The sequence below is a fragment of the Thermonema sp. genome (assembly GCF_026003375.1).
GTDB lineage: Bacteria > Bacteroidota > Bacteroidia > Cytophagales > Thermonemataceae > Thermonema > Thermonema rossianum.
The window spans coordinates 748,381-806,051 of the sequence record NZ_BPHD01000001.1 but is presented as its reverse complement, the minus strand read 5'-3'; the positions used below and the strand labels follow the sequence as shown (position 1 = coordinate 806,051).

41 protein-coding genes and 1 pseudogene (1 of these 42 running past the window's edge) are annotated in these 57,671 nt (G+C 48.4%); 9 read left to right on the top strand and 33 right to left on the bottom strand.

Annotated features, from left to right (window positions below):
* Positions 1 to 171: 171 nt before the first annotated feature.
* The 5 genes from QVE43_RS03420 (at position 172) to scpB (ending at position 5,952) form a co-directional block, all read left to right on the top strand.
* The gene (locus QVE43_RS03420) at positions 172 to 3,684 is read left to right on the top strand and encodes a methylmalonyl-CoA mutase family protein (protein ID WP_288004308.1); all 3,513 of its coding nucleotides are present in this window, start codon (positions 172 to 174) and stop codon (positions 3,682 to 3,684) included.
* A gap of 141 nt (positions 3,685 to 3,825) precedes the next feature.
* Positions 3,826 to 4,137, top strand: a complete 312-nt coding sequence (gene rplU / locus QVE43_RS03415) for a 50S ribosomal protein L21 (RefSeq protein WP_288004306.1) — start codon at positions 3,826 to 3,828, stop codon at positions 4,135 to 4,137.
* 18 nt (positions 4,138 to 4,155) lie between these two features.
* Positions 4,156 to 4,428 carry a 50S ribosomal protein L27 gene (gene rpmA / locus QVE43_RS03410; protein ID WP_038032466.1) on the top strand — a complete coding sequence of 91 codons (273 nt, stop codon included), beginning with the start codon at positions 4,156 to 4,158 and terminating at the stop codon, positions 4,426 to 4,428.
* 426 nt (positions 4,429 to 4,854) lie between these two features.
* Positions 4,855 to 5,244 carry a TraR/DksA C4-type zinc finger protein gene (locus tag QVE43_RS03405; RefSeq protein ID WP_038032477.1) on the top strand — a complete coding sequence of 130 codons (390 nt, stop codon included), beginning with the start codon at positions 4,855 to 4,857 and terminating at the stop codon, positions 5,242 to 5,244.
* Positions 5,245 to 5,379: 135 nt separating this feature from the next.
* The gene (gene scpB, locus QVE43_RS03400) at positions 5,380 to 5,952 is read left to right on the top strand and encodes an SMC-Scp complex subunit ScpB (RefSeq protein ID WP_288004303.1); all 573 of its coding nucleotides are present in this window, start codon (positions 5,380 to 5,382) and stop codon (positions 5,950 to 5,952) included.
* 259 nt (positions 5,953 to 6,211) lie between these two features.
* On the opposite strand, the gene QVE43_RS03395 is transcribed toward scpB, so the two are convergent.
* The 12 genes from QVE43_RS03395 to QVE43_RS03345 all read right to left on the bottom strand — a co-directional run bounded on the left by QVE43_RS03395 (position 6,212) and on the right by QVE43_RS03345 (position 23,315).
* Entirely contained in the window at positions 6,212 to 7,837 is a 1,626-nt protein-coding gene (locus QVE43_RS03395) for a hypothetical protein (protein WP_288004301.1), read from the bottom strand.
* 849 nt (positions 7,838 to 8,686) lie between these two features.
* Positions 8,687 to 10,405, bottom strand: coding sequence for a hypothetical protein (locus tag QVE43_RS03390; protein ID WP_288004299.1), 1,719 nt, complete (start codon positions 10,403 to 10,405; stop codon positions 8,687 to 8,689).
* A 228-nt stretch (positions 10,406 to 10,633) separates the two neighbouring features.
* A complete protein-coding gene (locus tag QVE43_RS03385) occupies positions 10,634 to 12,754 on the bottom strand; it encodes a hypothetical protein (protein ID WP_288004297.1) in 2,121 nt (706 codons plus the stop codon).
* Between the two features lie 191 nt (positions 12,755 to 12,945).
* Entirely contained in the window at positions 12,946 to 13,950 is a 1,005-nt protein-coding gene (locus tag QVE43_RS12565; RefSeq protein ID WP_374758337.1) for a hypothetical protein, read from the bottom strand.
* Between the two features lie 47 nt (positions 13,951 to 13,997).
* Complete coding sequence (locus tag QVE43_RS12560) at positions 13,998 to 14,480, bottom strand: hypothetical protein (RefSeq protein WP_374758338.1); 483 nt, start codon at positions 14,478 to 14,480, stop codon at positions 13,998 to 14,000.
* 595 nt (positions 14,481 to 15,075) lie between these two features.
* On the bottom strand, positions 15,076 to 16,050 hold the full coding sequence (locus tag QVE43_RS03375) for a glycosyltransferase (RefSeq protein WP_038032611.1): 975 nt from the start codon (positions 16,048 to 16,050) through the stop codon (positions 15,076 to 15,078).
* 73 nt (positions 16,051 to 16,123) lie between these two features.
* Positions 16,124 to 17,773 (bottom strand): hypothetical protein, encoded by a 1,650-nt coding sequence (locus QVE43_RS03370; RefSeq protein ID WP_288004293.1) that lies wholly within the window; start codon positions 17,771 to 17,773, stop codon positions 16,124 to 16,126.
* Between the two features lie 445 nt (positions 17,774 to 18,218).
* On the bottom strand, positions 18,219 to 19,193 hold the full coding sequence (locus QVE43_RS03365; protein ID WP_038032611.1) for a glycosyltransferase: 975 nt from the start codon (positions 19,191 to 19,193) through the stop codon (positions 18,219 to 18,221).
* 73 nt (positions 19,194 to 19,266) lie between these two features.
* The gene (locus QVE43_RS03360) at positions 19,267 to 20,916 is read right to left on the bottom strand and encodes a hypothetical protein (protein WP_288004290.1); all 1,650 of its coding nucleotides are present in this window, start codon (positions 20,914 to 20,916) and stop codon (positions 19,267 to 19,269) included.
* A gap of 240 nt (positions 20,917 to 21,156) precedes the next feature.
* Complete coding sequence (locus QVE43_RS03355; RefSeq protein WP_038029065.1) at positions 21,157 to 21,987, bottom strand: PP2C family serine/threonine-protein phosphatase; 831 nt, start codon at positions 21,985 to 21,987, stop codon at positions 21,157 to 21,159.
* A 68-nt stretch (positions 21,988 to 22,055) separates the two neighbouring features.
* Positions 22,056 to 22,235: a hypothetical protein gene (locus tag QVE43_RS03350; protein ID WP_288004288.1), complete on the bottom strand. Its 180-nt coding sequence runs from the start codon at positions 22,233 to 22,235 to the stop codon at positions 22,056 to 22,058.
* 354 nt (positions 22,236 to 22,589) lie between these two features.
* Positions 22,590 to 23,315 (bottom strand): VWA domain-containing protein, encoded by a 726-nt coding sequence (locus QVE43_RS03345; RefSeq protein ID WP_288004286.1) that lies wholly within the window; start codon positions 23,313 to 23,315, stop codon positions 22,590 to 22,592.
* A gap of 207 nt (positions 23,316 to 23,522) precedes the next feature.
* Between QVE43_RS03345 and QVE43_RS03340 the strand changes: the two are divergent.
* A pseudogene (locus tag QVE43_RS03340) lies at positions 23,523 to 23,943 on the top strand (OsmC family protein).
* A gap of 429 nt (positions 23,944 to 24,372) precedes the next feature.
* Here the strand turns inward: QVE43_RS03340 and QVE43_RS03335 are convergent.
* The 15 genes from QVE43_RS03335 to QVE43_RS03265 all read right to left on the bottom strand — a co-directional run bounded on the left by QVE43_RS03335 (position 24,373) and on the right by QVE43_RS03265 (position 42,135).
* Positions 24,373 to 24,882, bottom strand: coding sequence for a DUF4199 domain-containing protein (locus QVE43_RS03335; RefSeq protein ID WP_288004284.1), 510 nt, complete (start codon positions 24,880 to 24,882; stop codon positions 24,373 to 24,375).
* A 50-nt stretch (positions 24,883 to 24,932) separates the two neighbouring features.
* The gene (locus QVE43_RS03330) at positions 24,933 to 25,532 is read right to left on the bottom strand and encodes a TIGR02281 family clan AA aspartic protease (RefSeq protein WP_288004282.1); all 600 of its coding nucleotides are present in this window, start codon (positions 25,530 to 25,532) and stop codon (positions 24,933 to 24,935) included.
* On the bottom strand, positions 25,522 to 26,169 hold the full coding sequence (locus QVE43_RS03325) for an OmpA family protein (RefSeq protein ID WP_288004280.1): 648 nt from the start codon (positions 26,167 to 26,169) through the stop codon (positions 25,522 to 25,524). Before QVE43_RS03325 ends, QVE43_RS03330 begins: the two co-directional genes overlap by 11 nt.
* Positions 26,170 to 26,183: 14 nt before the next feature.
* On the bottom strand, positions 26,184 to 27,377 hold the full coding sequence (locus QVE43_RS03320; RefSeq protein ID WP_288004278.1) for a hypothetical protein: 1,194 nt from the start codon (positions 27,375 to 27,377) through the stop codon (positions 26,184 to 26,186).
* The gene (locus tag QVE43_RS03315; RefSeq protein WP_288004277.1) at positions 27,358 to 28,017 is read right to left on the bottom strand and encodes a hypothetical protein; all 660 of its coding nucleotides are present in this window, start codon (positions 28,015 to 28,017) and stop codon (positions 27,358 to 27,360) included. The genes QVE43_RS03320 and QVE43_RS03315 overlap by 20 nt, the downstream gene beginning before the upstream one ends.
* Before the next feature lie 30 nt (positions 28,018 to 28,047).
* Positions 28,048 to 29,283 carry a hypothetical protein gene (locus tag QVE43_RS03310; protein ID WP_288004276.1) on the bottom strand — a complete coding sequence of 412 codons (1,236 nt, stop codon included), beginning with the start codon at positions 29,281 to 29,283 and terminating at the stop codon, positions 28,048 to 28,050.
* A 14-nt stretch (positions 29,284 to 29,297) separates the two neighbouring features.
* A complete protein-coding gene (locus QVE43_RS03305; protein ID WP_288004274.1) occupies positions 29,298 to 32,678 on the bottom strand; it encodes a hypothetical protein in 3,381 nt (1,126 codons plus the stop codon).
* 39 nt (positions 32,679 to 32,717) lie between these two features.
* Entirely contained in the window at positions 32,718 to 34,187 is a 1,470-nt protein-coding gene (locus QVE43_RS03300; RefSeq protein ID WP_288004272.1) for a hypothetical protein, read from the bottom strand.
* Between the two features lie 35 nt (positions 34,188 to 34,222).
* Positions 34,223 to 34,603, bottom strand: a complete 381-nt coding sequence (locus QVE43_RS03295; protein ID WP_288004270.1) for a hypothetical protein — start codon at positions 34,601 to 34,603, stop codon at positions 34,223 to 34,225.
* A gap of 642 nt (positions 34,604 to 35,245) precedes the next feature.
* Complete coding sequence (locus QVE43_RS03290; protein ID WP_288004268.1) at positions 35,246 to 36,187, bottom strand: hypothetical protein; 942 nt, start codon at positions 36,185 to 36,187, stop codon at positions 35,246 to 35,248.
* A gap of 118 nt (positions 36,188 to 36,305) precedes the next feature.
* A complete protein-coding gene (locus QVE43_RS03285) occupies positions 36,306 to 36,644 on the bottom strand; it encodes a hypothetical protein (protein WP_038029086.1) in 339 nt (112 codons plus the stop codon).
* 179 nt (positions 36,645 to 36,823) lie between these two features.
* Entirely contained in the window at positions 36,824 to 38,350 is a 1,527-nt protein-coding gene (locus QVE43_RS03280) for a peptide MFS transporter (protein ID WP_038029088.1), read from the bottom strand.
* Between the two features lie 207 nt (positions 38,351 to 38,557).
* Positions 38,558 to 40,207, bottom strand: coding sequence for a peptide MFS transporter (locus QVE43_RS03275; RefSeq protein WP_288004266.1), 1,650 nt, complete (start codon positions 40,205 to 40,207; stop codon positions 38,558 to 38,560).
* A 167-nt stretch (positions 40,208 to 40,374) separates the two neighbouring features.
* Positions 40,375 to 41,289, bottom strand: coding sequence for an MlaD family protein (locus QVE43_RS03270; RefSeq protein WP_288004265.1), 915 nt, complete (start codon positions 41,287 to 41,289; stop codon positions 40,375 to 40,377).
* A 36-nt stretch (positions 41,290 to 41,325) separates the two neighbouring features.
* Complete coding sequence (locus QVE43_RS03265) at positions 41,326 to 42,135, bottom strand: N-acetylmuramoyl-L-alanine amidase (protein ID WP_288004264.1); 810 nt, start codon at positions 42,133 to 42,135, stop codon at positions 41,326 to 41,328.
* Positions 42,136 to 42,183: 48 nt separating this feature from the next.
* Between QVE43_RS03265 and QVE43_RS03260 the strand changes: the two genes are divergently transcribed.
* Together QVE43_RS03260 and murB are read left to right on the top strand one after the other, a co-directional pair.
* Positions 42,184 to 44,853, top strand: coding sequence for a putative LPS assembly protein LptD (locus tag QVE43_RS03260; protein ID WP_288004262.1), 2,670 nt, complete (start codon positions 42,184 to 42,186; stop codon positions 44,851 to 44,853).
* An 11-nt stretch (positions 44,854 to 44,864) separates the two neighbouring features.
* Positions 44,865 to 45,908 (top strand): UDP-N-acetylmuramate dehydrogenase, encoded by a 1,044-nt coding sequence (murB, locus tag QVE43_RS03255; RefSeq protein ID WP_288004260.1) that lies wholly within the window; start codon positions 44,865 to 44,867, stop codon positions 45,906 to 45,908.
* Between the two features lie 18 nt (positions 45,909 to 45,926).
* On the opposite strand, the gene QVE43_RS03250 is transcribed toward murB, so the two are convergent.
* Positions 45,927 to 47,363: an aminotransferase class I/II-fold pyridoxal phosphate-dependent enzyme gene (locus tag QVE43_RS03250; protein ID WP_288004258.1), complete on the bottom strand. Its 1,437-nt coding sequence runs from the start codon at positions 47,361 to 47,363 to the stop codon at positions 45,927 to 45,929.
* Positions 47,341 to 49,803 (bottom strand): PAS domain S-box protein, encoded by a 2,463-nt coding sequence (locus tag QVE43_RS03245; protein WP_288004256.1) that lies wholly within the window; start codon positions 49,801 to 49,803, stop codon positions 47,341 to 47,343. Before QVE43_RS03245 ends, QVE43_RS03250 begins: the two co-directional genes overlap by 23 nt.
* 105 nt (positions 49,804 to 49,908) lie before the next feature.
* On the opposite strand from QVE43_RS03245, the gene QVE43_RS03240 reads away from it, so the two are divergent.
* On the top strand, positions 49,909 to 51,792 hold the full coding sequence (locus tag QVE43_RS03240) for a putative porin (RefSeq protein WP_288004254.1): 1,884 nt from the start codon (positions 49,909 to 49,911) through the stop codon (positions 51,790 to 51,792).
* Positions 51,793 to 51,924: 132 nt separating this feature from the next.
* Here QVE43_RS03240 and QVE43_RS03235 read toward each other — a convergent pair whose 3' ends face one another.
* From QVE43_RS03235 to QVE43_RS03220, 4 genes are all read right to left on the bottom strand, one after another.
* A complete protein-coding gene (locus QVE43_RS03235) occupies positions 51,925 to 52,050 on the bottom strand; it encodes a hypothetical protein (RefSeq protein WP_288004253.1) in 126 nt (41 codons plus the stop codon).
* Between the two features lie 1,573 nt (positions 52,051 to 53,623).
* Entirely contained in the window at positions 53,624 to 54,337 is a 714-nt protein-coding gene (locus QVE43_RS03230; protein ID WP_288004252.1) for a hypothetical protein, read from the bottom strand.
* Between the two features lie 59 nt (positions 54,338 to 54,396).
* Entirely contained in the window at positions 54,397 to 57,297 is a 2,901-nt protein-coding gene (locus QVE43_RS03225) for a sacsin N-terminal ATP-binding-like domain-containing protein (protein WP_288004251.1), read from the bottom strand.
* Positions 57,298 to 57,394: 97 nt separating this feature from the next.
* A protein-coding gene (locus QVE43_RS03220) for a hypothetical protein (RefSeq protein ID WP_288004808.1) crosses the window boundary here: on the bottom strand, positions 57,395 to 57,671 show its final stretch. The gene runs 296 nt beyond the window's last position; only the last 277 of its 573 coding nucleotides appear in the window; its start codon lies beyond the right edge, outside the window — the gene reads right to left on this strand; its stop codon occupies positions 57,395 to 57,397.

Here is a 57,671-nt window from a genome sequence, read left to right as displayed (position 1 = left end):
AAATGACAAACAACAGGCAATATAATAACTATTATCATGCATTTGACGAAATGCCGGCAAACATAACACCTTTATTTTGTATTCTGTATTCATATTGTATAAAAAAAACTTAACTTTGTACTATTCTTAAAGAGTTTTTGTGTAGTGTAGTTACTTAAAAAGTGTAAGTCTGTGGAAACCAAACCTTATAAACCGGAAAACCATGTACGCCTGGTAACAGCGGCTTCCCTTTTCGACGGGCACGATGCCGCCATCAACCTGATGCGCCGTATTATGCAGGCATCGGGCGCCGAAGTGATTCACCTGGGACACAACCGCTCGGTGCAGGAAATCGTGGAGTGTGCCATTCAGGAAGATGTGCAAGGCATTGCCGTTACCTCTTATCAAGGGGGGCACATGGAGTTCTTTCAGTATATGTATGATTTGCTGAAGGAGCGGGAGGTGAATATTAAAATATTTGGAGGCGGTGGGGGGACCATCTTGCCTTCCGAGATAGAAGAACTGCACCGCTACGGCATTACGCGCATCTATCATCCCGACGACGGGCGGGCCATGGGCTTGCAGGGCATGATCAACGATGTGCTCAAAAAAGCCGACTTCCCCACTTATATTCCCAAAGCCAAGCGCCAACGGTTGGCAGCTGCCGGTGCCGATGACACCGAAGAGCATGACCCTTCGGCACGTTTTCAAGACCTGCAATATTTGGTGGAAAATGTAGAGACCAAAGACTCGCGCGTGATTGCCCGCCTGATTACCGTGGCTGAAAATGCCCCCGAAGATTACAGCGAGATACAAGAAACCGTCCGGCAGAAGGCGGCTCAAAAGAAAATCCCCGTTTTGGGTATTACGGGCACGGGCGGTGCCGGTAAGTCTTCGCTGGTCGATGAGTTGGTGCGCCGCTATTTACTCGACTTCGAAGAGCACACCATTGCTATCATTTCCGTGGACCCCTCGAAGAAAAAAAGCGGCGGTGCTTTGTTGGGCGACCGTATCCGTATGAATTCCATCCACAACCCGCGTGTATATATGCGCTCAATGGCTACCCGCCAAGCCAACCTTGCTTTGAGCCAGCATGTGCAGCATGCCATCGACATATGCAAGGCGGCGGGCTACGACTTGGTGATTGTAGAAACCTCAGGTATTGGGCAGTCCGACACCGAAATTGTGGACCATTCGGACGTCTCTTTGTATGTGATGACTGCCGAATATGGGGCAGCCACGCAGCTCGAAAAAATAGATATGCTCGAGTTTGCCGATGTGATTGCCATCAATAAATTCGACAAGCGCGGCTCGCTCGATGCCCTGCGCGACGTGCGCAAGCAATACAAGCGCAACCACATGCTTTTTGATGTGCCCGATGAGGAATTGCCCATTTACGGCACCATCGCTTCGCAGTTCAACGACCCCGGCACCAACGTGTTGTACCGCAAGCTGATGGATAAAATTGTAGAAAAAACCGGTGCCGAACATTTACGCTCCGACTTCGAGATTACCGAAGGCATGTCGAAGAAGGTCTATATCATACCGCCCGACCGGGTGCGTTACCTTGCCGAAATATGCGAGACCAGCGAGCGCTACGACCGTTTTGTGCAAGAGCAGTCGGAGATAGCCCGCCGTATGTATCAGCTCAAAGGTACCATTGAGCAGTTGCGTGCCAACATAGGCAAGAAGGTGATAGAGGTAGAAGAAAACGAGGGCGTGGTGCAGGCAATACAATACGAGCAGGGCGAGCCCGAATACCTCAAAGACCTCATTGAAATGTACCGGGAGCTGGAAGAGAAACTGGACCCCGAGTGCAAGCGTCTGTTGCAAGAGTGGCCCGAAATGGTGAAGCGTTACCAAGCAGACAAATACCAGTTCCGGGTGCGCGACAAAGTCATAGAGCAAGACCTTTATACTACTTCGCTTTCGGGTACGCGCATTCCTAAGGTGGCTTTGCCCAAATACAAAGACTGGGGCGATATTTTGAAATGGCTGCTTACTGAAAATGCCCCCGGTTTCTTCCCCTATGCGGCGGGAGTGTTCCCATTGAAGCGTACCGGTGAGCTGCCTACCCGTATGTTTGCCGGCGAGGGCGGTCCCGAGCGCACCAACAAACGCTTCCATTTTCTGTGTGAAGGCATGCCGGCTCATCGCCTGTCAACCGCTTTCGACAGTGTGACCCTTTATGGCGAAGACCCGGACTACCGCCCCGATATTTATGGGAAAATAGGCAACTCGGGCGTGAGTGTGGCCACCCTGGACGACGCCAAGAAGCTCTATTCCGGCTTCAACCTGGCAGACCCCAAAACGTCCGTCTCGATGACCATCAACGGACCGGCTCCCATGATGCTGGCTTTCTTCATGAACACCGCCATCGACCAGCAGTGCGAACTTTACATCAAGCAGCATGGCTTGGAAGAAGAAGTGCAGCGCAAAATCGATGAGATTTACCGCCAAAAAGGCGTGCCGCGTCCCTATTACAACGGTGAGTTGCCGCATGGACACAACGGCTTGGGCTTGATGCTGCTGGGCGTGACCGGCGATGAAGTGCTGCCGCGTGAAGTATATGAAAAAATTAAAGCGGACACGCTCTCGAAAGTGCGTGGTACCGTGCAAGCCGATATCTTGAAAGAAGATCAGGCGCAAAATACCTGCATTTTCTCTACCGAGTTTGCCCTGCGCATGATGGGCGACATACAGCAATACTTTATCGATCACCGGGTGCGCAATTTTTACTCGGTGTCCATCAGTGGGTACCATATTGCCGAGGCGGGCGCCAACCCCATTACGCAGCTGGCGCTGACCTTGTCGAATGCCTTCACCTATGTGGAGTATTACCTGAGCCGCGGCATGCACATCGACGACTTTGCGCCCAATTTGTCTTTCTTCTTTTCGAACGGCATGGACCCCGAATATTCGGTGCTGGGGCGTGTGGCACGGCGCATCTGGGCAAAAGCCATCAAATATAAGTACGGCGGCAATGAGCGCAGCCAAAAGCTGAAATACCATATTCAGACCTCGGGGCGTTCGTTGCATGCACAAGAAATTGCTTTCAACGACATACGCACCACCCTGCAGGCGCTCTATGCCATTTATGACAACTGCAACTCGCTGCATACCAACGCTTATGATGAGGCGATTACGACGCCTACCGAAGAAAGTGTGCGCCGCGCAGTGGCTATTCAGTTGATTATCAACCTTGAATTGGGCTTGGCTAAGAATGAAAACCCGCTGCAGGGCTCTTTCATCATAGAGCAGCTTACCGACTTGGTAGAGCAAGCCGTATTGAAGGAATTCATGTCTATTTCGGAACGTGGGGGCGTGCTGGGCGCCATGGAGCGCATGTATCAGCGTGCCAAGATACAAGATGAGTCCATGTATTACGAAATGAAGAAACACAGCGGCGAGTTGCCCATCGTGGGCGTGAACACTTTCCTTGACCCCGAAGGCTCTCCTACCGATATACCCGAAAAGGTGGTGCGGGCAAGTAAAGAAGAGAAAGAGTTTGCCATTAACAGCCTGCGTGCTTTCCAAGAGCGCAACAAAGAAGCGGCACCAAAGGCATTGAAAATGCTGCAAGAAACAGCCGTGGAAAACCGCAACGTTTTCGAGGCGCTTATGGAAGCAGCCAAGGTGTGTTCCTTAGGACAAATGACCCACGCACTCTATGAAGTAGGGGGGCAGTATCGTCGCAACATGTAACGACAAAAGAAGAAAAGCACCGGGGGCAAAAGACAAATATTCTTGCTCCCGGCTTTTTAAAAAAAGCATCTCCGGTTTGGTATTGAGTGGAATAGGTTGTATATTTGCGACCCTGTAATGGTCTAAAAAAACGAAACGAACATGTACGCAATCATTGAAGTAGCGGGACAGCAATTCAAAGTAGAAAAAGACCGTTATATCTACGTGCACCGCTTGCCCAACGCAGAGGGCGAGGAATTGACTATAGACAAGGTGTTGCTCGTAGATGATAACGGCGCTGTGTCCGTAGGTGCCCCCACAGTAGAAGGCGCCCAGGTAAAAGCCAAAGTATTGGAACACTTGAAAGGCGAAAAAATCATCGTCTTCAAGAAAAAGCGTCGTAAAGGCTACAGACGCAAAAACGGTCATCGTCAGTACTTGACGAAACTGCAGATTGTAGATATTGTAAAATAATTTTAAAACGAAAGAATTATGGCTCACAAGAAAGGTGTCGGTAGTTCGAAGAACGGTCGTGAATCAGAAAGCAAACGCTTGGGTGTGAAAATATATGGTGGTCAATTTGCGAAGGCGGGCAACATCATTGTTCGTCAGCGTGGCACCAAGCATCACCCGGGGCAAAATGTAGGCATGGGTAAAGACCATACCCTGTTTGCATTGGTTGATGGCATCGTGCGCTTCAAGCGCAAAGGCTTCGACAAGAAGTCTTATGTGTATGTAGAACCTGTTTCTAAGGATGCCAACTAAGCCAAGTAGCTTGAAGGCACAATATTAGTAGTAAAGCCGCCTCCACAGGCGGCTTTTTTTATTTCTACCGGGTGAAGGTGATAAAAAAATTCTCTTCAACTTTTGAATTTAGTTTTGCGTAAAAGAGTGAAAAACAAAAAATCAATTTTGTGCATTCCTTCTCCGGAAAGGCATTGAAATTAAAGCGGCAGCAGGAGTAAAAACTTGTTCTTTGCCGTAAACAGATAAAATATAACATCTGGTTGGTACGTGCGCTTACCATTTTGTTTTGAATCTTTTTTCTTTTTGTAAAGAAATGGTTGTTTTTAATTTTGCTTTTTTAATACTGTGTTAAAATTTCATTTGGATTTATTTTATAAAACAAATGGTTTTTTAAATAAAAACTTGTTTTATATTTGCATCCAAGAACGCAAACATACATGCATTATGGCTGATAAAAAGGAAAAAACCCGCTACTCTCCCGAGGAATTGAAGGAGTTCGAAGAGCTGATTTTGCAAAAGCTGCGTCAGGCAGAGGCTGAATTGGAAGAGCTGAAGCGTTCGATGATGAAATTGGACGACGCAGGTACCAGCGATACCGAGGGGGGGAATCTCAACCTGCTGGAAGATGGCGCCGATACGCTCGAAAAGGAGAGCATCAACCAGTTGGCAGCACGCCAGCAGAAATTTATCAATCAGCTGAGGATGGCTTTGGTGCGCATTAAAAACGGCACTTATGGTATCTGTGTTGATACAGGCAAGCTTATTCCCAAAGAGCGCCTGCGCATTGTGCCGCATACGCAACACTCCATTGAAGCCAAATTGAACAAAGATTAACAACAACGCTTATTAAGTTTGTACCTTGTCAATACATGGAAGCCGCTGTGTATTTCCTGCCGCAAAGGAAAACAGCGGCTTTTGCTTTTGTGTTTTTTCCTTTATTTTGCTTTCTCATTCAAAGCCGCTGAGTCTATGGACTTCTTGCAGAACCATATAGAAGCACTTATTTTTTGTGCCCCTTCGCCCATTACCGAAGAAGAAATACGGCAATGCATGACAGAAATGTTTGATGCCGACATAGAGTTGAGGGTAATAGAAGAAACACTACAGCGCATCATAGAAAAATACGAAGCCGACATTTATCCTTTTGGGGTTTACAAAAGTGGGGGTGGCTATCAATTCCTGACCAAGCCCGCTTATCAGGCCTCCATCAGCATTTTGTTGAAGCAGCAATCAAAAAAACGCCTTTCCAAGTCGGCTCTGGAGACCTTGGCCATCATTGCCTACCGGCAGCCCGTAACCAAAGGCGAAATAGAGCAAATCAGAGGGGTGAACTGTGACTATGCCATTCAAAAGCTTTTGGAAAAAGAGTTGATTGTTATCAAAGGCAAAGCCGATACCGTAGGGCGTCCCTTGCTTTACGGCACCAGTGACAAATTTATGGACTACTTCGGCATCAACAGCCTCAAAGACCTGCCCCAACCTAAAGACTTGAAGGCAGAAGAAGGCGAAGGCTTGGAAATAGGCAAAGAGCAAGACGGCTAAACGGAAAAGGATTTGTTTTTTTCACGATAAAGTAAAGGCGGGTATTCGTCCGCCTTTTTATTTTGAGAGTGTAAGCTAAAAATAGATGAGATTTATTTTTTTGAAGCTTTTCTTTTTTGTCATTTCGGGCGCATACGAGAAATCTATTTTGTTGCATGGCGTGATAAGGTTTCTCACTACGCTTACGCTCCGTTCGAAATGACAAGTCACGTTTCACACCGTGAGAGCTGAAAGAGTGGAGTTGATATAATTGGGAAAATTATCTTTGAATAACGGTTCCTTTATTTAAGACCTCTTTGGGCTGTTGCGCTTCTGCCGGTATGATGGATGAGGATAAGGCTGAAAACAAAGCGACGCTTACTGTCATGGGACCCAGTTTCATCAGGGTGATTTTAAATGCAGACAAGCCCGCATTTAAGATGATTTCGATGATTGCATAAGAATGTTCGGCACTTGCAAGCGTCCATTCGCCTACAGATGGTGGCACAAATAAAAGATAAAGTGCTTGTGCAGCAAGAAACAGCGTCAAATGGCTGCTGTTGATAAGATAACGGTTTAGCGTCATACGTTCTTTACTTCGTTCCTTTCTTTTGACCAAAAGAGTAAGCACCCATATAGATAAGAAGCAGGCAAGTGGCGATAGTATGCCGGTAGCCAAGCTGTTGGCTACACCTTTAAGGGAAGCGGGTAATAGGTGATCGCTAAGCAGCATGAACCCTCCGTAAAAAAGGAAGAGAAATGCCATGCCGTGAAGAACGCTTAGGGTGAACATCGACAGCAGGTGCTTCCGGGGAGCCTGTACAAGGGCAATTTCTTGGGACGGCACCAGCCATGAAAGCAGCAGTTTTTCGGTTCGTAAGAGTATAAAAGTCACGGCTGCCATATCTATGAGCCAAGCCCATGAATCGCTGAGAGCCGCTACTATGTTAATGAATGTACCAACGCCGGATATGAGCACTGTCCCAAAAAGCGAATAAGCAGAAACGGGGGTGAAAGGGTACTTCCGGGCATGTTTAGCTGTATGGTTTAAAAGCGCATAAGCCGGCGCAAACGAAAGCCAGAAAGAAGGCAGGCGATATACTATCCGGTCCATAAATCCGGTAAGAGGGTAGGAAGCTTGTGTTTTTGTGTATGTAATGCCGCTAAATAAGGTTTGATACAATATGGCAAGCACACTGATACAGGTCAATGGAAAACACAACAGCAGTATGCTATCCATTACTTCGACGCTCAACCAAAGCTTAAATAGGCTACCCTTGTATAGCCTGCTAAAATACAAGACACTCAAAAGCAGCAGCAAAGCGGCATTTATCTTTCCATTGCTGAAAACAATTTCTTGTATATGTTTAAGTGTTTGTATTGCAGTATGTTGTGGGGAATTGCGCTTCTGTAGAGTTGGTGACGTTTTTGTTTTCTTCGGTGCTTTTGCTTTCAGCTTCAGTAGCCGGCTCCATTCGAGTGCGGAAGGACGTTTGTCCGGCTCGAAGAGACAGCTGTCGAATACCGACTCAAAAGTTTTGGCTATTGCCGGGGGATAGAGCGTAAACAGCCGCCGGTGGGTAGGCGGTATCACCTCGAAGAGGTCTTTGCGCGCGCCGTTGGGATAAAAACCGTGCCGGATGAGTTCTTCATAGGTGCTGAGCTTGTCGTAGGGCGGCTTGAGTGTACCGGTGAAAGGATGAATGCCCACAAGAAAACGATAGAGGATAACAGCCAGGCTGAAGCGGTCCCAGCCTTCATTTTTGAAGTCAGCCGCTTCCATGTCTTTGCTTTCGGGCGGGGCATACTCGGCTGTAACGACAGCAGCAGGGAAATGTATTTCCGGCGCATTGATTTGGATGCTGTCGAGGTCCAATGAGAGAATGAAGTCCGTTGGGCAATACAAAGATATTGACGGGTTTGAGGTCGCCGATGACATATCCTTTGGCATGGACGGCATGCACGGCGGCACAGATGTTAAAGGCGGTTCGTAACCTGTAGACGGCCACCATGGGGTTGGAGAAATAGAACTTATGCCATTCCGTGCTTTGGAATTCGGGGTAGCTTTCAAAGTCATCGGAGCAGAGGTATTCGAGCTCGACGCCTTCGGCTTTGGGCATGAGGAATCCGGTGAACTGTCCTTGTTCGTCGAAGAGCAGTTCCAGGGGCCATGCAAGGAAAGTATGCCCGTTTTGCTCGATGCTTTCGGGCGGGTTCTGCACCATATAGCGCAGCTTGGCTTCTTTTTGCGCTGCTTTTTCGGGCGAGAAAAACACTTTGGCAACCAAGGGGGTACGGGCGGGGTGGTTGTTTACTTCATAAACAATCCTTCGCCGCCGCTGCCCAGCATTTCGCCCAATTGCAGAAGGGTGCCGTCCGCAGTATATACTTGCATGGTCTTTTAGATAATGTTTTTTACCACAATAAGTTTCAACAAAGCACAGAGGCATTGATGCCTGCTGTTTCCGGGAATTAAGAAGAGCTTTGCCCTTTCCCCGACAAGATAACAGCTATCCGGCTTACAGGCAAAAACCATTCCTGTTGAAGCCGTGCGCTGCTGCATCTATACCATTGAGCAGAGAGTCCACCTCTTAGAGGTAGCCCCTAAAAGTCCCGCGGAAGAAGAAATAAAGATAAAACTTCGCAAGACAAAGCTTTCTGTATAGCATATACAGAAGGGAGGCACTCACAGCTGAAAAGAGCAAACTCATGAGCAGCAGCCTAAAGATTCCTTGTCCTGAATGAGGGGAACCCTTTATTTCCGTAAAGATTGCATTTTTTCTTTTAGGGTATCAAGGAGCCCAAGGAACACGGTAATCGCTACGAATATAATCATTAGCGTGACGGCAATTAAGGCAATTAAGATGGTTAGCATGATTCCTGCCCCTATATGGTCAAAAAAAGCAAGAAACACTTCTTCATTGAGGAAATCACCTTCTATAAATAGAAATTTTTCCGGATGTGCATCTTCTGAATTTACTATAAAAAAGCAGAAGTAACCATAAGCTGTACATATAAAATAAGCCAGAAAGGGTAAGGCAACGAGAAATGCTAAGTCTTTTTTTCGATATTTATTCTTTTTCGGAGCGATGAGATATGAATAAATAACGGTAGTACCCAATAAGATTATACAGTAATAAAAAACAGAGGTGGGCAGGCTACCATTACCATCAAAAAAGAAAGATAGCCCATACCATTGAAGAATAATCAATGGTGGTGCGATGAGCATATGTGTATGCACATTAATATATTCTTTTTTTATTCTCGTAAAGAGAACAGGCATAATTAGGGCATATAGGCTGATAAGTACCCCTTGCAAAAGCCATGGTGTGGGCACCAGTCTGAAAGGCACGGGCAGGTATTTGTTAAAAATAAGCATTGCTATCTGTAGCATTCCTATCATTAATGATAGTATTACTGGCCTTTTGTCTGTGGGGTGATCCTTGGTGAAGGAGAAGGCTTTATTGTCCCTGACTTGTAGCTTTTTCTTCGCTTTCGCCTTCCGGGCAGCTGCCTCTGCCGCCTTAAGTGCTTCATGGAGGATGCGGTTCCATTCGAGCGCCGAAGGGCGCTTGTCCGGCTGAAACAGGCCGGTATCGAAGGCTTGCCCGAAGGTTTGGGCGATTGCCGTCGGGTAGAGTGTAAACAGCCGCCGGTGGGTAGGCGGAATCACCTCGAAGAAGTCTTTTCGTGAGCCGTGTGGGTAGAATCCGTGCCGGATGAGCTCTTCGTAGGTGTTGAGCTTGTCGTAAGGCGGTTTGAGGGTGCCGGTGAAGGGGTGAATGCCGGTGAGGAAACGGTACAGCATGACAGCAAGGCTGAATCTGTCCCAGCTTTCATTTTTGAAATCTTCGGCCGTCATGTCTTTGCTTTCGGGTGGTGCATTTTCGGGGGTGAGGACAGCGGCGGGATAGCTCTCCTGCGGGCCGGTGATTTGAATACTGTCGAGGTCAATGAGGGTGACCAATCCGTTGGGCTGCAAAAGGACGTTGCCGGGCTTGAGGTCACCGATGACATATCCTTTGGCATGGACGGCATACACGGCGGCACAGATGTTAAAGGCGGTTCGTAACCTGTAGCCGGCCACCATGGGGGCGGAGAAATAGAACTTATGCCATTCCGGGCTTTGGAATTCGGGGTAGCTTTCAAAATCGTCGGAGCAGAGATATTCGAGCTCAACGCCCCGGGCTTTGGGCATGAGGAACCCGGTGAATTGTCCTTGTTCATCGAAGAGCAGTTCCAGGGGCCATGCAAGGAAAGTATGCCCGTTTTGTTCGATGCTTTCGGGCGGGTTCTGCACCATATAGCGCAGCTTGGCTTCTCTTTCTGCCGCCTTGGCGGGGTCGTGGAATATTTTGGCGACCACCTCGCCGCGTGGGTGCTTGTCCTGCACCTCATAGATGTATCCTTCGCCGCCGCTACCCAGCAGTTCGCCCAATTGGAGGAGCTTGCCGTCCGCAGTATATACTTTCATGGCCTTTTTAGGTAATGTTTTTTACCACAATAAGTATCAACCAAGCACGCAGGCATTGATGCCTGCTGTTCCCGGGGATTAAGAAGAGCTCTTGCCCTTTCCCCGACAAGATAACAGCTATCCGGCTTACAGGCAAAAAGCATTCCTGTTGAAGCCATGCGCTGCTGCATGCATGTTTCAAGGTGCTTGGTAAGAGGCGGCGCATCCTGCATTGGGACAAACAGCCATTTACCAACCTATAAGATTCCTCAAATACTTGTGTATCCAAAAAGGTAGGGACGGTATGATCACAAGGAGATATAGAGCCCTTAGCGTACCCAGCTCATAAAACTGAGGCATTACGTAATGAGTGCATGCTCCTAAAAAGCCTGCTGTAGAGGCAATAAGAATAATATTTCGCAAGACAAATTCTTCTGAGAACGAGAGGGGCGCATAGCTCTTTACCAGCTGAAAAGAGATACCTTGGCAACACAATGTGAGCAGAAAATAAGATATGATTGTTACAAAGGTCAGGGGGGGTAACTCCTCGATGTGTGCAAGTATTCCGTAGGTCACTACATACAAAAGGCAGGCACTCACAGCCGCAAAGAAAAAGGTGATGCCCAACAGCTTAAAAGTTCTTATATTGAAATTCAGCGGCACGAGGTTTTGGTAGTCTTCCGGGATAGACAGCATCCGGGCAAATGGGATAATGGTGACCATAGCAAATGCGCCATAAATAATGAAACCGGCGATCATAATAATGATAGAGACGACAATTGCCTTAAGAAGTAGCCAAGGAGTGTATGCCAGAAAATATATCAATTTTCTTAGAGCAACTTCTTGCGTAAAGACTACATATAAAGAATATTCCAAATCAGAGTGAATATAATAATAAACATAATAGGGGATTGCAAGGGTGGTAAACAGTATGACAGCTCTACCAAGTAAAATATCATCCAGCTTATCAATGCTTTCGGGGTAATCCTTTTCTTGAATAAGCTCCTGCTTGTGTTGAAGAATATCATATAGGTGACCTATTATTCCCAGGAAAAAGGCTATATAACCGACATGAATGATGATAGGTGTGCCCAGGTCATCAGGCAGTTGGTCATGAGTAGAGAGCAGATAAAGCAAGCTGGGTGTCATCAGAGGGGGGATAATGAGCATCTGGGTATGGGTATTCACAGTAAGCGGGAGAGCGAATATAGTCATTGCAGAAACCGCCAGGGCATATACACTAAGGATGCTTATTTTCAAAAGCCATGGTGTGGGCATCAGTCTGAAAGGCACGGGCAGAGAGCTGTTAAAGGCAAGTAGAAGCAATAGCATCACGCCCATGGTTATAACCAGTTGTTTGCCTGTGAGTGGGATCCCAATGAAGGGCGAGGGCACCTTCCGGGCAGTCGATGCTGCCGCCTTAAGTACTTCATGGAGGATGCGGTTCCATTCGAGCGCCGAAGGGCGCTTGTCCGGCTGAAACAGGCCGGTATCGAAGGCTTGCCCAAAGGTTTGGGCGATTGCCGGTGGGTAGAGTGCAAACAGCCGCCGGTGGGTAGGCGGAATCACCTCGAAGCGGTCTTTTCGTGAGCCGTGTGGGTAGAATCCGTGCCGGATGAGCTCTTCGTAGGTGTTGAGTGTGTCGTAAGGCGGTTTGAGGGTGCCGGTAAAGGGGTGAATGCCGGTGAGGAAACGGTACAGCATGACGGCAAGACTGAATCGGTCCCAGCTTTCATTTTTGAAATCTTCGGCCGTCATGTCTTTGCTTTCGGGCGGTGCATTTTCGGGGGTGAGGACAGCGGCGGGATAGCTTTCCTGCGGGCCGGTGATTTGAATACTGTCGAGGTCAATGAGGGTGACCAATCCGTTGGGCTGCAAAAGGACGTTGCCGGGTTTGAGGTCACCGATGACATATCCTTTGGCATGGACGGCATGCACGGCGGCACAGATGTTAAAGGCGGTTCGTAACCTGTAGCCGGCCACCGTGGGATTGGAGAAATAGAACTTATGCCATTCCGTGCTTTGGAATTCGGGGTAGCTTTCAAAGTCATCGGAGCAGAGGTATTCGAGCTCGACGCCCCGGGCTTTGGGCATGAGGAATCCGGTGAAGCGTCCTTGTTCGTCGAAGAGCAGTTCCAAAGGCCATGCAAGGAAAGGATGCCCGTTTTGCTCGATGCTTTCGGGCGGGTTCTGCACCATATAGCGCAGCTTGGCTTCTTTTTGCGCTGCTTTTTCGGGCGAGAAAAACACTTTGGCAACCAAGGAGGTGCGGGTGGGGTGGTTGTTTACTTCATAAATCCATCCTTCGCCGCCGCTGCCCAACATTTCGCCCAATTGGACGGGTGTTCCGTTGGAGGTAAACAGTTGCATATGTTGACTTATTTTTTATCATCAAAATAAATATTTCATCATCGGTTTCTTTTGCAAAAACAGGACCGTGGATAAGCTCCGCGGCCCCACTGGCACTTGACTTTGTATGCACCATTTTCTTAAACGATAAGCAAAAGCCGGAATACAAGCTTCCGACATCAAGTGTTGCGGGGGCTCAGTGCACTTATAGTTTATTTTATAATAAAGGCAATTGGAGGCAAGAAGATAAAGAGGATTTCAAGCAATATGTTACTTGGATCTTTAATAAATATATCCGAATAAGCGAGATGTATGCAGGCCAAGTAGGTAGCCGCAAAGACAAGAAAATGCAGCGTGTTGAGAGCAAACAGTTCGGTGGCGTTAATCGAGGTAAGACGATTGATGAGCCAAAGCAGGCACCGTTGACTCAGTAAATTGATGGGCCGAAATAGTAAAATAAGAGATAGCGTGCGTGAAACAGGGGGGAGGCTGCTCCCTGTTTTTATTATCATGAAGTAGATGCTCCCTGCAATAAGCAGATAGGGCGAAGCCATAAGTACTAATTTTAGCAATCTTTTCTTGTTGAATGCGAGCGGTACAAGAGCGTAATCAGGTTTGGGGTTGGTTTTGAATGGGGCATAATTTTGAGCATTCTCCAGCGCTATTGTGAACGGTAGAACAGAAAAGTATTTGACGAATGGGATAAGAAGTAATACAAATATTGGCATCCCAGCGAAGAATATCAAGGTTGCAGATATTCCTTTGTAGTTTAGGAGTTTGAATAACATGGTACCAAAAAAAGCATAAAACACAAGCCCAAAACCTAATAATAAATGAATATGTATAAAATGACAACAGCTTGAAAATAAGGTGTACTTTTGATTGTTACACTTGCCGGCGATAAACATGTATGAGTAAATGCCTGCATATACTATAATGGGGAGCCACAAAAATAAAAACCAAATGCTGTAACTCAAGCTGCTTTCTCCCAGGAGCCCAAGAATTAGGAATAAAGCGAGAAATGACAGCATTACCCGAGGTGCTATCCTTTTTGCTTCGAAATCGAAAGAAGGGTTCTGGGCAGCTTTCATTTCGTTGTCTATAATTGTGAGGGCTTGTTGCTTTAGTCTTTCAAGCCGGCTTTTTATTTTTGCTTTAAGTGTTTCAAGCCGGCTTTGCTCTTTCTTTTTTACATGCAGCATTGTGCTCCACTCCAAAGCGGAGGGGCGTTTTTCCGGCTGAAAGAGGCAGGTATCAAACACCTCTATGAAGGTTTGAGCGACCTGTGGGGGGTAAAGCGCAAAGAGCCTTTGGTGGTCATTGGGTATGGCGGCAAAGAGTTTCTGCTTTTTGCCATGCGGGTAGAACCCATGGCGTATAAGCTCTTCATAGGTGGTGAGCTTGTCGTAGGGCGGCTTGAGTGTACCGGTGAAAGGATGAATACCCACCAGGAAACGGTAAAGGATGACGGCAAGGCTGAACAGGTCCCAGCTTTGTTGCTTGGGCATTTCGGGCTCCCAAGTCCGGCTTCGGGCGGGGCATATTCCGGCGTGACTGCCATGGAAGGGAAGTGTCCTTCCTTTGTGTGTATTTGTATGCTGTCGAGGTCTGCAATGGAAATGAGACCGTTGGGCAATACAAAGATATTGACGGGTTTGAGGTCGCCGATGACATATCCTTTTTGATGCAGGGCATGCACGGCCGCACAGATGTTGAATGCTGTGCGCAGGCGGTAGTATGCCACCATGGGGTGGGAGAAGTAAAACTTTCTCCACGCATGCTCCTGAAATTCGGGATAGTGTTCGAAGTCTTGTGAACAGAGGTATTCGAGCTCGACGCCTTCGGCTTTGGGCATGAGGAATCCGGTGAATTGTCCCTGTTCGTTGAAGAGCAGGTCCATGGGCCATGCAAGGAAAGGTGTGCCCGTTTTGCTCGATGGAGTCGGGCGGGTTTTGTATCATATAGCGCAGCTTGGCTTCTTTTTGCGCTGCTTTTTCGGGCGAGAAAAACACTTTGGCAACCAAGGAGGTGCGGGTGGGGTGGTTGTTTACTTCATAAACAATTCCTTCGCCGCCGCTGCCCAACATTTCGCCCAATTGCAGAAGGGTGCCGCCCGCAGTATATACTTGCATGGTCTTTTTAGATAATGTTTTTTACCACAATAAGTTTCAACAAAACACAGAGGCATTGATGCCTCTGTTTCCGGGAATTAAAAATATTTATCCTGCTTTTTGTAACAAGATAACAGCTATCTGCTTTGCAGGCAAAAACCATTCCTGTTGAAGGATGTGTTTTACACACCGGAGCAGCACTCTTCTGTGTGGTGGTAAAGCAAGTCGCTTTTATTCTATCACCTCGGCAATCACATAGTCATGACGTTTGGGGGCAGTATTCACGATCATTTCGCCTAAAAAGCCGGTAAGAAATAGTTGGGCACCGATGATGATGCTTGTCAATGCCAGGTAAAAAAGAGGTTGGGCGGTTACTTCTCGATAGTGAAGCCCATGCGCCAGTGCCCATAGCTTATACCCAATGAGCCACAAAGTGATGAGTGCACCAATGGTGAAACTAAGTACGCCCAAGCCGCCGAAGAAGTGCATGGGACGCTTGCGGAAGCGCGACACAAACTGAATGGACAGCAGGTCAAGGAAGCCAAACAGAAAACGCTCAATGCCAAACTTGGTTTTGCCGTAGCGTCGAGGATGGTGCTTCACTTTCTTTTCACCAATACGCTTGAACCCTGCCCATTTGGCAATGACCGGTATGTAACGGTGCATCTCACCATATACCTCTATGCTTTTCACTACCTCACAACGATAAGCCTTCAATCCACAGTTGAAATCATGGAGCGGGATGCCCGACAGCCTGCGGGTGACCGCATTGAACAGCTTCGAAGGCAGGGTCTTGCTCCATGGGTCATAGCGTTTATATTTCCAGCCCGACACCAAGTCATACCCCTCTTCTGTTATCATTCTATAGAGAGCGGGGATCTCCTCCGGGTCGTCTTGCAGGTCGGCATCCATGGTGATGACTACGGCGCCACGGGCTGCTTCAAAGCCCGTTTGAAGTGCTGCCGACTTGCCATAGTTTCGCAAAAAGCGAATAGCCCGCAGGGGAGGATATTGCTTTTTCAACGTATGCAGCAGCTGCCCGGTTTGGTCTTCGCTGCCGTCGTCCACTACAATGATTTCGTAGGTCCATGCATGCCCGGCAAGCACGCGGGTAATCCAGGCTATCAATTCGGGGAGCGATTCCGCTTCGTTGTAGGCCGGTATTATAATGGATAAATCCAGAGTGGGGTCAGGTGTGGGGTTCATAGGTTGATTTTTGCATACATTTTTCTTAAAAGACAAAAATAATAAGCCAAAGCCGGAATACAAGTTTCCGGCATCAAGTGTTGTTGCGCTTTATCCATGTCCATATGCCGGTTACGAGCTTGTACCATCCGAAAGTCAAAGATGGAACGATGATAAGATATAAGACAGCATTCAAATACGAAGTAGCTTCAGTAGTGAAGTATCCTCCATATGTACCCGGCAACAGCATTTGATGAATACCATGCAAGTAAGCGGCTGCAAAAGCAAGAAAAAGCAAGGTTTTCAAGGTGAGTTGTTCGGTGGGGGTAACCGGTCCGTACCGTTTTACAAACCGAATCAGGTGCCATTGACTCCATGAGGTAATGAGCTGAAAAAGGATAATGAAAGCCAATTCCGGGATTAAAAGAACAGAAAACGAGAAAAACGTGTCATACACAGCAGTGCCTATCCATTCCACCATTTTGTAGCAGAGAAATGTTCCGGCGAGCAGATAGGGCAAAGCTGCCGGCAACAGCTGCGCCAATCTGTCTTGGTTGGGCAAAGAAGTGAGTTGTATGTTCTGTTGAGCAACCGGCAGCGCCCATATAAGCATGAAAGTAAGCGGAACGGGAACCAATGCCATGAACGGAATAAAGGAATAAAAGGGCCTGGGCATGATCAAGAAGTACGTAAACAGGAAAACAACGATAAAGTGTATGCATCCTACAAATAAACGAAAGCGAAGAGCCTTGGTTCGCTTGGTATTGATAAGCCTGTACAAGTAGATGCCTGCATATATGATGAGCGCCATATGCAAATGAGTGACAAAGCTGAAGTTAATTTTGTAAGAAAAATCATAAAGCTTATAAGACTCTGGATAAAGTTGAAGGATGCGAATAATAAATGGAAATGATAGGGTAAGCCGTATGAATGTTTCTTTGAAACGAGAAGTGCGAGGAGCTTTCGTTTTGCTGTCTGTAATTGTGGGGGCTTGTTGCTTTTGTCTTTCAAGCCGGCTTTGCTCTTTCTTTTTTACATACAGCATTGTACTCCACTCTAAAGCGGAGGGGCGTTTTTCCGGCTGAAAGAGGCAGGTATCAAACACCTTTATGAAGGTTTGAGCGACCTGTGGGGGATAAAGCGCAAAGAGCCTTTGGTGGTCATTGGGTATGGCGGCAAAGAGTTTCTGCTTTTTACCATGCGGGTAGAACCCATGGCGTATAAGCTCTTCATAGGTGGTGAGCTTGTCGTAGGGCGGCTTGAGTGTACCGGTGAAAGGATGAATACCCACCAGGAAACGGTAAAGGATGACGGCAAGGCTGAACAGGTCCCAGCTTTGTTGCTTGGGCATTTCGGGCTCCCAAGTACCGGCTTCGGGCGGGGCATATTCCGGCGTGACTGCCATGGAAGGGAAGTGTCCTTCCTTTGTGTGTATTTGTATGCTGTCGAGGTCTGCAATGGAAATGAGACCGTTGGGCAATACAAAGATATTGACGGGTTTGAGGTCGCCGATGACATATCCTTTTTGATGCAGGGCATGCACGGCCGCACAGATATTGAATGCTGTGCGCAGGCGGTAGTATGCCACCATGGGGTGGGAGAAGTAAAACTTTCTCCACGCATGCTCCTGAAATTCGGGATAGTGTTCGAAGTCTTGTGAACAGAGGTATTCGAGCTCGACGCCTTCGGCTTTGGGCATGAGGAATCCGGTGAATTGTCCCTGTTCGTTGAAGAGCAGGTCCATGGGCCATGCAAGGAAAGGTGTGCCCGTTCTGTTCGATGGATTCGGGCGGGTTTTGTATCATATAGCGCAGCTTGGCTTCTTTTTGCGCTGCTTTTTCGGGCGAGAAAAACACTTTGGCAACCAAGGGGGTGCGGGTGGGGTGGTTGTTTACTTCATAAACAATTCCTTCGCCGCCGCTGCCCAGCATTTCGCCCAATTGCAGAAGGGTGCCGCCCGCAGTATATACTTGCATGGTCTTTTTAGATAATGTTTTTTACCACAATAAGTTTCAACAAAACACAGAGGCATTGATGCCTGCTGTTTCCGGGAATTAAAAATATTTATCCTGCTTTTTGTAACAAGATAACAGCTATCTGCTTTGCAGGCAAAAACCATTCCTGTTGAAGGATGTGTTTTACACACCGGAGCAGCTACCCTTCTGTGTGGTGGTAAAGCAAGCTCGCTTTTATTCTATCACCTCGGCAATCACATAGTCATGACGCTTGGGGGCAGTATTCACGATCATTTCGCCTAAAAAGCCGGTAAGAAATAGTTGGGCACCGATGATGATGCTTGTCAATGCCAGGTAAAAAAGAGGTTGGGCGGTTACTTCTCGATAGTGAAGCCCATGCGCCAGTGCCCATAGCTTATACCCAATGAGCCACAAAGTGATGAGTGCACCAATGGTGAAACTAAGTACGCCCAAGCCGCCGAAGAAGTGCATGGGACGCTTGCGGAAGCGCGACACAAACTGAATGGACAGCAGGTCAAGGAAGCCAAACAGAAAACGCTCAATGCCAAACTTGGTTTTGCCGTAGCGTCGAGGATGGTGCTTCACTTTCTTTTCACCAATACGCTTGAACCCTGCCCATTTGGCAATGACCGGTATGTAACGGTGCATCTCACCATATACCTCTATGCTTTTCACTACCTCACAACGATAAGCCTTCAATCCACAGTTGAAATCATGGAGCGGGATGCCCGACAGCCTGCGGGTGACCGCATTGAACAGCTTCGAAGGCAGGGTCTTGCTCCATGGGTCATAGCGTTTATATTTCCAGCCCGACACCAAGTCATACCCCTCTTCTGTTATCATTCTATAGAGAGCGGGGATCTCCTCCGGGTCGTCTTGCAGGTCGGCATCCATGGTGATGACTACGGCGCCACGGGCTGCTTCAAAGCCCGTTTGAAGTGCTGCCGACTTGCCATAGTTTCGCAAAAAGCGAATAGCCCGCAGGGGAGGATATTGCTTTTTCAACGTATGCAGCAGCTGCCCGGTTTGGTCTTCGCTGCCGTCGTCCACTACAATGATTTCGTAGGTCCATGCATGCCCGGCAAGCACGCGGGTAATCCAGGCTATCAATTCGGGGAGCGATTCCGCTTCGTTGTAGGCCGGTATTATAATGGATAAATCCAGAGTGGGGTCAGGTGTGGGGTTCATAGGTTGATTTTTGCATACATTTTTCTTAAAAGACAAAAATAATAAGCCAAAGCCGGAATACAAGTTTCCGGCATCAAGTGTTGTTGCGCTTTATCCATGTCCATATGCCGGTTACGAGCTTGTACCATCCGAAAGTCAAAGATGGAACGATGATAAGATATAAGACAGCATTCAAATACGAAGTAGCTTCAGTAGTGAAGTATCCTCCATATGTACCCGGCAACAGCATTTGATGAATACCATGCAAGTAAGCGGCTGCAAAAGCAAGAAAAAGCAAGGTTTTCAAGGTGAGTTGTTCGGTGGGGGTAACCGGTCCGTACCGTTTTACAAACCGAATCAGGTGCCATTGACTCCATGAGGTAATGAGCTGAAAAAGGATAATGAAAGCCAATTCCGGGATTAAAAGAACAGAAAACGAGAAAAACGTGTCATACACAGCAGTGCCTATCCATTCCACCATTTTGTAGCAGAGAAATGTTCCGGCGAGCAGATAGGGCAAAGCTGCCGGCAACAGCTGCGCCAATCTGTCTTGGTTGGGCAAAGAAGTGAGTTGTATGTTCTGTTGAGCAACCGGCAGCGCCCATATAAGCATGAAAGTAAGCGGAACGGGAACCAATGCCATGAACGGAATAAAGGAATAAAAGGGCCTGGGCATGATCAAGAAGTACGTAAACAGGAAAACAACGATAAAGTGTATGCATCCTACAAATAAACGAAAGCGAAGAGCCTTGGTTCGCTTGGTATTGATAAGCCTGTACAAGTAGATGCCTGCATATATGATGAGCGCCATATGCAAATGAGTGACAAAGCTGAAGTTAATTTTGTAAGAAAAATCATAAAGCTTATAAGACTCTGGATGAAGTTGAAGGATGCGAATAATAAATGGAAATGATAGGGTAAGCCGTATGAATGTTTCTTTGAAACGAGAAGTGCGAGGAGCTTTCGTTTTGCTGTCTGTAATTGTGGGGGCTTGTTGCTTTTGTCTTTCAAGCCGGCTTTGCTCTTTCTTTTTTACATACAGCATTGTACTCCACTCTAAAGCGGAGGGGCGTTTTTCCGGCTGAAAGAGGCAGGTATCAAACACCTTTATGAAGGTTTGAGCGACCTGTGGGGGATAAAGCGCAAAGAGCCTTTGGTGGTCATTGGGTATGGCGGCAAAGAGTTTCTGCTTTTTACCATGCGGGTAGAACCCATGGCGTATAAGCTCTTCATAGGTGGTGAGCTTGTCGTAGGGCAGCTTGAGGGTACCGGTGAAAGGATGAATACCCACCAGGAAACGGTAAAGGATGACGGCAAGGCTGAACAGGTCCCAGCTTTGTTGCTTGGGCATTTCGGGCTCCCAAGTGCCGGCTTCGGGCGGGGCATATTCCGGCGTGACTGCCATGGAAGGGAAGTGTCCTTCCTTTGTGTGTATTTGTATGCTGTCGAGATCTGCAATGGAAATGAGACCGTTGGGCAATACAAAGATATTGACGGGTTTGAGGTTGCCGATGACATATCCTTTTTGATGCAGGGCATGCACGGCCGCACAGATATTGAATGCTGTGCGCAGGCGGTAGTATGCCACCATGGGGTGGGAGAAGTAAAACTTTCTCCACGCATGCTCCTGAAATTCGGGATAGTGTTCGAAGTCTTGTGAACAGAGGTATTCGAGCTCGACGCCTTCGGCTTTGGGCATGAGGAAGCCGGTGAATTGTCCCTGTTCGTTGAAGAGCAGGTCCATGGGCCATGCAAGGAAGGTGTGCCCGTCCTGTTCGATGGATTTCGGGCGGGTTTTGTATCATATAGCGCAGCTTGGCTTCTTTTTGCGCTGCTTTTTCGGGCGAGAAAAACACTTTGGCAACCAAGGGGATACGGGTGGGGTGGTTGTTTACTTCATAAACGATTCCTTCACCGCCGCTGCCCAGCATTTCGCCCAATTGGACGGGCGTTCCGTTGGAGGTAAACAGTTGCATGGATTGGCTTATTTTTTTGCGATTAAGATGAGCGTTTTATCGTCAGTTTCTTCTGCGAAAACAGGGTCCTGGGCAAGATATTCTTCCAAAAACCGGTTAATGGAAGACGTATCCATGCCTTGGGCATACATACGGTGCAGGGCATCGATCATTGGGTCGAGAAAGCCGGCAAAGGGGGTGTTCTTGTTTTGGTAGGCGCCTTTTTCCGGGTTGAATATGGTCGTTTCATAACATACGTTTTCGCATCCGTCTGACATCAATACCACGGCATCTACGGGTTCGTCTATTACCCGGCTTTCTATGTATTGGTCAGGGGCGTTGCCTTCCCAAATAGGCGAAGTAATGAAGATGGTTTCATTGGCATATTCGCCTTTGTAGGGTTGTATCATACTTTTCCACACGCCCCCGGTGGTTCTGTAGCCGGCCCGGCCGTCGCCAATATGAGAACACAATAAATAATGGGGGGTTGCAATGGCCACAATGGCAGTGGCTGCCATGGCTTGTGGTGCCACACGCGCTTCTTTGGCAGCCGCTTCTATTGTCTGTCGTACTCCACGAAAGGCCTGTTTGGCTACTTCATGCCAGGCCGCAGACGCAGGGGGCGTATGGCTGTTGTGCCATCCTTTTTCCTTCAATAAACGGGAAAAATGCTTATAGGCAGCTTCTACCACGATGCCGGCACCGAGGTGGGACAAGGGCGATGAGCCGGCTCCATCAGATACCACACACAGCAGAGCGTCTGTGTCTTTTATGAGTTTGCATAAGTGAGCATCTTGACAAGGCAGGTTATGAGCTGCATGTGAGCTGCCCTCAACAGAAGCGTGCGCAGTGAGCCACATAAGTGCGTAATTTTTTTGTTGATTCCTTTTTCCTTTTTGTGCGTTGTCCTATGTGCCATTCCACACCTTTATCCATCGATGAGTCTTTGGGTGAGAGATGGCAGACTGGGATCTACTTCCCAAGAAACGGTAGGGGGCGGCTGAAAATCTTCCACTTTTGACGACTTGCTCACGATGGTCATGGTAGTAGCAGTCAGCCATTGAAAAAACTCATTGCATTTGAGCCCGTCCAGCGTTTTGGGTGGCATTGACGGGTGACATAATGTGCTAAGTACCCTATGATTGTAATTTTCCGAGCCCACTGCCCAAAAGGTGAATTTTTGTCTTTTTTTACTGCTTCGATAAAGACGTTTATCCCTTCGTTGAGTGCCTGGGGCACCTTTCATTGAGCCCGATACGTCCAGACAAAGCACACACAGGCATTTTTGTTCGTTGTTGCGGGGAACCTCTACAGTGGTTTTTTGGAATAGATTGTCTTCCATTCTCTTTTTCGATATTGAAGGAAATACAGCTTGAATATATTCACTGTGAAATGTATGTGGCAAAAGCATCAGTTCTTAACGGCTTTGCTTTCGGCCGCTGCCGCTTGCTTGAGCTATATTCTATTCATCGGTTTCATCGAAGGGCTTTTGAGTGGGCTCTGCGCTCAGGTCGCTTAACTCCCATGAAGTAATGGGTGGGGGCAAAAAGCGTTTCTCCGGTGACGACTTGCTCACGATGGTCATGGTAGCACTCAGCCATTGGAAAAACTCTTTGTACTTGAGCCCGTCCAGTGCTTTGGGCGGCATGTGCGGGTGGCATATGTAATTAAGCACCTTGTAGTTACAGCCTTGTGCACCCACTGCCCAGAAGGTGAATTTTTTTTGATCTACACCTTCCTTGATTTCTTGTGCCAAACCATGAATATCTTGCCCTTTGTCGGGTTCGCCGTCGGTCATCAGAATCACGAAGGGGCGATAGTAGTTCAAGCCATGCTTTTTGTAGTATTGTTTACGCTCTTCTATGATGCGCAAGGCGGTGCGTACGCCATCGACCAGCCGGGTAGTGCCGGCTGCCTGGAGCGTTGGCATATCAAAGAAATCGATAAGTTCGGGGTATTGCCTTATTTCAATGATGTTGTCAAAAGTAACGATGGCTATTTCGAGGCGCTTGCGTGCCACCGGGTCTTTTTTGACAGCCCTGCTGAACTCCTGCAGCCCCTCATTGAGGGCTTCAATGCGCTTGCCTTTCATTGATCCCGATACGTCCAAACAAAGCACACAAAGACATCTTTGCTCCGAATTCCGGGGTGTTTCTACGATCGTCTTCTTGAATAAATTTTCTTCCATCACAGCTTTCTTTTATGTGTTTCGACTGCTTAAGGCTAAAATAAAAACTTCTGAAAAAAACTGCTGTTTACGCATGACAGACAAGAAGCATGCCATAGAGAGGGGCAAGAAGGCAAGTCAAAAAAAGCAGGCATCTCTTTGGGGTGGCCTTGTGAAATTTAGCGAAATAAGCTAACTTTTGTTTAGTTTATCAAAAACAACATTCGTATGATACGTAGAAAAGCAACTGCACAATGGCAAGGCAGCGGAAAAGCGGGTAAGGGGACCTTAACCACCCAAAGCCACGTGTTGCAAGAAACGCCTTATTCGTTTCACTCCCGCTTCGAGGAGGGGGAGGGCACCAATCCCTGAAGAGCTGATTGCCGCAGCACACGCCGGTTGTTTTGCCATGAAGCTGGCATTTAACTTACAGGAAGCCGGTTTTGAAGCCGAACAATTGGAGGTATCCTGCACCATAGAAATGAAAGATGGCACCATAGAAGCCTCGCACCTGAAGATGCAAGCCAAGGTGCCGGGCATCGATGCCGGTCGCTTTGAAGCACTGGCAAACGACGCAAAAGAGAACTGCCCTATTTCCCGTTTGTTGAACGCCACGGTATCGCTGGAGTACAGCTTGCAGCAAGCTTAAAAAATGCCGGAGCGAAGCACAGCCTCTCATCTCGAACCGCAGCGCAGCGCCGTCAGAAATCTCGGATGGCAGCGAAGCATAGATTGTCATTTGCGAAGCTCACGAAGTGCAGGTGAGAACATCTCAAACTCAAACATCTCAAGCTATAAAAAGCAAAAGAGACTTCCCGCTTGCGCTCGAAATGACAAAAAGGGATGCTCGAAATGACCAAAAAGAGAGAACCGAAAGAACGAAACGAGGGAGCCAGGAGGCAAGCACAAGCGAAGCGACAAAGGGAGAGAGGGGAAGAATGAGGAAAAAGAGGAGGCTACAAGAGGCAAAAAAACAAGTGAAGACAAGCACTGGGAATGACAAGAACAAAAAACAAGAGGACAAAGCAGACTGCCCCCTTGCATGCAGGAACCGTTCGACTTATGCCCCCGGTAGCATTTATTCCGACCTTTTCAAAATAGCGGCTACGAGCAAGCCAATGATTCCCAAAATGAAAATGTTACCTAAGAAACCGAAGACAGCCGAATAACCGGGCGTCATGAACCGCTTGGCAGTCTCTATGGCTTCATCCGGGGTTCCTTTCTCTTCCATTCGCAAGACAGCTTGCTCTATCGTTGCTTCGTAAAACTCAGGGTTGATAAGAGAAAAATACGCATAGGTGAAGATCGAAGCGATGACTGCCGTAAGCGAGGCCACCATGAAGCATACAAGATATGCTTGCCCAAAGGAAGCCAAGCCATCATTTTGGCGCCTGTAGGTAAGTACGCCCAGTACCATGAAAATAACAGGTACAGCCGTACCTATTATCTCTACGATTGTGTTTTGATCTACTCCCAGAGTCATAGCCGCTAAACTGTAAAAAATAGAAGCCAGCCCTGCGTACGCGCCATATTGAGCGCCTATGATAGCAGGAGATGACGGAGACAGGTTGCGTGTGTTTTCTTCCATAATTGAGAAGGGTTGGTTTGAATGCCTTCAATATACACAAAAAAGAAGGCTTATTCCAAGAGGATAACTTTCCGGCGGTTGTCTATGGCTATCTTGCCGAAACGCTGCAAGACAGATTGCCCTAATAAAAGAGGAGCTTCCATATTCTCTATCACCAAGGCTTCCACATTATGGAGAGTGCGGGGCCCCAAGCTCACTTCGCGCAGGCGCACCACATAGGCTTCTGATATACGCCCGGTGGCATCTTGGAACTGTCTTTTTTCCAAAAAATCCTCCTTGCGCAGGGTCCCTTGGCGTTGTAAAACCAGTGCTTCGGCGGCAGAGATGCACAGGTTGCTGGCACCGGTGTCGAATATGAAACGCAACTTCAAGCCGTTGACCGTCACCCATATATACTGCACGCCGCTCTCTTCTTCAATGGGCAACATGACCGGCGATGATATGCTGTCCGGCGGCATGCTGTCTTTTGCCGGGCGGGGCGGAGGGGGATTTGTCGCAGGACTGCGTTCTTCAACAGCTTCCGCTTGCGGGAGCTGTTGCTCTTGCGACACCTTGGGTTTTCGTTTGCCTGAGCGCCGGGCTTCGTTGCAGCCCGTTAGGCAAAGCATCATCAAACAAAAGCCGGTGATGGCAAGCAGCTTAGTTTTCATCGGCAAAGTATTCAACTTTGGGCAGTATGTGAATCAATATACGCTGATTGCGCTTTTCTTGGGCAGGCGGAAAGCGCCCGATGCCGCCGGTACCGGAGCCTGCAATTTGCACCTCGCAGATTTTTTCATCGAATTGGATGCCATGGCGTTGCCAGAAGCGATAGATGGCAAGGGCACGCTGGTAGCTGAGTTCATAGTTGTATTCATAGCCGTCTTTAGAAGCCATCCCTTCAATGATGACGACATAGCGTATGTCTTTGTCGCGGTATAAGTCCTGGAGTCGTGAAATCAGCTTTTCTATTTCGCGCCCCACTTGAAGCAAATAGCCGTAGTATTGCGGGCGTATATCGTATTTTTTGGTTTCAAACTCTATGTTTTTCTTCAAAGAAAAGCGTTTGTACCGCGGGTCATATTCAAAATACTTGTCGGGCAGCTCTTTGAGTGCCCGCTCTATCTTTTTGATGCTTTCTACTTGCCGTTGCGTGACTTCCAGCTGCTCTTTGAGCCGGTTGATTGCCTCGGGGTTGTAGGTAGAATATGCCCATACGAACAGCACCAACATGATGAAAAAAAGTGTAATCATCAAGTCGGTAAAGCTGGGCCAATACATCCCTTCCTCGTTGTCGAATAGGCTCATGACTGCGGGTTCTTTTATTTAAACCATCCTTTGAAATAGCTGCGCACCTTTTGTAGCCAAGAGGGAGCGGTGTCGTCATCTGCCGTTTCTGTTACCTCTTCTGCTTGAGTGGGAGTGGTAAGAGTGTCTTCCTCCGTCTGGCCGTTATTGATTTGGGGCGTGATGGTTTGCTGCGTTTGCTTATGTGCATTTGTTTTTGCCGGATTGCGCACTGCCAGTTTGCCCTCTTCAATGAGGGTTTTCATCTGCGCCAGCTTGTCCGTTATTTGTTTGATAGCTTCGTTGAGTTGTTCTTGTTGCCGGCTGATGCGTCCGGTTTGTTCTTCTATCTGTTCTATGCGCTGCGGCACGCCTTCTTTCAGGCGATTGAGTTTTTCGATTTCTTCTTCGAAGAGGTCTTTCTCTTTTTTGAAATGCTCAAATGCCTCTTGCAGGCTATCATGAATGGCTTTCTGTTGCTGTTGTATGCTCTCTTTGAGTGCCTCTTGGTTTTTGCGGTTTTGTTCAACTGCATCCTGTACAGGCGGTATTTGCCCGTGCAGATGCTCTACAAGTGAGGTGATTAGCCCGGATATGTGGGCTTGCAGCTTTTCATAGCTTTGGCTGAGGGCATCCATGGATTGTTTGTAGCTCTTAGAGATTGTTTCCAGATGGTTCTTATGGGAGGCATTGAGGTTGTTGACAAAGGTTTCTTGTGTTGCTTGATTTTCCTGCAGCACTTTCTTTATGTCACTCACATATTGCCGGTTGGCTTGCTCTACGGCTTGGGCGTATTGCTCCATCTGCTTGAAGTGCTTGCTCAGGAACTCAAGCAAAGCTTGGCTCTCCGTGAGGCGCAGCTCGAGGTTCCGGGCTATCTTGTCGATGTTGTCGATGCGTTGCAGGGCAGCATGCAGCGCGACGGTTGTTTTTTCGTTGCTTTGAGTCATTTTGTCAAGAGACTTGATGAAATGACCGAGCGACTCGAAGTTTTCTGCCAGTAGCCTGCTTCGGGCAAGGATTTCTTTCGTTTCGGCAGCCAAGTAGCTCATTTGCTGCAGGTTGTCTTTGTTGAGGATTTGGCTTACTGCCTTGAGCAGCTTTTCGTTTCTGTCGAAGATGTAGTCCAGCCGGCGGGTGTTTTCCGTAAACCGCTCGTTGAACTGCATCAGGTGGTGATGCATCTGCTCTATGAGGCGGCTCAAGCCGCTATCTACTTTGGGCAACACCTGCACCTGAATGAAGGCAAAGAGCGCATTTTTGCGTTCTTCGGCTTGTTGGGCAGCGGAGCGATAATGTCAAATTGGCGACTACGGTCAGCAACACCCCGGCGGCGCTCACTATCATGGCAGAAGCAACGCTGTCTAAGAAGGAGTTGATGTCCCAGTCGGCTGTCGATTGGCTACCACTCAATTCAAAGACCCCCACAATGATGCTGATGATGGTGCCCAACAGACCGAGCAGGATGGGCACCGGAATAAGTTGCCGGATGCCTTTCTGCCACGTTTCTATGGGGCGCTCGATGATGTCTTTCATGATGCCGAAATCGATGGCTACATGATAGTTTCTTGCCAGGTAGGCGTTCAAGTTTTGCAAAATACCTTGAAAGGGAACAGTGGGCTTTTGCACACTCAGTACCCTTATGGTGATGGCATCCTCATCCGGCGTGGTATATACCTCCGGCTTTTTCAGAATATTCTGGAGGGCACCGTCGTCATTCAGGTCTGCCGGAGACACATAAAGCTTCAAAAAGCTTAATTCGCTTTCTTCCGGCAGGCTGCTGCGAAGGGTCTCTATCTGCCGGTATAAAATGAAAGCACGGTGTAATTGTAGTATAAAGATGATTGAAATGATAATCCAAAGTATCATTGGCTATAAAGTTATGTCGCTTGTTGTGAGTTACACATATTGAATGACCATCTTTTCGGTGACTACCCATTTGCCTTGTTCAAGGCGGGCACGCCCGGGGCGAATCACCTCCAGCCGCTTGCCGTGGAGCCAGTCGTTGCCTTCGGCTATGACAGAAACCGGATGCAATACTTCTTTGCGGAATTGCATGGCCAGCTCATAGGCAGCGGGGCTTTCTACCAGCCGGAAATCGGCCTCCTGCTCATTGTAGCGGTTCAATACGAAGATGCTACGCCCTTCTTTGTATTGTGAAGAGGCTTTCTCCGCCAAAAAGTAGCCTTGCGGGTTGGGCACTTCGAAGTAATAGGTTTGGGGTTCGAAGGAAGGGGGAGGAGTTGTTGCTTTCGGGGCTTTTTCCTCGGGAGCCGCCGTTTTGCTTTTGTTGTTGGCATTGCGCAGTTCTATGAGCTCATTGCGCAGTTTTTCCACTTCCTCCTTCAGGTGTTTCAACTCACTTGCTGCCATGGACATGTTTGAAGTGGTGGAAGATGAGCCGTAGGCAACATAGCGCTGCTTTCTTTTCTTGTTCCTTTGCAGAAGCAGCCATCCCAGCAGCAGTGTGTTGAGCAAGGTCAGTGCCCAGAGCAAATAGTGTGGGCGGTCGTCCCCCGCTTGGCTGATGACAGGAGACTGCACTTTCACAGGCGCCTCTTCCTCAGCGGCGGTCGGCTCCCGGTATTGGGCTTCTTGCGGTGGCTCGTCTGCACTTGCCTCCTCTTCGGGCGCTTGCGACAAGGCTGCCTCTTGAAAAAGCCGCGAGATGTAGGCTTCTATGTCGGCTTGGGTTTGTTTGAACAGTTCCTTTTGGGACGAGTACTTGCCATCGGGACTCAGCCGGTCCCCGGCAAACTCTTTGAGCTGCCCCGAGCGGAAAAAACCTTCCCGGAAGAAGCGGAGCAGACTCGCCTCGTCGAGTGGGCGGTACTGAGGCGGAAGCTCCAAGTCGCGAATCTGCTGCACCAGCCGGGCGTTGTCTATAGCTTTTTTGGATTTCAGCGTGGCAATTAGTCTCTCAAAGGTTGGCGGTTTGTTACAGTCGCCACAAACCTTGTTCACGCTTGCTTTGGTTACGTTGGAGGCAGAGCCGTGTTGAACAGAAAGTTGCGTGAGCTTGCAGGCAGCATAGCGCTTAAACTGATTGAAAACCAGCGCCTCTCTGTCGTCGGATTGAGCGCCGGCAAAGAATGCCGGCAGGGTCAAGAAACATATATACAAGAAGATACGCATAGTCTTTCGTCGTTTTACTTTTGATTAGATTGTGCTACATCTCTTGTCCAGTCTGCATACAAAGCTTCGCGCAGCTTAAGAATTACCGGCACAAAGAAGGGGTCGTTTTCAAAGTGGCTGTCATTGGAGATATACTCGCTGCTTTGGTCGTGGTCTTCGATGGCGTTGCTGATGGCATCGGTGGTAAGGGGCTTTTCCAGCAGCTCAAAGAAGCCTTTCAGCGCTTCTGCATGCACATCGAATTGTTTGGTGAGATTGAGCGTTTGGTTGATAGCCATGAAGCACTCATTGAAATCCTGAAATTCCTGTAGAACCCTTCCGGCTACTTCGGGCGATTTGACTTCCTCATAGGTGAACTCTTGTTTGACTTTGTTCAGCAGCAGCTGCGTGTAGCTCACCATAAGCTCTTCATCTTGTTGTGGGTCAAAGGCAATGTTTTTTGTCATAAGCACCCCTTTGGCAGAAAGCTCTTTGGCTACACTTTCTTCAAACTTCAGGTTGAGTGCATTCACTTCCTCTCCATAGGCACGGCGCACCAAGTCCAAGGTGAATTTGTGGATGGCAGACCCTTCGCTCCACTTGCTCGAAATCATGGAGATAACCCGTGCACCATTGCCACTGAAGGTGAAGGTATATGGCACACCCAGTCCTTTTTGCTTTGCCAGCTTGGTAGCATAGTAAACCAAAGCGGCATAGAAGTAGAGGAATACAATCTTCATGCGCTTATGGTTTTGCAGGCGCCAGGTGTAAGAGTAAACGGAGCGATCAACTTGTTGAAGGCCGGGGTGGTCCTCCAAACTGAAAAGAATCATGTTTTTAAGCCAGAAGTCCTCGCTGCCCAGCTTCATGATATCGCTAATATCGGAGTTGCTTTCCCGCAGCACGTCTCTCAGTTTATTGATGATTTCGTCATACACCTCGCTAAACCATTGAGGCGTGGCACGTGGCTTGTATTCGTTGCCAAAGAGCACGTTGCCGGCGTAGCGCACCGAGCTGATGAGTTGGGCGGTGCTGTCGCCTTGATAGAATATCAAGTCGGAGGTGCCGCCCCCTATGTCAATCGATACGGCGAGGTTGCTTCTGCCGCCTACGTCAGGATATTTTTGACGGTAGTAATAGAAAGGTGCTACGGACTCAAGCACCGGCTTGGGCTCGCAGTCTTTGCTGATATATTCTTGACAGAGTTCCTTCCATATATTTTCGAAGCTTTCACGGCGCCCCTGCGACATACTGCTGGGGAACAACCAGGTGATGCGCGTCATCTTCAGATTGCCGTCATTCAGAAGCACTTTGTTGCGTATGAGCAGCATCACTTCCGACAAGAATCGCTTGATATCCGAGGTGTCTTTGCCGCCGGTCCATTTCAAGTTTTTTACCGCCGTAACGCCCAGCCCCTCGAGCGATTTTCTGCCAAAAGCAAAGCCGATGGCGCTATTGACAAGCGGCTTGGTGTCTTGGTAAGTACTTTGGATGTCTTTCAGCAGGATGGTGGGTTGCGGGAAATGATACAGCGTGCCGGGAGCAATTTCCTGCGGTACAAACAACTGCTCTATGCGCCCGGGCAGCACCAAGCTCTCAATGCTTCCTTGCGTTTGGTCGAAGCGCAGTAGCGAAACCGTCTGGCGGTCGTGTTCCTCGAGGATGTCGAAAGGCTTCGGATCACCGGAATTATCTATGGTGTATTCTATGTGGGTATTGTTGGTGCCGAAGTCAATACAGAAGTGAAATTCGCGGCTGCGGTGTTTGCTTATATCTTTCCATTTGGGAATTGCCACGCCCCGGTTGCCTTGCCGGTCTTCTATTTCCAGATAGTCGAAGCTCTCACTTAACCAATAGTGCTTGATATCATAAAGTTTATCAGCACGCTGCACTTCGATGGCATCGCCTTTTGGGGGCAGCGAGTCCGCATCCGGTGCTACTTTGTAGAAGTGAAGCTTCACTTCGTTTTCTTTTTTCATATTGACCATCTGCAAAGCATAGAAAGGCCGGATGCCTGCCTCTTCGAAGCGTATGGGGGGCAGCATGGCAATGTTCGCTTCGAATGTCCGTATGTAAAAATCATCGCTTAAGTCAGCACTTATGGGCGGATTATAGCGTCGTTCGAATTGAATAAAGCCTTGCGCAATGGGTATGCTCAAAGTTACTTTTACGGCTAAGCCTACGTATTCGGCTTTTATGGAAGGCGTGCCGGGGTCAGGGCTCAATAAATCTTCTACGGTAAAGAAGCGGAAGAATTCCTTCTTCAAAGGATACAGATAGGTTTTTTCCTCCTCTTCTTGCTTTAAGCTGAAAGCGTGGAATGCCTCCTTGTTGAGGGCTGCGGGCAGCTCTATGAGAGAAGGAGCCAGGAAATCATCGTCTGTGACGAAGGGGTATTGGATGTTGAGCTCGGGCAGCGTGCGCTTGTCTATCTCTTCGGATATGTATTGGCGCACTATGATGCGTTTGTCCCACATTTTGCCCTCAATGTAAATAACATCCCCCTCATAGCCTTCTTTCAAAACCAGTGGTTTTTTGGATACGCGTTTCCTTATACCGCTGAGCAGGAACCCACTTTTTTGCACTTTTTCGTTACCTCGGTGCGGGTCTTCCGTACGCAGTGCCACCTTGCACATTTCCAGCACACCGTTGCCCAAGTCCAAGGCAGGATATTTCTCTATGTCTTTTTCGGACAGGCTTTCCAGCCCTTGCACAAAGTCGCGCCTTTCCTTACGCAGTTGTTCTATCTCACGCTCAATATACCTGTGAAGTGCCGGGAAGTAGGTGCGGAAATATTTGTCTGTACTGAGCAAATACATGTAGGTGATGAAATCGTCTTGTCGATTCCGAAGCGGTACAATCTTTTGAAAGGCAGTATGCTGGTCGAGCGCAAGCGGGGGCAGGTCGTCCACATCGCCGGCTACGGCAAAGAGCGTGAGGGGGGAGGTGGCACCTATAATTTTGCCGCTGTATTTGATAAGGTGAATGGCATTCCACAGTCCGGTGTGGTAATCTTCTTGGTCTTGCTTTAAAAATATGTTCAATACCTTGCCCAAAGCGCGATGCCCTTCATGAGCGGAAGATACGAGTGTTTCGAGCGATTCGGTTTTCTTCCAGCTGACAATGCGCAGGTCGCTTTGTGTTTGGTGCAGACGCTTGTATTTGAAAAAGATTTCCGCGATGTCCAAGGTATAGGATACCAAGCGGGCGTCTTCCAGTCCGCCCTGTCCTGTGTTTATATTTTCGAAAGCTTGATATACTAAATCAAAGCGTGCCAGAGGCGAAGGGATGGCGGTGGATTTCACTTGAACGGCACCGCCCTCAGGGTCCTTGATGTTGAGTATGTCTTTGTCGCTGTATGGGTCAATATCGAACCAATGCTCGTCTTTCTTGCCTGAATAACCAAATACTGCCATAGTTTTAATGTTTTGAGTAGTTTGTAATTAAGAAATAGACTACTTATAGTATTCTTCAATAAAAGCGCGGGTGGCGTCGTGGAACAGACGCAGCACCTTCTGATTCACATTTTTGTAGGTGGCTCCTTTGGATATTTTGTTGAGCTTGTCGTCCAAGTCGGTGTAAGTGACGTCTCCTTTGGCCAGCCCCAGCATTTTCTTTTTGCTGCCATGAAAACCGCTGATGAAGTTTGCCACCGAAGCGTCTTGCGAGAGGTTGAAAGGCGCAAAGGCACGGTCGTTTTGCGCCATCTCTTCGAGCCACTCTTCGAAGCCGCCCAAGAAACGCGACAGGTAATTGCGATAAAACTCTGTATTGAGCCAAGACTTCTCTACCTTGGGGTCGGTAGTGCTCCATGCCTGTACTTCCAGTGTTTCGGGGGCACGTTCCTTCCAGTAGCGGTGCATGAGATAGAAACTGCTCAGGGGTAGCTTGATTTTATCTTGGGTTATTTTTCCCAATTTGGTGAAATCTATCGTGCGGCTGTCTTCCATGATGCCGAATTCGCGGTGATAGCGGTCTTCCAAGGATAAATTCCCGGCTTCCATGAAATCGAGCACTGCCAGCGCCCCGATGAGCTCTGCAAAGTGGGCATCGTTTTTTTGTCCGCCTTCGCCGGGGTCGTTTTTGTAGGCTTTGCCTTTGTAGTTATTTTCGGCAAGATAGTAGAAGGCGTTAATTTCCTCACGCAGGTGTTTTTGATAGTAGCTAAGTGCTGCACGGGTTTTGATATAGAATTCGGAAGTTTGAATGGGGCTGTTGCTGCTGTTCTCCAAGTTGAAGTAGGGCATCACCACCAAGGTGCCTATCTTGGCATTGCTCAGGTACCCCTTATTGGACAGGTTGGTGTCTTTGGCGCCCCGGATTAAACGTACCAAACTGGGCAGCCCGGCAGCACCGGTCCCGCCAAAAATAGAACCGATGATAAAAATGCGGTCTTGCTCGTTGAATTGATTGGCAAAGGATTGGATTTCGTCGAGCTCTTCGAGCAGGCTCATCATCACCACACTGCCTATGTTGGGGTTGCCCACGAAACCAATTTCCATATCGATGTCGAGCATGGATATTTCGCTACCGTATTTATCGACAGAAGAACCTGAGAATAAAAACTCTGCCAGGGCACGGCTGTCTTCGTCCATTAAAGACAGCTCTATGAAATCGCGAAATTTCTTGGCACTGACTTCCTGCAGGCTGCTTGCAAAGTCTTTGGTGCCGTCCAATGCTTTGACGGGCATGCCAAAGAAACCGTTGTCATTGCCTGTTTCTTGGGTGATTTGCCTGTATAGTTTCAAATATTCCAGTGTGCGCTTCAGGTCTTTATTGTGCTTGTGGGGGTCCAAAAGCACAGGAATAATGGTGTACTCGTCTTCTGTTTGAGGCTTCACACCGGCAGCCATGAGCATGGTCAAGGCTTTGATTACTCGTGCGCCTGTGCCTCCGATACCGAATAAATACAGTTTCTTTTGCATGACGGATTATGGGTTTAGCTGAAGTGTGTTTTTGTTTACCAAGGACGTAATGGGGTTGTGTTGCGACAGTTGGTGCTGAAATAGCGGAAAAGGAAGCTGAGGGCTATTGTCAGTATCAAAGTCAACAGGGCTTGTGTGAGCCCCACACTGATGACATCGCCATTGGTAATGACCAGCTCGGGGCAATAGTTGCCTTCTTGTGTAGCAGAGGTGGCAATCCCGTAGCCTACGATGAAGTTAAGAAGGGTAGCGCCGCCGATAAACATCCACAGGTGCCAAGCCCGCACCAAGCGGGGCGAATCAATAAGTTTGTAGTATAGCAGCAAGGTGAAAATAACAATGCCTGCTAATGCCCAGAAAAGCCAGCCGTAGTAGAAGGTGCCCATGTAGTCGGTGCAAGTGAACGTCCCAGCCACGCAGGTGCTCGCCCATATCGCGGGAGTAGAGCGGAAAAGGTCTCGTAAATCCAAGCTATCCAGTCCATAAGCTTATGCTATTTTGGTAGTTTAATGTTGATCCACTTCTATAAAAGCAGCTTCATTCTCCTTGTTTGCGGGGGATAGAAAGCTTCATACACGCCACTGAACAGATGGTAAAACCCAAAAGTCTTTTTTTGCTCTTCGGGGTCATTGGCTATGTCCCGGTCGTCGGTGCTGCCGGCAGCCTTGACCCATTCCGGAAATTGAGGAACAAAGGCAATGCGCAGCCTGTTCTTCGGCGAGGGTGCCGTGGCAGTAAGCGTGAAACGATGGGTGAACTGCCTGCTGCGCGTTGCGCTCCTTGTGGGGTCGAAGCGGGCGGATGCTCAGTTGGTAGTTGGGGTTGCTGAGGCGCCAAGCAGATGGCGGGCTTGGTAAGGCTCGCTCTTCGCCAAAGGGCAAAGCCCGACAAATCGACGTTCATATGGAAAGTAAAGCGATTTTTATTTCGGGGTCTGCTTGTGCGTTCAGCAGTTGCCCCGTGCTCAAGCCTGCCAGGTCGAAAGCTTCCTTCACGAGGGATTGGTCAAGCAGCTTAAACGGGAGCGGCTGTTCGTGCCGGCGGGCAGCAACACATATTTATGCAAATAACCGCCTTTGATGTTGTCCACCATGCCTTCCTGCAAGAATGCGCAGTATTTGCTCGTCGGTCCCCATAATCCAGATGTAGTAGGGGCGGGTGCCTTCAAACAAGACTGGCGGAGGGACTACCCGGTAGTAATAGCCCTTGAAGTTGGATTCCATGTGAAGAACAATGACGCCCAAATCCTGCTTTTTGAGTTGCTCGCTGAACAAGATGCGCATGCCGATGCTTTGGTTGGTCAAATAATCTTGGGGTGATGAATTAGACTTTGGGCCCGGCGAAAACACAAAATCCGAAACCAACACGGTGGCATTTCTTTCATTCACCTGCTTGAGCAGATACTCTACTACTTCTTTTAAGTCGGATACACTGCGGTTGCCGCCCCGTAAGCGAAACACATCCGGCTCCAGTTTTTGAATAAAATCCTCAATATCTTCGGGAAGGGCATTGAGTTTCTTGTAGGGTACGGTTTGGTTGATGTAATAGAGATTAAGGCTGTCACAAAAATCGGCAATCTTGAAGTCTGCCAACAGGTTATAGACGGCCGATTCGAATTGCGTAACGCCGTTTACGTAGCCGTCCATGCTGGCTGAGTTTTCTATAAAGGCATGTACATTGAACTTGCCGGCTTTTTGGGGAGTACTTGGAGTCCACAGGTTATTTACCGTGAGGTCGTTGCTGCGGCTTTCAAGGTATTTTTTTACGTATTGGTACAGCTTGTCCGGGTCAATGTTACCTTCTGCATTTTTGAAAGCAGGAATATCGAGTTTTTCAGCTTCTTTTAGAATCTTTTTGAAGTCGTCTTCCGAAAATTCTTTATCCCTGACAAGCCGCTCAATTCTTGCATTCAGGTGCTCGATGGGATTGCTTCCACAAGCGACGATTTGTAATAGCAGCACGCATAAAAGTATGGGTAAGCCTTTCTTATGGTATATCATATTCTTTATTTTTTAAATCACGGCTATGAATATAGCAAATAAAGTTTTGAGATGGGGTAGTTTTGTAATCATTTTAAACTACTCTTAAGAAAGCGCTCATCACTGTCTGTCTGTTTGTCTATTGTTTGGCTTGTGGGGTATCCGGCTCTATGTAATAGCACGAGCGGATGGTGGTTTTGCGTTTGGTGCCTCTGCCAAGCTTACCGCCGATGCCTGCTTTTTCAAGTACCACCCGCAGCAAGAAAGCAGTTTTTATAGCTCCGTTAAACCCTACATTGGCAGGTATCTGGAGTGCCTGCCGGATGAAATTATCCGTTTCGGGTGTTTCCGGATAGTAAATTTTCTCCAGGTGTATGACTTTTCCTTCGGCATATACCTTTGCGGATATGCCTGCGCGCCGGAGAGCCTCGGCAATCTTAGGCACAAGTTTTTCGGGGTCTTCAATGCGTTTTGTCATGGGTGTTATTATTTTAGGCAAGTCATTTGTATAAATATATTGGAATTTTATTAAGCAAAGCAAGATAAAAGCAAAAAGATAGCAGATAACATTTTTACAAGCTTGCAACTGCGGTCAAAAAAAAGACAACCTTCCAAGAAGGCTGTCTGGCATTACAGGTAATAAAGGTTCTTTTTTTCTTAGTGAATCCCTTTCATGGCTTTGTTGAGCAACGGAGAAAGCAGAATCAGCACAATGCCACTGCCCAGCATCCAGTAAGTAATGAAGGGGTATAGCTCAAGCATGAAGCCTTGGGTTTCGGCTTGGTGGGCATTGAATTCTTCCAAGAAAGTCTCCAGCATGCCTGCCAGGTAGTTGCCGGCAGCGAAGCTCGCCATCCACAAGCCCATGACCACGCTCACCAGCTTGCGGGGGGCCAGCTTGGTAATCATCGAAAGCCCAATGGGCGAAAGCATCAGCTCACCCAGCGTAAGAATGACATACACGGCTACCAGCCACAGCGGCGACACTTTGCCGTGTTCTGCCAAGGCATCGGCTTGGGTCATGATGGCAAAGGCAAGTCCTCCCAGCAGCAGCCCTAAGGCAAATTTAATAGGGGTGCGGGGGTTGAGTTTGCGTTGGTCCAGCTTCAACCACATGACCGAAAAGAGCGGAGCGAATATCAAAATGGCCAGCGGGTTGATGTTTTGGAACCACGTAGTGGGCACTTCCCAGTTCAATGCTTCTATGAAACGGTTGGTTTTTTCCTCAGCAAAAAGGTTGAAAGTGCCACCTGCCTGCTCAAAGCCTGCCCAGAAGGCTACATTGAAGAATGCCAGCACCAATATAACGCCCATGCGGCTCCACTCGGTTGCCCCTTTGGTATTGCTCACAATGACCCAAAGAAGTCCCAAGATGAGGACGGCAAAGCCTGCTTTTACAATCACATCGGTGGTGGTATCGGGCAGTTGCCGCCACCCCCAGATGATGCCGCCGGTGAGTAAAATAAGCACGACCGCCAAAACAACCAGCTCTGCCCAGTCTTTGTTGGTCAGACGGGTTTGCCCTAACTTGGCATGCGGCGGCAAACCATACCCATTCAGCGATGTTTCTTTGGCAAAGAGAATCAACATGCTGATGAGCATGCCCACGCCGGCAGAGAAGAAACCCCAGCCCCAATGCACTTGTTCGCCCAAGGCACCTGCCAAGAAGGGACCTAAAATAGCCCCCAAGTTGATGCCCATGTAAAAAATATTGAAAGCTGAATCTTTGCGCGGGTCGTTGTCGTCATACAGGTCGCCCACAATAGTGGAGATATTGGGCTTAAAGAAGCCGTTGCCGAAGATTAAACAGCCCAAGCCATAAGAAAAAATAAAGAAGCGCAAATCGGGGTCCAAGCTGTGTGCCATGAAAGCAGAGGCAGCCAGCAAAAACTGACCGGCAGCCATCATCACAGCCCCCGTATATACAGCTTTTCTCTTGCCCAAAAAACGGTCGGCAGCCCATCCGCCAATGATGGGGGTCAAATATACCAAGCCTGTGAAGATGGCATAGATAGCCAAGGCTTCCTTGCGACCCATGCCAAAGCCGAAGTTATCGAGATTGGCTACCAAGTAGAGTACCAGTAGGGCACGCATGCCGTAATAAGAAAAGCGCTCCCACATTTCAGTGGTGAAGAGCACATATAATCCCGAAGGGTGTGTTGTTTTTTTCGTAGAAATACCCATCTGCAATATTTTTTGGTTTACACTAAACTGCGCAATAATAATAAAAAGCTTTCAAAAAAATAGCGAAATAATGCAAGCCATGAAGCTGACAACAGGCATGCAAATGATAAGGAATGCATAATTTCACTGTACCGGGATGCATAAAGCAACAAGGCCCTCCGCCGGCGGAGAGCCTTGTGTAAAGTCAACTACAAGAAGGGCTGAGCATTAGTAATGCCCTGTCTTTTCTTTTACGACCTTGGCGATGGAGCGCACCTTCAAAAACAGCAGAATGGCCGCTACCATGGCGCCGGCAAAGTTGATATAGAACGGAAGGGCGAGGTTGCTGCTTTCTGCCCCTACATGCCCCACCACGCCACTCAGCTTGTTGCCTATGGCAGTAGCCAAAAACCATCCGCCCATCATGACGGCGGTCAGGCGCTGCGGGCTTAGCTTAGACACCAGCGACAGCCCCATGGGGCTCAGGAACAGTTCACCCACCGTAATGACGGCATAGGTGCCCACCAGCCACCAAGCACTCACTTTTACGGCGCCGTTTTGGCTTGCAAATACGGCTGCTACCATCACCAAAGTAGAAAGCCCGGTGATAAACAAGCCCCAAGCTATCTTGGCAGGCGTTGAAAGGATGACACCCCGTGCCTGAAGGAAGTTGAAGAAGGCAATGACCAAAGGCGTGAATATGATGATAAAGAATGGGTTGAGCGACTGAAACAGCTCCGTAGAGATTACATAAATAGAGCTGCCGGGGGCGGGCCATTCTTGCGGCGGCATGTTTTTGAAATAATAAGGCAAGTCCTCCTGCATGCTTTGGGCAATGGCCGCGGCATCCGGCGCTTCCGGTATTTTTATGTTTTCGGGCATCTTTATTTCTTCCAAGAAACCGAAGGGTTTTAGCGTTGCCTGCATCTCACTGCTCACGCTGCGGTCGGTATAGCTTTTGGCCCACTCGGTCAATACATTCCCGTTTTGGTGGAAAATCATCCAGAAAATAATGACCACAAAGAAAATATAGAGTAGCGCACCTATTGCCCCTTTGTCAGAAGCAGAGGCTTTGACATACAGCGACACATAAAAGATAACAATGGGCAGGCAGGCAAAAAGAAAGATGTCGTTGGTGGTAGAACCCAGGAAGTTGTCTACCCCCACGAGGCGCGGCAGAAAATAACCCAAAGCACCGGCAAGCAGGGCAGGCACAAAAATATAACCAAAAATCTGCCCCAAAGGCATGTCTTCGGCTTGTGTGGGTTGTATTACGTCTGCTTCTTTTATATGTCTTTGCCCTGCAATGAATATAATCAAACCAAGCAACATGCCTGCGCCGGCGGCAGCAAAGGCATGCCCCCAGCCGTAGTTGTTGCGCATATAGGCAGCCACAAAGTTGCAGACAAACGCCCCGATATTGATACCCATGTAAAAGATATTGTAGCCTTTATCTTTCAAAGAGGCATTTTGAGGGGTGTTGTACAGGTTTCCCAGCAAGGTGGAAATATTGGGTTTGAAGAAACCGTTGCCCAAAATAACCAGCAGCAGGGCGGTGTAAAAAGGTATGACGCCGGGAAGCGACAAGGTCAGATAGCCACCGGCCATGAGCAAGCCGCCTGCAATGATGGTGGAGCGGTAGCCGAAGATACGGTCGGCAAGCAAGCCTCCCAAGAAGGGCGTCAGGTAAACCAAGGCGATGTAGGTGCCATAAATATCATTGGCAAAAGCTTCATTGAAAGCCAGCCCCGATTTTTCATCGGTCATGTAGAGGTAAAGAATCCCCAACATAAGATAGTAACCGAAGCGCTCCCACATTTCGGTGAAAAAGAGCACATAGAGCCCCTTCGGGTGCTTGGCAGAAGTAGAATTGTTCATATGCAATATATTTTTGTTTTTACTATAATCTGCACAATGATAATGAAAAGGATTTAAAAAATTAAAAATAAAAGTGTGGCAAATGGGGCAGTGTTGTTATAAAAAAAATGCCCGGGCATGCTGTTTGAAACGAGCGCCCGGGCATCCGGTTGAACTGAAATAAAAGCTTAAAAAACAGATACTTTGATATAACGGCGGGGGTTGTTACGCAAATCGATAAGCAGCTTGTCCAGGTCGGCAGACAGTTCCACCAGATTTTGATAAAGCGCCTTGTCATGCAGCAAAGCCCCCATGCTTCCCGAAGGGTCATTGGCTTGTTCCAGCACTTGCTGCAAGGCAGCCAGGCTTTGGCGGGTTTGCTCTATGGTTTGTTGCAGTGGCAGGTGCTGTAAGCTGTCGGCTACGGCGTCTAACTTTTGCATGGTTTGCGGCAGTTGTGCCGTGGCTTGGTTCAGGTGCGCACTCGTTTGTTCCACATTTTTGAGCGTGCCATTGAGCAGCGGGCGGTTCTCGTGCAGCATGGCTTGCAGCTCGCCGGCACTTGCCGACAGGTGCTGGAGGGTTCGCTTCGAAATGTCACCGACGCCTTCAAAATCTATCAGCAGACTATTGATAAGCGTAAGCGTGCTGTCCAGCTTTTCAATGATGGGCTTGGTTTGCTTCTCAATGGCAGTGAACATACCATCTTCTTTGCTGCTGCGCAGGGTGTCGCCGTCTTGGTGTATTTCCTGCGACCGGCTCAGGAGCAGCTCTATCTGCATGCCACCCAGCAGTCCGTTTTCGCGCAGCAGTGCCACACTGCCCTTGGGTATTTCTATGTCGCCATCTACTTCCACTTCCACGAGCACCTGCGATTTGTCTTGGTTGAGCCGCATTTTGGTTACCATGCCTATGGTGACACCGTGAATGGTGACGGGGTTAGATACCATCAAACCGTTGGTGTTGTCGTAGGGAATGTAGTAGGTATTGTTGCTGCTAAAAAAACCGCGTCCTTTTAAAAAGTTAAATCCAAAGTAGAGCATGCTCAAAGAAATGATGGCCAGCAGTCCTACTTTGGCTTCTTTCGATAGTTTCAGCTTCATAGTTTTTGATGTTGTTTAAAGGTGCAAGCTAAGAATTTATAGTGATTCAAGTTCTTTTTTGTAGTCCCGGAAAGCCCGGAAAATAGCCGAAGCAATCAGGGTTTGCCCCCATGAGTCATTCAAAAACTTCTCTTCTTCGGGGTTCGACAAATAGCCGATTTCTATAAGTACACTGGGCATGGCACTGCGATGCAGCACCACAAAGCCCGCCTGCTTGATGCCCCGGCTGGGGCGTTTGGCCCGCTCACGGAATTGGTAATCGAGCAGCTGCGCAAAACGCAAGCTGTTTTCGAGGTAGGCAGTCGAGTAAATAGACATCATAATGTGGGATTGGGGCGAGTTGGGGTCAAAGCCTTCATACACTTCTTCATAGCCTTCTTCCAAATAGATTACGGCGTTTTCACGCTTGGCTACCGCCAGGTTTTCTTCGGTTTTGTGCACCCCCATCACATACACCTCGGTGCCACTTACTTCGGCACGCTTGGCAGGCGAGGCGTCAATGGCATTGCAGTGGATGGAAATGAACAGGTCTGCTTTGTTCTCATTGGCAATAGAGGCGCGCTTGTGCAGTTCTACAAACTCATCTTTTGTGCGTGTGTAAATCACCTTCACGTCGGGCAGATGTTCCCGGATGGTTTCGCCCAGTTTTAAAGCTACAGCTAAGGTGATGTCCTTTTCTTTTGTAAATTTGCCCGAGGTGCCCGGGTCATGCCCGCCGTGGCCGGCATCAATCACAACGGTTTTAAGCTTATATTGAACGAATTTATGGGTATTGAGTGCACTGATTGGCGCACAAACCAGGAACAAAGAGACTATTGCCATCAAAGAAACGACGCGCTTCCACATATGTTTAAAGATTCGGTTAAAGTTCACTTTTACAAATTTGCGCATTTTTTGCTAAAAGCTCAATACAGTTTCTTGCTGCTGTGTGTGAGCTTGGCCGTTCAGGCACAACAAACCGACAGCCTGCGCACCACACCGCCCGATACTTTGCAGCATACGCCCAAAGCAAAGAGCGATATTCAAGATATCATCACATTTAGTGCCAAAGATTCGGCCATATTTGAAATGGATGCCCGCCGCGGGTGGCTCTACCGCGAAGCACAGATAGACTATGGCAACAGCCGCTTGCAGGCGGCCGTCATACGCATTGACCTGGAGCGTAATATCGTGCAGGCACGCCCGCTGCCCGACAGCACCGGCAGACCGGAAGGGCGCCCCGTCTTTACCGAAGGTAGCGAACAGTTCGTAGCCGACTCTATGGATTACAATTTGAAAAGCAAGCGGGGCATCATCTTTAATATTGTTTCGGAGCAGTCGGAGGGCTTTGTGGGCGGGGCTAAGGTAAAGCGAAGCCCCGAAAATGAATTTTATATTGCCGGGGGCTACTACACCACTTGCAACTTGGCGCATCCTCACTACCGTATCAAGGCAAGCAAAATCAAGCTGACGAAAAACCAAAACGTCATTTGTGGTCCTTTTCATATGGAGCTTGCCGATATTCCCACACCTTTGGGCTTTGCATTTGGCATTTTTCCCAAGCCACGACAAAAAAAATCGGGCATCATTGTGCCGGTATATGGCGAATCGCAGCAGAACGGCTTCTTCTTGCGTAATGGTGGCTACTATTGGGCCATTAGTGACTACATGGATTTGAAGCTTCTGGGAGAAGTATATACCTACGGCAACTGGGGCATACAGGCGGTAAGCAACTTTAAAAGGCGCTATCAATACTCGGGCAACCTGTCGGTGTCTTACAATGTGCGCTACGATGAAAATACCGAAAGTATTTTGCGCAGCGAAACCAAGCTGTTTTGGGTCAATGGCTCTTTTACACCTGAAAGCCGTGGCGACGGGCGTTTTGCAGCTTCTTTGAATTTTGGTAGCTCGCAATTCAACCGGCGGGTATCGTTCGACCTGGCCAATCAGCTGACCAATACCTTTCAGTCGAATGTATCGTATTCGCGCCGTTTCCGGGGAACGCCTTTCACCCTGACACTCAGCGCACGGCATAACCAGGAAAACAATACGGGGGTTGTCAATCTCAACTTGCCCACCTTTACCTTAGGCATGACCCCGCTGTATCCTTTTAAAAGCAAGACAGGCAACAACCGGGGCTTCTTCTCTCAATTGAATGTGGCTTATACTTTGAATGGCTCGTTTGATATTACCAACCGTGTTACTTCCCCTTCTTACAATTTTAAAGTAGCCAACATCGGTGAAAGCATTGACTCTGTGTATGCTTTTCGCCCCGAAAACTTCGACCTTTTTGTAGAACGGGGCAAAATGAACCTGCAACATAGTATTCCTGTCAGCTTGCCGTTCAAAGTATTGAAATATCTGAACGCAAGCGTAGGGTTCAATTTTTCGCAGCGCTTCTACAGGGAAAAGTACCGCTACACTTGGCTCGACAGCGAACAAGCCGTGCAAATCGATACGCTCAAAGAGTGGGGCAGCAGTTATCAGTATTCCCTTTCTTCGGGGCTTTCCACCAATATTTACGGTACCTTTTATCCAAAGCGCGGACGCTTTTCGGCTATCCGGCACCTCGTACAGCCTACCATTGGCTTTGGGTATGCCCCCGATTTTTCGGGCGAAAATTATGGCTTTTATCAGCGTACCCAAACGGGTATTGATGGCAACGGCAATCCTGTGTACCAAGATTTGCCCACTTTTTCAGGCGTGAGTGCCCCGGGCGCCTCGGCCAGCATCTCGTTTGGAGTGCGCAATACCTTGGAAGCTAAATTACGTCCTAAGTCCGACACCGCCGCAGCAAAAAAAGCAGAGAAGGTGAAGTTGTTGGATGAGCTTTCGGTAACTGGCAGTTATAATTTGCTGGCAGACACAACCAAAGGGCAGTATCCGCTTTCTGACCTGTTGTTCCGGGCACGTACGCGTGTGGGTGGTTTGTTTGACCTGAACTTGAGTGCCACCTTGGCGCCCTATGCCTTCCGCGATACTTTGATAGGTGAACAGGTGTCACGCATCAAGTCTTATACTTATGCATGGGATGCCGGGCAAGGCATCGGGCGGTTTACCAACTTCGATATGTCGGTGAGTGCTTCGCTCAACCCCGACGTGTTGCGCGGCAAGCGTGGCACCACTGCCGCGACCCCGGAACCCGTGCCGGGTAGCCTGCGCAACCCCACCACGGCCATCACGGACCCCCTGCAGGCGCCCGAAACTTCTTATGAAGCCTATTATCAAGCCAGCCCCGACCAATACGTGGACTTCGACATTCCTTGGAATCTGCGTTTCAATTATAAGTTTACCTACAACTTTTTAAGCACGCAGCGCCCGGTCACCCAAAGCCTTTCTTTTTCGGGCGACATGAGCCTGACGCCCAAATGGCGCATTGGCTTTAGCTCGGGTTTTGACTTCACACAAGGAAGGTTGAGCACCACCAGCCTCGACTTTTACCGTGACCTGCATTGCTGGGAGATGCTCTTTAACTGGCGCCCCTTTGGGCAGTTTCAGTCCTATTCTTTTACCATCCGGGTGAAAGCTTCCACTTTGCGTGACCTGCGCCTCGAGCGCAAGCGCACATGGTACGACAACCAGTAATCATTCTTCTTATGAAACCTTTTTCTTCACATTGGCAAGTAGCCGAAAACGTATCGCTCAAGGCATGGAATACCTTGGGCTTAGAGGCCGTGGCTCGCTATTATTATGCGGCAACTACCGAAGCGGCTGCCATGGCTGTCATGAAAGAAGCACGCGCCGCCGGCTTGCCTGTGTTGGTGCTGGGAGGTGGAAGCAACCTTCTCTTTGCAGCTGATTGGGAAGGGCTCGTGCTGCATATGCGCACCGGAGGCAGAAGGGTGGTGGCAGAAACGGAAGACGAGGTGTTGATAGAGGCGGCTGCCGGTGAAAATTGGCATGCCTTGGTGATGTGGACCGTAGCGCAAGGGTGGGGCGGCATAGAGAACTTGGCGCTGATTCCCGGCACGGCAGGTGCCGCACCTATTCAAAATATTGGTGCTTATGGGGTAGAGCTCAAAGATGTTTTGGACGAAGTGCGTGTTTGGATTGCCGGAAAGGGGGGGGTGCCGCTCAAAAACGAAGATTGTGCTTTTGATTATCGTGATAGTATCTTCAAACAGATGCCCCGTGGCGACTTCTTGGTGTTGGCTATTCGCTTGCGTTTAAAAAAGCAAGCTGCGCCTAATCTTTCTTATTATGCGCTAAAGCAATATTTCGAGGAGAAAGGCATCGCTTCGCCTTCTGTTGCCGAAGTAGCGCAGGCAGTCATAGACATACGCCGTTCCAAACTGCCCGATCCCGCACAGATTGGTAATGCCGGTAGTTTTTTCAAAAACCCGGTAGTAGAAAGGGCGCTTTTTGAGCGTCTGCGTGCGCAGTATCCTTCCATGCCTTTTTTCGAGGTGAATGAACGGCAGGTGAAAATACCGGCCGCTTGGTTGATTGAACAGTGTGGGTGGAAGGGCAAGCGGCGGGGCGCCGTGGGCGTACACGAGCGCCAGGCACTGGTGTTGGTACACTACGGTGGGGGCACGGGTGCCGAACTATGGCAGCTGGCAAAAGATATACAAAAAGATGTGGCTGCCCGCTTTGGCATCTGCTTGCAACCCGAAGTGAATGTGTTGGGGGGAGGATGACCGTCGTTTATTTTTTTCTTACAGCAAAGACAGCAGTTTGCTAATTCGCCGGCTTTCTGCTTCAATCAGTTGCCAAGCCTGCTGCACGTGCTGCTCTTGCACATAGGTTTGCCCGCATACGAAACGCAAGACATACTGTCCTTGCAGCTTGGTATGGGACATGTACAGCTTGCCACCGGCATTCAGGCGCTGCAGAAGGCTTTCATTCAACTTATTGAGCATTTCCACGTCATTTACGCCCTGCGGGTGATAACGGAAACAAACGAGATTCAAAGGCACAGGCGCCATCAATTCAAATTCAGGATGACCTTCAATACATATTTTGAACCACCGCGCCAAGGCAATGTGCCGGCGTAGAATCTGCTGCAGCCCTTCGATGCCGTAGCTGCGCAATACAAACCATAGTTTGAGCGCACGGAAACGCCGCCCCAAAGCAATGCCCCAGTCGCGGTAGTTGTTTACTTGTCCTTCCAAGCCTGTTTTTAAATACTCGGGTAGAATGGAAAAGGTGCGCAGCAGCGTTTCTTTGTCGCTGACGTAATAAGCCGAACAATCGAAGTTTGTAAGCATCCACTTGTGAGGGTTGAATACGTAGCTGTCGGCCTGCTCGATGCCGTCTATCATGTAGCGGTGTTCGGGCAGCAGGCAGGCGGTGCCGGCATAGGCAGCATCTACATGAAGCCATAAGTCATATTGGCGCGCAATGGCGGCTATGTCGGCCAGTGGGTCAATGGCTGTGGAGCCCGTAGTGCCTATGTTGGCAACTACCATCATGGGACGGTAACCGCGTTGCAGGTCTTCTTCTATGGCTTGACGCAGGCAGTCGGGGCGCAGGGCATAGCGCTCATCGGTGGGGATATACACCAGGTTGCTTTTGCCCAAGCCTGCTATCTTAACATCCTTTTCTATGGAAGAGTGGGTTTGTTCGGAGGCATAGATGCGCAAACGGGGCTGTTCATATAGGCCCGACTCATTGGATTGAAAGCCGGTGGCACGTTCGCGCGCGCTCAGAATGGCACAAAGTGAAGCCGTGGAGGCCGTGTCTTGTATGACGCCATGCCAGTGGGAGGGAAGCCCGCAGGCATCGCGCAGCCATTGCATCACGCGCTCTTCGAGCTCGGTGGCCGCAGGCGAAGTTTCCCACACCATGCCTTGCACGCCTAAGGTGGCCATCAGCATTTCGGCAAGCACCGAAGGGGGGCTCGCATTGGCAGGAAAGTAGGCAAAGAAGGAAGGATGTTGCCAGTGGGTGATGCCGGGGAGTATCTTTTCTTGAAAGTCTTTGAATATGGCTTCGAAAGGCTCGCCCTTTTGTGGGGCTTTCCCGGGCAGCTGAGCCAGCAGTTCGCCGGGCTTACTTTTCGATTTTACCGGATATTGTTCGATGTGCTCGAGGTAGTCTGCCATCCAATCTACCAGGCGGTGAGCATGTTCACGAAAGTCGTTTATCTTCATTGCCGGATATTGCTTTGCTGACTTTACTTGCCAAGTTAGGAATTTTTATAATAAAAGTGCTGCCTTTGCCCGGTGTGGATTGCAAACTGATTTGCCCTTGCAATTTGTCCACGGCTTCTTTTACAATGTATAAACCCAGCCCGGAACCTTTGCTGTCGGTAGAAGCACGGTAAAACATGCGAAATATTTTATCCTGATGTTCGGGTGCTATGCCTAAACCATTGTCTTCGCACCGGATGACGGCTTCCCTTTCGTTGGCAGTCACTTGCAAGCGTACGTAGGGGTGTTCTTCGTAAGGGTTGTAATAGCTTAGTGCATTGGAGACAAGATTATTCAAAACAATGTTCAAACGACGGACATCGCTGTAGAAAGGAGCTGTCTCTTCTACTTCTATGATTTTTTCTATATGGCGGCTTTGAGGCAAATACTGCATGTCTTCGAATACTTCTTCAATAAGCGTGTGGAAGTCGACGCGTACCGGCTCTATTTGGGTGCGTGTGTTCCGGGCATATTGTATGATTTCTTTTACAAAGCGCTCAAGGCGTATGGTGCTTCGCTCTATCATTTCCAAGTATTGATAAACGCTGCTTTGGTCTTTTTCCATGCGTGCCACCTGCACAATGCCTTGTATGGATGCCAAGGGGGCTTTCAAGTCATGCGAGGCACTGTAAACGAACTGGTCCAGCTCGGCGTTGATTTTCTTAAGCTCTTCATTCTGACGGATGAGTTTTTCCTGAATTTCTTTCAGCAGGGTGATGTCGTGCATAGAGCCGTCGAAGATAACCTGCCCGTCGGTATCGCGATGAAAAGAGGCATTGAGCAGTGCCCAAAAAGTGGTGCTGTCTTGGCGTTTGAAAAGCAGTTCGGCATTGGATACCCGCCCCGTATTGAGTATTTTGTTGATGACCTGCCGGGCAGCGCCGGGGTTGGCAAAAAACTCTTGTACTTTTCTTTCCCGGAGTGCTTCTACTGAATCAAAGCCCAGCAGTTGAGCCAGGGCTTGGTTGGCATACAAAATATCGCCTTCGAGGGTGGTACGGTAAATGCCTTCTTGCAGGTGTTCGTTGATGCTTTGCAGTAGCTCTTGGCGGTTTTTGTCTTCGGTAATGTCCCGGATGAATACGGCCACCCCCATGACTTTGCCTGCTTCGTTCAATAGCGGGTTGGCAGATACTTCTACCGATACTTTTTGGTTCCAGCTGAGACGCATCTCTACACGCAAGTGGTGCCCTTGCAGCACTGTTTCCATAAGTTGTTTGAAACGCTCACGCTCTTGACTTTGGGCAGGAAGTAATGCAAAGAAAGAATGCCCCACGGCAGGGGTTACGCCCAGCAATGCCTGCATACGTTTTTTATGGCGTTGGTTAAAGAGTAAATACCTGCCTTGGGTGTCCAGAACCATGAGACCGTCTTGGGTGCTCTCAATGATGGTTTGTAAGAGCCGCTCCGACTCTTTTATTGTGGTGATGTCTTTTGAAAAGACTACCACGCCGGTAACTTCCTTCCCTTCATATACCGGACGGAAGGTGATTTCGGTATATTGCCGCTTGTAAGACTCATATACCGTATGCGTTTGGCCTTGCAGGGCACGATCATAATAAGCTTTCCATTTTTCGCTTTCCTGCTTGTCGCGAGGAAGAGAAAGCAGCTCGATGCCCGGCACTACTTCCACGCCGTAGTAAGCAGACAGCGCCAAACGAAAAGCCTCGTTACACTCTATCAGGCGGTAGTGCCGGTCAACTACCCATACCGATATGTCTTGGGGAGTGTCCAAGATGGCACGCAAACGGCTGCTCTGCTTTTCTAATGCCTGCTCTTTTTCAAAAAGACGTTGTTGCACACTCTGAAAGATAAGATGTGCTTTGACCATTTCTTCCATTGCCTTTTGTTTTTGCCTTTGCAGCAGCAGGGCAATCAGCCATAAAAGAAAACTACACACCAACGCCATCAAAGACAGCTCGGTATGAGGCGGAAAAACGGGTAGCAGCAATGTAAGCAGCAAAATAGCACCGGAAACAATAAGCACACCGGGATGCCACAATGTGTTGATAAGCACAGGGGCATAAAGTGCAACGCTCAAAATCATGAAGGCAGCCAAGCGAAGCGTACCGTCAATATGGAAGGCAAACCAGCCGGCGAGCAGAATAAAACCAAGGTGTGCGCATGCATAACCTGCATATAACCGCCATGGAAAAGAGCGCCTGTAAGCAAGCCCAAAAAGCAAACTGCCAAACAGGGCCGTACCACCACTCCCATAAACTGCAATGGCAGTGAAGCCTTGCTCTATAAGAGAAAAGCCTAAAATCAAACCGATATAACAGGCAAATGTTATTTGTGCAAATCGTTTTAAAAGCGTTTGTCTGCGCTCTTCTATAGCTTTTCGGACACGCTCTTTTTGCTCTTTTATTTGTAGAGATAAGGCATATTTGTCATGTGCCATAAGTGAATGGGCGTTAGGTATGTCGCTTGATACCTAAAAGATACACTTTTTCATGATTCGTTCCATGAAGCTTGCTATCTTTGTGTGCGAGAAGTAGCCAAACTCATGCAGAAAAGTATTTTATTTTTCGTTTTCTCCTTTTTATTTATAGCTCCCCCGGGCTTTGTGCAGGCGCAGATATTGGACGACAGCACCAAGCAGGTGTATGGCACCTCCACCACCCGTTTTATTACCGAAAAAGATTGGTTGGGGGACTCTACCGCTTGGCGCTCGCTCGATACGACGGTGCGTGGCTTTCATCGTTACCACCCGGTGCGTCGTAGTCATTATTTACTGCAAGACTTGGGGCATAACTTAGGTACTGCCACGCAGTCTCTGTTTCCGCAACTGCCGGGTGCCATCGGGCGCCACTACGGGTGGGATGTGTATGCGCCTTATGTGGTGCAAGCCGAAGAGGTGAAGTATTTCGACACCAAATCGCCTTTTACGCACTTCTATTATGCTTTGGGGGGAAGAGGGCAGCAAATAGCCGAACTGGAATTTAGCCGTAATATTACGCCTTTGTGGAATTTTGGATTTCTTTACAGACGTATAAACACTTTCCGCCAGTTTGCGGCTACCGGCAACCGCAACGAAGATGCCATTCTTGAACAGTACAATTTTGTGCTTCACATGAGCCGCCGTTCAAAGAACGGGCGCTATCGTTTTTTGACACATTACGCACACTTCAATGCGCCCATGCAGGAGTACGGCGGCATTCTGATGGACGAAGACGACACGCCCGACAGCCTCTACCAATATGCTGAAGAGGGAGCGCAGTTGCTGGGGGCAAGCAGCTGGCAGACACAGAACCGCTATTACCTTTACCACGACTATCGCCTCGATTCGCTCTTTCAGCTGTATCACCGGGGCTATTACCTGCGCCGGCGCGACCGTTATCATGACGACAAGGTGTCGGACAACCCACAGACCGACTTCTACGGCACGCTGCCTTCCGGTAAAATTTCCGATGATGTGATTTACCGGGAGCTATACAATGAATTGGGCATCAAGGGAGCCGCCAAGTCGTTTCGTTACCGCTTGTTTTACCGCAACCGCCTGTATGACCTGCGTTTTGGCTGGGACAACGACTCCACACAAGGCGCCTTGACACTGAAGCCGCGCATGGAACACCACTTGGGCGCTGCATTGCGGCTACGCAAAGAAAAACTGGATTTGTATGCCGAAGGGGCTTACCGTCTTGGAAGTGACTACTTGCTACAAGCATGGGTACGCTTGCCTTGGTTCGAGGCATCGGCAAAGAGTAGTTATGTTTCGCCTACTTGGCAGCAGCAATATTATTGGGGAAGCACCGGCTATTGGCACAATGACTTTTCGCCTGTATTTGGAAACGAGCTGGAAGCCGGTTTGCCCTTGCGTCGGAAGCAACAACGACTGTTTTCTTTCGTACGCCTGCGGCAGGCGTCTTCGTGGGTGTATTTTCAAAAAGACAGTGAAGGCAGGGTGCAGCCGTTTCAGTCCGGTGAGCTGCAAGCCATGGGGCAGGTGGGGATAAAGGCGCATTGGCAGTGGCGCTATTTCCACTGGCAGCACGAGCTGTATTTGTCGAAAGATTTGGGCGAACGCAGTGTGTGGCGTTTTCCCGAAGTGTTCTGGTTTACTTCTTTGTTCTACGAGCGGGATTTGTTTAAAGGCAACATGCAGTTGTGTGTGGGTATGGATGGGCGCTACCAAAGTGCCTACGAGGCTTATGCCTACTCGCCACTGCATAAGGTGTTTTACTTAGCCGATGTGTACGCCATTCGCCCCTACTTTTTGGCCGATGTGTATGCCAACATAAAGGTGAAACAACTGCGGGCAGCCTTGCAGTTTACGCATGTAAATCAAAACATGGCACCCCCGCCGTTTAACGGCTACCAAGTGACGCCCTACTATGCCGGCATGCGGCGCACACTCTCGCTGGTGCTGAGTTGGATGTTTTTTGAGTAGCCCAAACCGGACAATACACCACGTTCTTGTTAAAAACATAAAGAGGCTGCCCCGCAGGACAGCCTTCCGTTGTTTTCTTGTGAGAGTGTAGCTTCAAAATTCGGTAAGCTTCATCCTTCTCAGGATTTTTTCTTATTTGAATTCAAAAACGTCGAAATCCGGTTTTGGCGTGCTATTGTACAGTTCCCTCAAGCCTTCCAAATTCAACTCAACTTTGATTTTTTCTGTGTCATCACCAAAGCCGTGTTCATCCATCATGCTGGTTTTGCGCCATGCTGCAGAAGTCCGCGAAATCAGCACTGCCCGGATGGAAGAGGGCATGGGACGGCATAGGCGGAGTAATACGGCGCACGTCTGATCTTGCCAGCGGCCAGTATTTGACGTAGTAACCCACCCAGAGCTCCCACTGAATAGGGGGGCGTCTTTTCTAAGGTCAGTGCAAGACAACATTGCCCATTGCCGGCGGCTGAGGAGATAGGCCTATAGAGGATTTTCCAGGGACTTTGAGCTTTGCACTCAATTCTTTTTGACACGCTTCTCCGCTTGAGCGGTCTCATATACAGCAAGGTCGTACGAGATAGCTGCTTTCCCAATGCTGATTTGTTATTCCATATGATTTCATAGCGGTCGCTGGGGTAAGAGGTCGTACAACTTTTCGTACACTTTCTGCTTCGATAGCCTTGCCAGCTTTTTGCTGTATCTTCCGATAGAAACAGACGCTGGTGAGAAGGAAGGTGTAGCTACTTGGGGTATAGCCCCGGTACTTATCAAAACTACTTACGAGCTCGATCAGGCGGACCTCAGCATAACCCTATTCTGAGTTGAATTTTGCTTTGAACCCAATAGATATCCACTCTCATAGAACCCTTTCGGGACGTCCAAGGACAAAGAAGGTCATATGCCGTTACACGACAGCAGCAAGAGCGTGCGATCTGATTGCATTACCTTTTTCCCTGCCATAGAAGAAAGCTGACTGCTGCCGGCCTTCGGAGGAGCGAAGGTAACGTACAATGGGAAAGGATCGATTACGATAGGTGTAAATAGCACGCAAGTGGGTAAACTTTTAGGTCTTAAAGTCTTCCTTGTACCAAGGTAGCGTCCCAGCTCTTCGACTGTTTTTCTGTAACAGTTCATCGTCCCAGGTACTGCGTTCTGATTTCAAACCCATGGGATGCATCGTCAATCTGCTGCATGTAAACATCGGACATATCGTCTTGAAGTTAAATCAGCTTTTTCCTCGTCTTTAACAATTACTTCCTTCTCGAATAATCCACCATAGGACGGCACTTAGGGCAGAGACAGGCAACTTCGTTACAAGGGCAGATTCATTTTCGATATCGTGTTTGGGTAAAGTGGATCTACTTAAATTCTTTGCAACTCATTGTTTATTTTAAGATGGCTATAAGGAATTCGTTCTTGTTGTGATAGTTTGTTAAGCCCAAGAAAGGTATCAGGAAGGTGTCTTTGTTAGCAATAAGAGCTATTTTTCTCATGATCAGAGAAAGAATATGTTTTCTGTGGTTGAACCCTAAATGCTCGCGTAATATTCCATGGACAGACTTAAAATGAATTTTGTCCTGTCGATAGGTACAAGGAGAAAGTCCCAAAGTGCTTCCTGCTCTTTATCTGAAAGCGGCTCCTTTACGTAAGGGAGTGAGTAGCTCCCAATCCGAACCAACTCTGTGAGTTCCTCGTCGTTTTCTGTGTAGTATGAAAAAGGCGCTTGCAGTCCAGTAAATGGAGATATTTTGCTGTACCATCTTGTTTAAAGATACCCATTGAAGAGGGAGAGGTCTTCGTTGTTATGATATTGTTGATATCGTGGTAGTGATCAGCCAGGATATCCTGCGGATTCAAGGAACGAAAGAGGTAGTAGGTATAAGTGTGGTAGGGTAAGTATGTCATAATTGACTCCATCGGCAGTTTCTATTTTAATGTCCTCTAAATAATCTTTCTCCGGGAACAGACTCTGCACCAGCAGCAGGAATGCCAGTTGGGTGGCGTTTTGCACTACGCCGTCGTGGTGATGTTTCAGGTCACGAATTACCGAGCCGATGAGCTCATGGTCTATGTCCGCGCCTGTTTTGAAATTGAAAAGTTTTTTTAACTGCTCTTCTGAGGGTTGCCCGGATGGCTTGAAAACATGGGCAATGTGTTGTACCACCTCTTGAAAAAGAATGATTTCTTGGTTGCGCTCAGGCAGCAGCTCCGAAATAGCAAATTCATAGCTGTTGTCTTCTTTATACTCCACTCTTACGGTGTTTTGTATGGGCACGGCATCAATGGTGTATTCGGTATTCTCTGCCGCAAGTATAAATGCCTCCCTGAAGGCTTCTGTTATTGATGGGTCGTGGGTATATCCGGCATATTCTTTTATTAATATAAGCTCAGGAGACGTCTGTGTGAGTGTCGTTAGATTTGTATAGTCAATTTCCAAATGGTTAATTTTTTTACACAATAGCCGTTTGGTGCTCTCCGTAGAGAGTTTGCAGCTGCTTAAAAGCCGGGCAGCCTGCTTGATTTCGTTTTGAGGGAGCAAGTCCACGAGTTTTTCACCTAAGCTCGTCCCCTTGAAGAACATGCGGCGATGCCTTTGCCTTGCTTTCATAGGCTTGGGGTACAGCAATAAAGCATGTCGGCATGATAATCCCGGATGTATTGTTTTTCAGCGTCATATCCGCTGATATAGTTTAGGTAGCTGCTATCGTGTCTTTGGTGTAGCTGATAGCCACCGGAGACCTCTGCCAAAACAAAATATTGGAACAAGTCTTTTTCCTGATACTCGAGGAGGGTAAAGAGGGTATCGATGATTTCAGCAGGGCATTGACGAAGCTTTTCCCAGCCCCATTCCTCAAATGCCAAAGGTGTGGTGCCAAATGGTTCTCTGAGAAAGCGCAGCATCTGCGGATGCGGCAGGGCTACATTCATACGCTGCGAAACAAAGACATGCAGCTGCTCGTAAGCTTCTTTGCCTTTTTCTTTGTAGAAACAGCTTAGTTGTGCGTTGTAGTAAATTTCGTTTTCACCTCTCAGCGTGCCGTCGTAATCCAAAATGTATGCTTTGTCTGTGTTCTTAAAGTCCGGAAGGTTGGGGATTCTGTTTGCTTGCGCTGCTTCTTCTTTTGCCTGCTTATGGGTTTTTTGGGTGTACTCATAAAGCGCTACGAGCTTGCTGATGGTAGCTTCTGTGTCGTTGCCGGCAGAATCTATGATGCCTTGGGTGATGTCTTCCCAGCGTTCAAAAAGGAGGTGGGTATAAATGTCTTCTGCTTTGTGAAGCAACTCCCTTTTGAAATCAGCGCTGAAAGCATCGGGATGTATTTCAAAAGGCTTCAAAAAATCAGGGGTCTCTTCTGAGGGCAGCAACATTTTCGAAAGAGGCAGGCGCTCGCCCCGCCGGTTTTCAAAGATGGCCTTTTCTCTGAGGTCATCAATTTTGCATAAATTTACTCTTTTAAGCCATAAAACATAGTCTCTCCGCAGGGGTAAGGAGAGGTCACAAATTTTTTTGAGGATGTGTTCGCCATCAAACAGCAGCTCTTTGAGTTCCTTCGGGTTATTTAAATAGGGAAGTGCCGGCGCAATAACAGCCTTGAAGAATTCTGATTCGCTTTCTTGTTCACTTAAAAGTATGCATTTCAAGTTGAGGTCTTTCTTGAACGCTTCCAAACCGGCGTATTCGTGGGGCAGGAGCAGAATATCTGTATTTTTCGACAGGTCATTGAGTGAGTAGAATACATCGTCTTCTGCTTGGTGAAACAAGCTGATTTCGTATAGCTTGTCTCGTAAAGTTTCATTAGAAAAGTCGCTTTTGTTTTTTTTAAATAGCTCTTGCCATAGAATTTTCCGGTTTTGAGGCTTTACGTTTAACTGTATGTTGATTTGTCTTACCTCACCGTGCTCGATAAGGTTAAGTGCATTCCATCGCTCCAACTTTAGTTTGTCAATGGCGTACTTGATAATATGGCTGCCCCGGTGGTACTCCCAAGCAAACCAGTAGTAAGGTCTTCCTTTGCTGTCAGCTGCACCCCATTCGGAAGGGTTTACCTGCAATTGCGTATCTTTGATTTTGACCATCTCACTGCTTTTGACAGTGATTCCCTCAGCGGTAGGTACCCGCTTCTTGATGGCTTCCAACAAGGGGGCATATAAAACAGAATTGTACCACTCGTTTCTTTGCTCTTCGGGGGGCTCGGAAAGTAAGATGGACAAAAAGATGGCACGGTAGCGCTCGTAACCTTCCTCCGTTTGGGTGAGTTGGTCCATGCGTTTCTCCAGCATATCGGCGAATGCAGGCAAAAGATGCCGGTTCACGTGGTCGTTTTGCATCTTGCGCCGGTTGGCTTCCATGCCGAAGGCGTCGGAATGCAGAATGAAAGCAAATTTGTTGGTTTCATCCCCCATGGGGAAGAACTTGTAAAAGTTGGGGCTTTGTTTGATGTAATCTACCTTGCTTTTGTCTTCATATTCCTCTTGCTTATGATAGCCGAAAGCAATGTGTATGTCACACTCTTTCGATTCGGGTTCAATTTCCCGGAAAAGCGCCTCGTCTGTTTTAATGGTAAAATGCTCGGTGAGAATCTCTTTCCTGTGCAGGTAACACTCGTTGATGCGTATATTTTCCAGTTTCTTCAAGAAGTTCATGGAGTATTCCATGCCAATGCGCAGGTCTTCTTCGTTACGCTGTAAAAGCTCATGTTTGTTTTCGCCCAAATCGATAAAGAACAGACTGCCTTGGCTGAAGGGGCTGAAGTCAAGCCTGTATTGCCGGGTGACCTCCTGCAAGGCAGCGCACATCTGTGCATACTCTTCATGGCTAAAAGGCGTAAGGTCTTCGTAGTTGAGGTTTTTTACCGTTTCGCCAACGCCTGCGGGGAAGTTGGTCAAAAGAATTTTTGTCAGCAGAGGATAATCCGCAAAAGTACCGGCTAAGTTATCTGCCGTCTGCTCTTCGGCAAATTGGACTTCCTCTCCGTTTATGAGGCTTTGCAGTTGCTCCGGGCGGTGCCAGCTGAACAAAACAGGTCCTTTGTATTTCTCCAGCAGCTCGTGGTTGCCGTCGCCTTTGCCCACCAGGCGGTGCACCAGCTTGAAGCCGATGCCGAAGCGTCCAATCTTATCGCACCGCTCTTTTTTGGTGCTTTGGGCTATGTTTAAGATAGAGCGAAGCCCTTCGAAGTTGAAAGGCTCGCCGTTGTTCAGCACAATGAAATAGCGCTCGTTGTAAAATGCCCAGAAATGGGTGGACTGGGCATCTACCGCATTTTGAGCGAATTCATAAAAGGCCTGCTCGTCTTCGGCTATTTTCAACAAAGAAGGCAGGTAGGTGCGTATGTCTTCTTTGTCGCCATGATACATTTTAAAAAAACCGAAGGTCTTTCTGCCTTTCCCGGGTAGCCGGATGACGGTACCTACAAAGTGCTCATCGATGCGTTCGGCATCTGGCTCCTCTTCTATTCTTTCACGATAATAAGTGCGAAAAGAGCGGAGATTAACGGTTTTCATAGTAGCTTATGGTTATGTTTCTAAAAGTTGTTTAACTGCGAAAACGGAATGCATGGGCGGGCGCCCCCGCCGCTTTGCCCAGAGGGCGCATCAAAAATTATTCCAGTTCGTCCAATGCCCGCAGTTCCTCTTCAAAGCCACCCGAGAGTATGGGGAAGCGGCACCATGTTTTGGGGTCGAGGTTGGCGTCGTCCAGATGAAAAGAGGGGGCGTAGCGTTCGCGCTTCCACTGGTTGCGGCACCACAAGCGGAAAAACTTCTTTACCCATGCTTTGATGGTGCCGGCGTCATATTGCGGGTATTTTTCGCGCAGCAGCAGGTAGCAATCTGCCGGGGCGCGCTTGTCGCGGATGGCGGCCTCTTCTATGTCGTCC

Coding starts and splice junctions, on each gene's coding strand:
- rplU (WP_288004306.1), top strand. CDS start 3,826: ATGTACGCAATCATTGAAGTAGCGGGACAGCAATTCAAAGTAGAAAAA.
- rpmA (WP_038032466.1), top strand. CDS start 4,156: ATGGCTCACAAGAAAGGTGTCGGTAGTTCGAAGAACGGTCGTGAATCA.
- QVE43_RS03405 (WP_038032477.1), top strand. CDS start 4,855: ATGGCTGATAAAAAGGAAAAAACCCGCTACTCTCCCGAGGAATTGAAG.
- scpB (WP_288004303.1), top strand. CDS start 5,380: ATGGACTTCTTGCAGAACCATATAGAAGCACTTATTTTTTGTGCCCCT.
- QVE43_RS03390 (WP_288004299.1), bottom strand. CDS start 10,405: ATGAAAGTATATACTGCGGACGGCAAGCTCCTCCAATTGGGCGAACTG.
- QVE43_RS03385 (WP_288004297.1), bottom strand. CDS start 12,754: ATGCAACTGTTTACCTCCAACGGAACACCCGTCCAATTGGGCGAAATG.
- QVE43_RS12560 (WP_374758338.1), bottom strand. CDS start 14,480: ATGGTGGCATACTACCGCCTGCGCACAGCATTCAACATCTGTGCGGCC.
- QVE43_RS03375 (WP_038032611.1), bottom strand. CDS start 16,050: ATGAACCCCACACCTGACCCCACTCTGGATTTATCCATTATAATACCG.
- QVE43_RS03370 (WP_288004293.1), bottom strand. CDS start 17,773: ATGGACCTGCTCTTCAACGAACAGGGACAATTCACCGGATTCCTCATG.
- QVE43_RS03365 (WP_038032611.1), bottom strand. CDS start 19,193: ATGAACCCCACACCTGACCCCACTCTGGATTTATCCATTATAATACCG.
- QVE43_RS03360 (WP_288004290.1), bottom strand. CDS start 20,916: ATGGACCTGCTCTTCAACGAACAGGGACAATTCACCGGCTTCCTCATG.
- QVE43_RS03355 (WP_038029065.1), bottom strand. CDS start 21,987: ATGTGGCTCACTGCGCACGCTTCTGTTGAGGGCAGCTCACATGCAGCT.
- QVE43_RS03350 (WP_288004288.1), bottom strand. CDS start 22,235: ATGCCACCCAAAACGCTGGACGGGCTCAAATGCAATGAGTTTTTTCAA.
- QVE43_RS03345 (WP_288004286.1), bottom strand. CDS start 23,315: ATGGAAGAAAATTTATTCAAGAAGACGATCGTAGAAACACCCCGGAAT.
- QVE43_RS03335 (WP_288004284.1), bottom strand. CDS start 24,882: ATGGAAGAAAACACACGCAACCTGTCTCCGTCATCTCCTGCTATCATA.
- QVE43_RS03330 (WP_288004282.1), bottom strand. CDS start 25,532: ATGAAAACTAAGCTGCTTGCCATCACCGGCTTTTGTTTGATGATGCTT.
- QVE43_RS03325 (WP_288004280.1), bottom strand. CDS start 26,169: ATGAGCCTATTCGACAACGAGGAAGGGATGTATTGGCCCAGCTTTACC.
- QVE43_RS03315 (WP_288004277.1), bottom strand. CDS start 28,017: ATGATACTTTGGATTATCATTTCAATCATCTTTATACTACAATTACAC.
- QVE43_RS03310 (WP_288004276.1), bottom strand. CDS start 29,283: ATGCGTATCTTCTTGTATATATGTTTCTTGACCCTGCCGGCATTCTTT.
- QVE43_RS03305 (WP_288004274.1), bottom strand. CDS start 32,678: ATGGCAGTATTTGGTTATTCAGGCAAGAAAGACGAGCATTGGTTCGAT.
- QVE43_RS03300 (WP_288004272.1), bottom strand. CDS start 34,187: ATGCAAAAGAAACTGTATTTATTCGGTATCGGAGGCACAGGCGCACGA.
- QVE43_RS03290 (WP_288004268.1), bottom strand. CDS start 36,187: ATGATATACCATAAGAAAGGCTTACCCATACTTTTATGCGTGCTGCTA.
- QVE43_RS03285 (WP_038029086.1), bottom strand. CDS start 36,644: ATGACAAAACGCATTGAAGACCCCGAAAAACTTGTGCCTAAGATTGCC.
- QVE43_RS03280 (WP_038029088.1), bottom strand. CDS start 38,350: ATGGGTATTTCTACGAAAAAAACAACACACCCTTCGGGATTATATGTG.
- QVE43_RS03275 (WP_288004266.1), bottom strand. CDS start 40,207: ATGAACAATTCTACTTCTGCCAAGCACCCGAAGGGGCTCTATGTGCTC.
- QVE43_RS03270 (WP_288004265.1), bottom strand. CDS start 41,289: ATGAAGCTGAAACTATCGAAAGAAGCCAAAGTAGGACTGCTGGCCATC.
- QVE43_RS03265 (WP_288004264.1), bottom strand. CDS start 42,135: ATGTGGAAGCGCGTCGTTTCTTTGATGGCAATAGTCTCTTTGTTCCTG.
- murB (WP_288004260.1), top strand. CDS start 44,865: ATGAAACCTTTTTCTTCACATTGGCAAGTAGCCGAAAACGTATCGCTC.
- QVE43_RS03250 (WP_288004258.1), bottom strand. CDS start 47,363: ATGAAGATAAACGACTTTCGTGAACATGCTCACCGCCTGGTAGATTGG.
- QVE43_RS03245 (WP_288004256.1), bottom strand. CDS start 49,803: ATGGCACATGACAAATATGCCTTATCTCTACAAATAAAAGAGCAAAAA.
- QVE43_RS03240 (WP_288004254.1), top strand. CDS start 49,909: ATGCAGAAAAGTATTTTATTTTTCGTTTTCTCCTTTTTATTTATAGCT.
- QVE43_RS03235 (WP_288004253.1), bottom strand. CDS start 52,050: ATGATGGATGAACACGGCTTTGGTGATGACACAGAAAAAATCAAAGTT.
- QVE43_RS03225 (WP_288004251.1), bottom strand. CDS start 57,297: ATGAAAACCGTTAATCTCCGCTCTTTTCGCACTTATTATCGTGAAAGA.